A 56,906-nucleotide genomic window follows, 5' to 3' on the forward strand; every position below is an offset into this window, starting at 1 on the left:
GCAGCTGCGCCACCGACACCCGGGTGCGCTTGCGCAGCAGCTTCGGGTCGTGTTCGACGGTGATGGCGTGCAGGTCGGCGATGAAATAGAAGGCGTCGTGCGTCTCCTGCAGCGCCACCCACTGGCGGACCGCGCCCAGGTAGTTCCCCAAGTGGAATGAGTCGGCTGTGGGCTGGATGCCGGACAGCACTCGCGGCTTGGGGGCGACGGGGGCGTTCTGCTCGGTCGACACACGGTGATTCTCCCAGTTCCGATCGGGCGTGACCGGGCCGGGGCCACGCTGGGCCATTCGGTGGATTGCCCCTTAGGGTCCGTCGGTGACAGGTTTCTGCGGAGCCGGGTCCGCCCCTGACGCCTGACCGGCGTGTGGCTCGGCCTACTCAGTCACATCTGGAGGTTCCACGTGCAAAAGCGTTCCCGACTCCGCATGCTCGGCGCAGCGGTGGTGATCGCCTCCGCCACCGGTGTCGCCGCGGTGGCGATCCAGCCCGCGACCGCCGCGCCCGTCGCGGAGACCGGCGCGGTCGCGCACTTCGCCGTGCTCGGCGCGAAGGGTCCCGCCTTCGGCCAGGCCGAGAAGGCCGTCACCGACGCGGGCGGCACCGTCGTCAAGAGCTGGCCGGAGATCGGCGTGGTCATCGCGACCTCGTCCAACCCCGAGTTCGCCAAGATCGTGCGGGGCATGCCCGGCGTGCAGGGGGCTGGGGCGACCCAGAACCTGGCCGAACTGGCCGCACCGCCCGCCGCCACGACCATGTCCACCGAGCGTTCCGCGGCCCGGGGCGCGGGCGCGGCCCAGCGCGCGCTGGAGGACACCGAGCAGGTCGTCGACAGCGCGAAGGGTTCGCTCGCCGACCCCGAGCCGCTGGCCGCGAACCAGTGGGACATGAAGATGATCAAGGCCGATGAGGCGCACGCGATCAACGCGGGCAGCTCGGACGTCGTGGTCGGCGTGCTCGACTCGGGCATCGAGGCGAGCCACCCGGACCTGGCGGCGAACGTCGACGCCTCGCGTTCGGTGGGCTGCACCAACCAGGGTGTGCCGGACTCCTCGCCGGCGGCGTGGAACCCGACCACCAGTGACCACGGCACGCACGTGGCGGGCAGCATCGCCGCCGCGCGCAACGGCGTGGGCATCGTCGGTGTCGCGCCGGGCGTGAAGCTGGCGTCGATCAAGGTCGTCAACGACGACGGCTACATCTACCCCGAGTACGCGATCTGCGGGTTCATGATGGCCGCCGAGAAGGGCGTGCACGTCACGAACAACTCGTACTTCGTCGACCCGTGGTACCTGTGGTGCAAGGGTGACGCCGACCAGAAGGCCGTCGCCGAGGCCGTCGACCGCGCGATCCAGTACTCCCACCGCAAGGGCGTTGTGAACGTCGCCGCGCTGGGCAACAGCAACTGGGACCTGTCGCGCAACATCATGGACGACGGCAGCCCGAACAACGGCACCCCGATCGAGCGCGACACCGACAACACCTGCACCAAGATCCCCGCCGAGATCCACGGCGTGGTCGGTGTGTCCTCGGTGGGCGTGAAGGGTCTGAAGTCGTACTTCTCCAACTACGGCCGCACCGAGACCGAGGTCGCGGCGCCGGGTGGGGACCGCATGCAGGTCCCGTCCACCCCGGACGCCAACGGCCGCATCCTCTCGACCGTCGTTGGCGGCAAGTGGGGCTACAAGCAGGGCACCTCGATGGCGTCCCCGCACGCCGCGGGCGTCGTCGCGCTGATCCGCTCGGCGCACCCGGGCTGGTCGGCGCAGCGCGTCGTCGCGTCCCTGATGCACGACGCCGACCGGCTGGCGTGCCCGACCGGGACGTACGACCCGGACGGCACCGGCACCTGGACCGCGAACTGTGACGGCGGCAAGACCGGGCGCGGCTTCTACGGAGCGGGCCTGATCGACGCGCTGGACGCGGTGAAGTAGGACCTTTATCGAAGAGAGCGGGCCCCGCAGGAGACTTCCTGCGGGGCCCGCTTCGTTCTTGGGATCTTCAGTCTTGGTGGGCGGCCACGCCGACCGGCTGACGCGGGCCGGGAAGCGGCACGGCCGAAGTCTGCTGGGCCTTCGCGGCCACGCTCTTGCGGCGGCGGATCAGGCCGAGGATGAAGCCGCCGATGCCGACGGCCACCGCGGCGACGCCAGGGCCCGACATGATCGGGCTGCCGCTCTCGATGACGGTCTCCGCGATCGCGGGTTGCGCCGACCACACGAACTGCGCGGCGACCACTGTGCCGAGTACCGCGACTCGGCGAGTGTGGTCGCGCAGAGTTTCCGTGTTCACGAACTGACACCGCCTGACACCGTTGTACCGTCCCTCGATTGGACTAAGCACACTGCGTGGACTCTGGAAAAGCTACCGAGTGTGTCAACCCTGCGTCCCCGAAACCGCACTATCGGTTGGCGCGGATCGACCCTAGCCCCTCCGGCGACGCGCACCGGAGGGGGGTAGTCGATCATCCACGCGATCTTGGCAGCCGCCTGGCCGGGCGCCGTGGGCGGGTGTCCCGTCTTGATCATCCCGCCGCGCGGTGCACCTGCCGGTACCGCGACGGCGCGATGCCGTAGTGGTGCGTGAACGCCTGCCGCAGCGCCTCGGCCGTGCCGAAACCGCAGCGCGTGGCGATGGTCGCGACCGGGAGACCGGTGCCGGACAGCAGCCCGGCCGCCGCCTCGGTCCGTGCCTTGCGGACGTACCGGCCTGGCGTGACGCCGAGGTGTTCCAGGAACAGCCTGCCAAGCTGGCGTTCGCTCACCCCGAACCGGGTGGCCAGCCCGGCGACGTCGAGGTCGCCGTCGACATGCTGGGCGATGTGCGCGGCGACGGCTCGCACCAGCCGGTGGTCCGGCGGGTCGTCGGCGACGAACATGCTGACCTGGGCCTGGTTTCCGGGCCGCTGCCGGTAGGTGACGAGGACGCGGGCGACCTGGTTGGCGAGGGCCTCGCCGTGGTCCTCCTGGATGAACGCGAGCGTGAGGTCGAGGGCGCTGGTGACCCCGGCGGCGGTGTCGACGCCGTCGTCGCGGATGAAGATCGGGGCGGGGTCGACCCGCACGGCCGGGTAGCGCCGGGCGAACTCGGCGGCGAAGTACCAGTGAGTCGTGGCGCGGCGGCCGTCGAGCAGGCCGGCGGCGGCGAGGACCGTCGAGCCGGTGCACACGGAGGCGACTCGGCGGCTGGTCGCGGCGAGCCTGCGCACGTGGGCGACGATCACCGGGTCGTCGGCGGCGGCCTCGTGGCCGAGGCCGCCGGAGATGACCAGGGTGTCGATCGGGCCGGTGATCCGCTGTAGGGAAGCGGTGCTGCGCAGGGAAAGCCCGGAGTCGCAGGCGATCGGGTGGCCGCCCAGGACCGCCACGTCGACGCGGTATCGGGGCCGGCCGCCGAGCCGGTTCGCGGCGTCCAGCGCGCTGGTCACGCAGGCGATGTCGAGCAGTTCCGAGCCGTCGTAGGCGACGACGACGACATGGCGATCTTCCACGGCTGGACAGTCTTGCGTGGATGTCACGCCAGCGCCAGGATCGCCGCCCCGCCGCAAATGTCGACGGCGGCGCACCAGTGCGCGTAGGCGCCCGGCACGACGAGGTCGGCGCGGTGGTGGTGGAGGTCCCAGACGCCGTGGCCGAGCCACCCGGCGGCGAGCAGGTAACGCGCGACGTCCGGCGCGACCAGGACCGAGGCGAGGGCGAGGCCGCCGAAGACCACGAGGCCCACGAGTTGGAGCGCCAGGACACGGGGGTCGCCGAGGCGGCGGCGGGCGACACCGAAGACCAGGTAGATCACCGGCATGGAGGCGAGGATCGCGGCGAGGATGGTCACCGACGGGACGCCGTCGCCGAAGGTCAGCAGGGCGGAGGCGACGCCGAGGAGCGGTGGAAGTGCCTTGGTGAGCATGGGTGCCACGGTGGCCCGGCGCTCGCGGGGGTCGCGGGGGTTTGGGGGTGGGGATGTCCGAAAACTTGGGAACCTTGTCCGATCAGACAGTGAGGTGTCGACCTTGGGAGCCGTACGGTAGCCATACCCCCTAGAGGTATGGAGGACCTGATGGCGATCATCGCCCCACTGCGGACGAAGCACTTCTGGAAGCACTACATCGAGATGGTCGTGGCGATGTTCGCGGGCATGTTCCTGCTGACACCGGTCACGGACCTGCTGTTCGGCAAGCAATCGGCGGTGGTCCCGGCCACCCTGCTCATGGCGACGACGATGACCATCGGGATGACCGCGTGGATGGCGTTCCGCAAGCACTCGTGGCGCTCCATCGCGGAGATGGCGGCGGCGATGTACGTGCCGTTCGTCGTGCTGTACCCGTTCTACTGGGCGGGCTGGATGTCGGGCGGCACGGTGATGATGATCGGACACGTGATCATGCTGCCCGCGATGGCCGCGGTCATGCTCCGCCACTGACCTGACCAGGCGCGTTTGTAACGTCAGGTGAGCAGGCCTCGGATCACTCTGTCCAAATCAGGCACCTTGGCAGACAGCACCTGCCACACCAAGTCATCATCGACGGTGGCATACCCGTGGATCAGAATATTCCGGAAGGCGACAATGCGACCAAGGTCGGGGATCGCGGCGGCGAGCGCTCCATCAACTTTTGACAGCTGATTGAACGCTTCGCCGATAATCTCGAACTGCCGTTCCACAGCAGACCGAAGCATCGCATCCGACTTGTAGTCGTCGAAGCTCTTACCTTTGCTGAATTCTTGGAGCAGGTTCAATGCCTGCTGCGCGTCCCACAAGTACGCGCGGGGATCACGCGGCATAGAGCGTTTCCTTGGTCGCCATGACCTGCCGCCGGAAGTAAGGGTTCTTGATGCTCGAACTGCTCACAAGATCGACCGGCAAGCCGAGGATTTGTTCAAGCCCTTCCTTCAAGGCGAAGTAAGTGCCGAAATAGTCGAAACCTGGATGCACCTTGAACTCCACGAGCACGTCCACATCACTGGAGATCTCGTCGAACGCGGGACCGACCGCCGAACCGAACAAGTCGAGGCGCCGCACATCAAGCAGGCGACACAGCGCGTCGATCTCCTGTCTCTTCGACTCGACAAGCTCATGCACCGTGCTCACCTCCTACGACCAGTGTGCCCGATGGCGGCTTAGTTCGACTCAAACACTCCGGTGGTTACGCGCCGGGCCAGTCGTAGGTGATCGTCACCGGGGCGTGGTCGGACCAGCGTTCCGCGTACGTGGCCGCGCGTTCCACCACCGCTGTGTGGGCGCGGGTGCTGAGGCCCGGGGTGGCCACCTGGTAGTCGATGCGCCAGCCGGAGTCGTTGTCGTACGCCTTGCCACGGTAGGACCACCACGTGTACGGGCCGGGGCCCTCCGGATGCAGCAGCCGGTGGACGTCGCGGTAGCCGGCTTCGTCGAAGACGCGGCCCATCCAGTCGCGTTCGGCGGGCGTGAAGCCGGCGTTCTTGCGGTTGGCCTTCCACGCCTTGAGGTCGATCTCCTGGTGGGCGATGTTCCAGTCGCCGCAGATGATGACCTCGCAGCCGCTCGCGGCGGCCTTCTCGCGCAGTTCGATCAGGTACGGCAGGAACGCGGCCATGAAGCGCTCCTTCTGGTCCTGCCGCAGCGTCCCCACCTCACCGCTCGGGAGGTACACGCTGCCGACGACGACGCCGGGGAACCACGCCTCCACGTAGCGGCCGCTCGCGTCGAACTCGTCGACGCCGAACCCCACCCGGACGGCCGTGGGCTCCTGGCGCGAGTACACCGCGACCCCGTTGCGGCCCTTGAGGACCCGGGAGTCGGCGTGCACGGTGTGCCAGCCGGGCGGGGCGGCGAGGTCCGCGGGGAGGTCGTCGGCCGAGGCGCGGACCTCCTGCAGGCACACGAACTCCGCCGGGGTGGCCGCGAGCCACTCGACGAAGCCCTTCTTGGCGGCCGCGCGCAGCCCGTTGACATTTATCGTGGAAACCGTCAGCACCGCGCAACCCTAAGTGGCTAGCAGGTTCGGCCGGGCAGCGGCTGCAGGAACTGCGTCGACGCCCACCGGTTGGGACCGAGCATCCGGAAACCGTTCTGGACCGTCGGCAGGGCGTCGGTTTCCGCGCCCTGCTTGAACTTGCCGACGATGTCCGCGTGGCCGTCCGGCGCCGCCCGGACGTTGAGCACGTCCGCGGTGACCGACATCCGGCACTTCGCCGCGCTGCTGGCGGGCGCGTTGGGGCTCTCGACTCCCATCGAGTACATCGAGACCACCCCGACCAGCGCGCCGCCGATAAGCAGTGTCCGCTTCGGCAACAGCATCGTCAGCACGTCACACGCTCCTTGTCACCCACGGTCCCTAGGTGAACAGTCCCGTACCCACCGGTATCCGCGCCAGTGATCGCGACCGGAAACACCCGACGGAGCCAACGGCGGCGACAGCAGATCACGGCGTGTCACCCCGGACAGCGAAAAGCCCCCCGCCAGAACGGCGAGGGGCTTCCCGGACGAGTGGTTAGCCCGCCATCTTCTTCTGCAGGTTCTCGTCGAGGGTGTTGAGGAAGTCCTCGGTGGTCTGCCACTCCTGGTCGGGTCCGACCAGCAGCGCCAGGTCCTTGGTCATCCGGCCGCTCTCGACGGTCTCGATGACGACCTTCTCCAGCGTCTCCGCGAACTCGATCACCTCGGGGGTGCCGTCGAGCTTGCCGCGGTGCTTGAGGCCGCCGGTCCAGGCGTAGATCGACGCGATCGGGTTGGTGGAGGTCGGCTTGCCCGCCTGGTGCTGGCGGTAGTGCCGGGTCACCGTGCCGTGCGCGGCCTCGGCCTCGACGGTCTTGCCGTCCGGGGTCATCAGCACCGAGGTCATCAGGCCCAGCGAGCCGAAGCCCTGCGCCACGGTGTCGGACTGGACGTCACCGTCGTAGTTCTTGCACGCCCAGACGTAGCCGCCCTCCCACTTCATCGCGGCGGCGACCATGTCGTCGATCAGGCGGTGCTCGTAGGTCAGGCCCGCGGCGTCGAACTTCTCCTTGAACTCCGCCTCGAACACGGCCTGGAAGATGTCCTTGAAGGCACCGTCGTAGGCCTTGAGGATGGTGTTCTTGGTCGACATGTAGACCGGGTAGTTGCGCTGCAGGCCGTAGGAGAACGAGGCGCGCGCGAAGTCCTCGATGGACTTGTTGAAGTTGTACATGCCCATGACGACGCCGCCGTCCTCCGGCATGTCGACCACGGTGTGCTCGATCGGCTCCGAGCCGTCGGTCGGGGTGAAGGTGATGGTCACCTTGCCCGCGCCGGGGACCTTGAAGTTCGTCGACTTGTACTGGTCGCCGTGGGCGTGACGGCCGATGACGATCGGCTTGGTCCAGCCCGGCACCAGCCGCGGGATGTTGGAGATGATGATCGGCTCGCGGAAGACCACGCCGCCGAGGATGTTGCGGATCGTGCCGTTGGGCGAGACCCACATCTTCTTCAGGCCGAACTCCTCGACGCGCGCCTCGTCCGGCGTGATCGTGGCGCACTTGACGCCGACACCGTGCTTCTTGATGGCGTTCGCGGCGTCGATGGTGACCTGGTCGTCGGTCTCGTCCCGGTGCTCGATACCCAGGTCGTAGTACTCGATGTTGAGGTCCAAGTACGGGTGGATCAGCTTGTCCTTGATGAACTGCCAGATGATGCGGGTCATCTCGTCGCCATCGAGTTCGACGACCGTTCCCTGGACCTTGATCTTGGCCATGAGCCGCGGTGCTCCCTTCGCCGTTAATGCGCGCGCCTTCAAACGGTACAAGCGTACTGGTAGCGAGGCGCGTGGTGTGAACCTGTGTGCACAGTCACCAGCGATCGTAGGCCTGAGCTGCCCGTCAGAACTCGTTCAGGTCGCGCCACTCGTCGGCGAGCATCGCGTAGACGGCCTCGTCGGCCCACTTGCCCTTGACGAACTCGTTCTGCCGGAAGCGGCCCTCGAACCGCATGCCGAGGCGTTCGAGGAGCCTGCCGGAGGAGCGGTTGTCGGCGTCGAGCCTGCCGATGATCCGGTGCAGGCCCGCCTGCTCGAAGCCCAGGCGCAGCATCTCGGTGGCGGCCTCGCCCGCATAGCCCTTGCCGTGGTGGTCGGGGTGGAAGACGAAGCCGAGCTCACCGCACTGGTTTTGCTCGCTGACCCACATCAGCATCACGTCGCCGAGCAGCTCGCCGGTCTCGGCGAGAACCACCGCGGGCCGAATCGCGTCGCCCTCCTTCTCCAGCGACGTCACCTCGATCCGCTCTTGCAGCGCGACCTCGACCTCGGCGCGGGTGCGCGGCTCGAAGAGGAGGTATTTGCAGACGTCCTCGCGGGACTGGATCGCGTAGAGCGCGTCCAGATCGGACTCGACGTACGGCCGCAGGATCAGCCGGCGGGTGGTGATGGGAAATGTGGGACGCAGCACCCGATCGAGCGTACGCCTGTGATCGAATACCGCCCACTGGCACGAGGGGGGCACGAATGTCGACTGGACCGACGCACGCCATGAGCGGGCTCACGGCGTGGGCGACGGCGACGGCGCTGGCAGGCGACAGCTCGCTGGGGACGCTGTCGGTCAAGGGCTGGTGCGTAGGCGCGGTCCTGTGCGCCGGTGCGGCGCTGTTACCGGACCTCGACCACCCGGAGTCGACGGTGTCGAGCACGTTCGGGCCCGTGACGGCGGCGGGGTCGAAGCTGATCAACGCCATCAGCCACGGCATCTACCAGGTGACCCGCACCAAGCGCGACAGCAAACGCGACGGCGGGCACCGCGGGTTCACCCACACCCTGGTCTTCGCCATCCTGGCCTCGATCATCACCACCGCCATCGTGCAGACCAGCCAGTCGTGGGCGCTGCCGCTGCTGATGTTCTTCTTCAGCGGCCTGGCGGTGCGCGGGATCATGCACAAGTGGTGCCCCCGCAACGACGCCCTGTGGATCACCGGCACGGCGCTGTTGCTGACCTACGCGTGTCTCAAATGGACGGACCAGGCCTCGGCAGACGCGGCGGCCTGCGGGGTGGCGGTCGGCATCGGCTGCATCGCGCACTACCTGGGCGACGCGATCACCGAGCAGGGCTGCCCGATCCTGTGGCCGGTCCCCATCGCGTTCAAGACCTGGTACCCGGTGGCGCCGCCGAAGATCATGCGGATGCGCACGGGCGGCACCGTCGAGATGGCCGTCGTCGGCCCGCTGCTGACCGCCGTCGCCATCTGGATGTCCGCCGTGGCCCTGCACAACGCGGGCGCCCTGCCGTTCCTCGACGGGATTCCGCTGATCCCCTGGGCCTAGCCTGGGTGCGCGCCGACCGCGTCCTTGATCTGCGACCCGAGGTCGGCGTCGCCGCTGTGGGCGCAGTGGGCGCAGCAGAAGAACCGGCCCTCGACCTCGACGCCGTGGCCGAGGATGCGGCACTTGCAGTGCTCACAGACCGGGGCGAGCTTGGTGATCGCGCACTCGAAGCTGTCGAACGTGTGGACGTCGCCGCTGACCGTCTTCACCTCGAAGGCCATCCAGTAGTCGTTGCCGCAGGTGTCGCAGGTCCCCATAGTGCGATCTCCTCTCTCGGTGACCACTGCAGCCTGCGCCCGGCGACGGGAGGCGGCAACCCGAGACACTTTCGCGGGGACCTCGGCCGATTCGGCCTTGACCCGACGTCGCGCCGACTAATCTTCGACGTGGATTTCCGAACATTCCTGGGGGAATGACGCATGACTTGGCAGCAGCAGCCGCCTTCGTACGACCCGCGCGCCCAGTTCCAGCCGGGCGGGTGGTCACCGCCTCCGCCGCCGCGTCGTCGCGGCAAGGTCTGGGTCGTGGTCGCCGCCATCGTCGCCGTGGTGGCCGCCGCTTCGGTGAGCGTCGTCCTGCTCACCCGGAAAGACGAGGCTCCGACGGCCACGCAGCCGACCGAACAGAGCAAGCCCGATTTCAAGCCGTGGACCACCAAAGGCGAAAAGGACAGCAAAGACAACGCTCTCCGAATCCTGAATTCCGACAAAGACCTGATCATCGTTACCGCGCGGGATGTCACCGCGATCGGCCGCGAAGACGGCGAAGTCAAATGGTTCACGAAAGCGCCGGACATCGAGGCCGCGGAAGGCGCCTTCTGCGGAGCGGGCAACACCCCGTCCTCGGACAACAAGCTCGCGTTGACGCTCGGGCTGGTCGAGAACAAGTCCAAGCCGATCAGCGCGAATTGCGGCATCGTCACGGTGATCGATCTGAAGACCGGCGAACTCGGCTGGTCGACAACCGTCGCCTACGCCCAGGGCGCGATCTCGGAGAAGACCAGGGGCATGCCGGTCGAGATCGTCGACGACGTGGTGGTGGCGACCTGGGATTTCAACGTCTTCGGCCTGGACCTCGCGACCGGCGACTCGAAGTGGCACGTCAAGCTCAAGAGCGACCCGAACGGCAAACCGAACTGCCCGGTCAACGGGATGCTGCCCGCGGGCCCCGACAGCGTGGTGGTCAAGACGACCTGCATCCAGCCGAATGGCGACGCCCTGTTCAGCGTCGCCGAGCTCACCGCGAAAGGCACGATCGGCCGCAGCGCGAACATCACCGACGCGGACGCGGGGGCGCCGATCAGCTCGATGAAGCTGCTCGCCGGTTCACCCGTCGTGCTGAACGTGACGCCGAAACCGGGCCCGGACGAACGGATGTCCATCGTCACCCTGGACGACGACTGGAAAGTCCAGAGCGTCATCCACGACGAACGCGGCGACGCGAAGGCCGACTACGTGCTGGCGACCGTGCCGATCGGTTTCGCCACGACACCGGTGGGCGCCTACCAGGAGCAGTCACGTTCCCTGGTCTCGGGCAACACCATGGTCAGCCTCACCGCGCCGAACAAGGGAAAGCCGAACCGGATCGTCGCCACGGACCTGAAGACCGGCAAGGACTTGTGGGCCACCGAGGAGCCCGCACTGTTGTTCATGCAGGTCCTCGCCATCGAGGGCGACAAGGTGTACGCGCTGCAGTCGGCGCTGGAGAACACCAAGGACTTCGACCAGTCCGTCGTCGAGCTCGACCTGAAGGACGGCAAGGTCAAAGACAAGAAGACAACCGAGGTGATCTCGCCGAACGACGGGCCGCCGACCATCACGTTCTACGGGTTCACGTTCAAGGACGGCCGGGCGTACGGGGTGCACTTCCAGAACAGCGACACGCAATGGCTGGCCTACAGCGTGGGATGACCAAGGTCACCGGCCGTGCCACGATGGTCGCCATGACGGAGACGTTGTGCCTGGCCCAAGACCCGGAGAGCCCACGCACGACCAGTCCATGGCAGGCCGCGCCGATCTTCCTGGACCCGATCTTCCTCACCTGGGAGCAGGACGCGGGGGCCTCGGAGGTCTCCGACCACCAACCGACCAGGCGCTCGTACGAGATGTGGCGGCTCGCGGAGTCCAAGACCGGACTCGACACCGTCCTCTGGCTGAACCGGGCGGTGAACCTGCGGATGCGGCTCCTGACCCAGCGCTACAACATGCGTTCCATCCTCCGCGACCCACCGCCGCAGGACACGGAGATCTTGGCGCGAATCGGCATCATCCGACCCCATATGCACCGCGCGCTCACCGAATTGCACCGAGCCTTGGAAGTCTCCCCGGTGCCGCCCGAACACTGCGCGGAACTTGTCGACACGGTTTGGTATTTCCTCCGGTCGACCGACAGCCTGATGAACGTCCAGCGGACCGACATGGCCTTCGCGCACGAACAGGCGAACCGCGACGGCTATGTGTCGTTCGAGTTCGGGCAGTACTTCACCAAACAGTCGCCCTCGGTGGCGGCTTGGGGAATCCTGCCCCTCGAACTGGTCTCCCAACAGGCCACGGGCGACTGGATTTCGATCGACCTGAAGGTGAAGCCGCGCATCCAGTACGGGCACCTGTACTTCGAGGGCATCCTCAGCCCGGCGGAGAACCACATCGACTCCGTGTGGCGCGCCTTCTTCGAATTGGACCACCAGCACATTGGCTGATACATGAATAGTCCTTGGCAAGCGGCACCGATCTACTTGGACCCAGTCTGCCTCACCTGGGAACCGGATGGCATCACCTCACACATCTACGAGCGTGAGACAACAAGGCGATCATACGAACTGTGGCGACACGCGGAGTGCAAGCTGAGCGACTCCGCAAGCGCACTGGACCGCGGCGACGCAGTCCATGCGCTAAATCGAGCAGTAAATGTTCGAATGAAATCACTGGCTGAGCGCTATCGGCTTTTCGATATCCTCGAAGACCCGAAAGGAAAACGACCGACCAATGCGGCTCTGTTGGCACGATTTGGCATCATCAGACCGCACATGCTCCGCGCCTTGACCAGGTTTCGAAACGAGATAGAACACGAAGATGCACTGCCGCCACCGATCGAGCGCTGCACAGAGTTCGCCGATGTGGTTTGGTATGTCCTTCGATCTACCGACAACCTTATGGGCCTACGCAAGGCGGAAATGGCGTTCGCACAGGAAATTGCGAACGGCTACATATCCCTGGACTTCGGCGTATATTTCGACGGAAAGATGCCTTCGGTGCCACTGTGGGCAGAGATGTCGCTAGACTTGGTCTCACAGCGAAAGCAAACTGATTGGATTTCGGTCAATCTGGGGAAAAAGCCGCGCATCCAGCGGGGAAACCTTCACTTCGAAGGCATTCTCACTGGTATGGGAAACCACGTCGATACCGTATGGCGCGCCTACTTCGAACTAGATCACTAGCGTTTCGCGCATAACCGAGAGGGTCGACTCGGTGTGGCGCGCCTTCTTCGAGGTGGACACGGCAGCGCGGCGGTGAGTATCGATGTCACCATGACGTCCATGAGTCGCACGCTGTGCATCGCGCAGAACGCGGAGGCGGACGCCCTCCTGGCGGAGAACCCCTTGGCCCTGTTGATCGGGATGCTGCTGGATCAGCAGATCCCGATGGAGGTCGCGTTCAACGGGCCGAAGAAGCTCTACACCCGCCTCGGCGACAAGCTCGACGTCCACCTGATCGCCGACTACGACCCGGACGAGTTCGCCACCCTGTCGACCACGCCGCCCGCCATCCACCGCTACGGCGGCAGCATGGGCAAGCGGGTGCAGGCGCTGTGCCAGTACATCGTGGAGCACTACGACGGCGACACCGAGGCGATCTGGACCAAGGACAAGCCCACTGGCGCCGAGGTGCTCAAGCGGCTCAAGGCCCTCCCGGGGTTCGGCGAGCAGAAGGCCAAGATCTTCCTCGCCCTGCTGGGCAAGCAGTACGGCGTGACCCCCTACGGCTGGCGCAAGGCCGCTGGCGACTACGGCGGCGCCAACACCCGCATGTCCGTCGCCGACGTCACCGGCGCCGACTCCCTCGCCGCGGTCCGCGCCTACAAGAAAGCCAAGAAGGCCGCGGCCAAGAGCGGTTGAGGCCTTGGCTACCTGCGCTTACCCTGGGGACGCGGAGGTGGCCCCATGCGAGCAGCGGTAGGTGACCGGCTACACGTCCACGGTCGCAACGTCGGCAACGCCGACCATCTGGGCGAGATCCTCGAAGTGCGCGGCGCCGACGGCGCGCCGCCCTACCTGGTCAAATTCAACGACGGCCACGAGAGCCTGGTCTTCCCCGGGCCCGATTGTGTGGTCGAGCACGAGCCCCAATAGCTCCACTCGCTAACCTGTGTCCTCTTCCACTCTCAAGGGGGCACTATGCGAACTCGGCTGGCGATCATTCTGGTCACGGCGGCGATGACGTGCGGGCTGACCGCGTGTGACGCCGTGCGTGAAGCCACGAGCGCGGCCGACTCCGCCACCGACAAGGCGAGCATCTGCCTGGATGCCGCCAAGCTGGCGGGCTTCAACCCGGACCTCTCGAACCCCGAGCAGGCCGTCAAGGACGCGGAGAAGACCGCCGCCGACTTGCAGGCCCTGGCCGAGAAGACCGGTGACACCACCCTCAAGGGCGCGTTGACCGACATGTCCGCCAAGATCGGCGAGCTCACCCCGAACAGCATCGACCCCGCGAGCGTGACGGCGTGGGCCAAGGAAAAGGTGAGCGCCGCAAACGCGCTCACGCAGGCCTGCCTGTAGCGACGAGAACGGCCGCCTGCCCTGGTCGGGGCAGGCGGCCGTCGCACGCCGCGGGAACGGTGAATTACACGTTGGTGATTTCCTCGATCAGGGCGTCGACGTCGAAGAAGTCGCTCTCCTTGCCGATCGGCACCAGCTTGGCGGTGGCCGTGAGGAACCGCTCGACGGCCTCGTATTCCATCTCCAGCAGGGCGTGGCCCTCCGGGGACTCGATCTCCAGGATGATCGACGCGCGGCCCTCGGTGTGCTCCGGGCTGAGCCGGACGTCACCCTCGCCGGTGGGGCCGATCAGGCCCGCGACCAGCAGGTCCCGGGCGAAAATCCACTCCACCCAGCGGTCGCGGTCGGTCTGGAACGCCGCGGTGACCGTGAATGGCTCACTCGCTCGATACGTCCACCGGGAGCGCACCGGGGTGCTGCCGCCGTAGAGCGAGATGAGCTGCTCAGTGTGCTCTGCGTTCTTGTTCATCTCGTCGCCTCCCTGATCCCGGTTTGCGCTTCTGGTATTCGCGAACCCGTCAGGTGGGAAACGCCGCCTGTGGCGGTTTGTGATGCCAGTGCCTTCATGTTCACGCGATTGGGGGACTCTGGCCGGAAAATGCGGCTTCGGAGTTAACAAAAACGGGGCCCCACCGATGTGGGGCCCCGTCGTTGAATCCTCAGGTCAGATCAGGCCGAGGCCCTTGACCGCGTCGCGCTCCTCCGCCAGTTCGGCGACGGAGGCGTCGATGCGGGCGCGGGAGAACTCGTTGATCTCCAGGCCCTGCACGATCTCGTACTTGCCGTCCTTGCAGACCACGGGGAACGACGAGATGAGGCCCTCGGGGACGCCGTAGGAGCCGTCCGACGGGATGGCCATCGACGTCCAGTCGCCCTCGGGGGTGCCGTTGACCCAGTCGTGGATGTGGTTGAGGGCGGCGTTGGCGGCCGACGCGGCCGAGGACGCGCCCCGGGCCTCGATGATCGCCGCGCCGCGCTTGGCCACGGTCGGGATGAAGGTGTCGGCCAGCCAGGCCTCGTCGTTCACGGCCTCGGCGGCGTTGCGGCCACCGACCTCGGCGTTGAACAGGTCGGGGTACTGGGTGGCGGAGTGGTTGCCCCAGATCGTGAGCTTCTTGATCTCGGTGACCGGCACGCTCAGCTTCGCCGCGAGCTGCGAGATCGCGCGGTTGTGGTCGAGGCGGGTCATCGCGGTGAAGCGCTCACGCGGGACGTCCGGGGCGTGCGCCTGGGCGATGAGGGCGTTGGTGTTGGCCGGGTTGCCGACCACCAGCACGCGCACGTCGTCGGCGGCACCGGCGTTGATGGCCTCACCCTGGGGCTTGAAGATGCCGCCGTTGGCCTCGAGCAGGTCGCCGCGCTCCATGCCCTTGGCGCGCGGGCGCGCGCCGACGAGCAGGGCGACGTTCACGCCGTCGAACGCCTTCTTGGCGTCGTCGGTGATCTCGATGCCGCTGAGCAGCGGGAACGCGCAGTCGTCGAGTTCCATCGCGGTGCCCTCGGCGGCCTTGACGGCCTGCGGGATCTCCAGCAGCCGCAGGTTGACCTGCGTGTCCGGGCCCAGCAGGTGGCCGGAGGCGATGCGGAAAAGCAGGGCGTAGCCGATCTGGCCTGCTGCACCGGTGACGGTGACGTTGACGGGTGCCACTTGGCGGATCCCTCCCGAGACAAGGCGAATGAACCGGAGGCTACCAAGCCGTTGCCGGTGATCGCCGCGCGCGGTGAGCAGGGTCTCGGTGTTCCCCATCGGGTGGTTTCCGCCGACAGGCGACCTGACTTCGTGGATCACCCGGCGGTGAGGTCGATCATGACGAACCATGGTTATCGAACTGCTCGGCGAGGAATTGCGCGGGCATCGGGAGGAAGCCGGACTGAGCCTGTCGGAGGTCACCGCGCGGACGGGCATCAGCACCTCCAAGCTCAGCCGGATGGAGAACGGGCGCAAAGCCCAGAAGGCCGACGACGTCGCGGCCCTGCTGAAGGTCTACGGGGTGCAGGGGTGCCGCCGCGACGACCTGCTGTCGCTCGCACGGGGAGCCGAGGGGTCGCAGGTCGCGTCGCTGCGGGTGCTGGAGTCGAAGGCGACGATGATCGTCGACTACGAGCAGGCGATCGTGCCCGCGCTGCTGCAGACCGTCCCGTACGCGCAGGCCGCGCTCCGCGAGGTCAACATGGTCGACGAGGCGGTGTTGGAGGAGCAGTACACGAACCGGTTGCGGCGTCAGGCGATCCTGCGGCGCCCGCATCCGCCCCGGTTCTTCGCGATCATCGCCGAAACCGCCTTGCACACCGCGGTGGGCGGTCAGGACGTCATGCGCGAGCAGATCCGCTACCTCAGCGAGGCCGCGGGCAGGCCGAACGTGACGATCCGGATCGTCCCCGACCTGACCCACGGGCACCCGGGTCTGGGCGGGCCGTTCCAGCGCATGCAGTTCCGTTCGCGCGGGGCGGTCGTGGTGTTGGAGAACCGCACGTCGAGCGTGGTGATCGAGGACACCGCGCAGGTGCGGGTCTATGACCGGATCGTTGTCGAGCTGCTCAGTGTCGCGCTGACGCGGGACGAGTCGATGACGCTGCTGGAGAAGCTGTCCTGACTCAACGCGAGAGCGGGCCGCCCTCGATGGTCATGGCGATGGCGATGACCATCACCCCGAAGAAGCCGTAGCTCAGGACGTCGACGGCGCGCCCGCGAATCGCGATCAGGCCCGCCTGCTCGTCGCGCAGCAGGACCCGCAGGCCCGCCGCGAGGAGCAGGGCGAGGCCGATCCACACCGTTCCCTCGCGCCAGTAGTACTGCGCGATGCGCACGAGGCCGAGCACGACCACGGCCATGACCAGCCCGAACGGCAGGTGGACGAGGGCCGGGTGCTTACCGGTGCGCTGCGGGCCCCCGGTCACGCCGAGAGGTTCCGCTCGGCCGCTTCGACGGTGTTGCGCATGAGCATGGCGATGGTCATCGGGCCGACGCCGCCGGGCATCGGGGCCAGGAAGCCCGCCACCTCGCGCACGTCGGGGTGGACGTCGCCGACCAGGCCCTGGTCGGTGCGGGTGACGCCGACGTCGAGCACGGCCGCGCCGGGCTTGATCATGTCCGCGGTGATGAGGCCCGCGTTGCCCGCGGCGGCGACGACGATGTCGGCGCGGCGGACCTCGGTGGCGAGGTCCTTGGTGCCGGTGTGGCAGAGGGTGACCGTGGCGTTCTCGCTGCGCCGGGTCAGCAGCAGCCCGAGCGGGCGGCCGACCGTGACACCGCGGCCGACGACGGTCACGCGCGCGCCCGCGAGCGGGACGTCGTAGCGGCGGAGCAGCTCGACGATGCCGACGGGGGTGCACGGCAGCGGGCCCGCGTCGCCGAGGACGAGCTTGCCGAGGTTGGTCGGGTGCAGGCCGTCGGAGTCCTTCGCCGGGTCGACCCGCTGCAGTGCGGCGCCCGCGTCGAGGTGGCCGGGCAGCGGCAGCTGGATCAGGTAGCCGGTGCAGTCCGGGTTCTCGTTCAGCTCGTCGATGACGGCTTCGAGCTCGGCCTGCGTCGTGTGCGCCGGAAGGTCGCGGCGGATGGAGTTCAGGCCGATCTTCTTGCAGGTCCGGTGCTTGCTGCGGACGTAGGACTGCGAGCCGGCGTCGTCGCCGACCAGCACGGTGCCCAGGCCAGGGACCACCCCTCGCTCGGCGAGCGCGTCGACCCGCCCGCGCAGTTCGGCGAGGATGGCGTCTCGGGTGGCATTGCCGTCAAGGATCGTCGCGGTCACGTACCCCATCCTCTCACTCGCGGCGCGGAACGGCGGCGATACCCACCGCGGCGAGAGTCAGCGCGACGCCGATCACGGTCGTCGGCTCGACCCCCTCGCCGGGTGGCGGCGCGACCACGTCGAGCAGCAGGGCACCGACGAGTTGGCCCGCGACCGCGCACAGGCCGACCATCAGGACACCGACCAGGCGCACGGCGAACACGGCCGTCGACAGGGCCACGACGCCGAGCGCGCCGCCGACGTAGAGCCACCATTGGGTCGGCGGCGAGTTGGGCAGGCCGCGGATCGATACATCCACAGTGGACGCGATGACCAGCGCGACGAGTCCGACGGCGAAGTTGAGCATCGAGGCGAACGCCACACTCCCCGACGCCGCGCGCACCTGGCCGTTGACCGCCTGCTGCCAGCCGAGACCGACGCCGGCGAGGGCCGGGACGAGCGCGAGCCAGAGGTGGCCGGGGCGGTTGAACTCGTCGGACACGGCGATGCCGACCGCGACCACCGCCAGCGCGGCGCCGATCCCGCGGGTCACGGTGATCGGCTGCGCGGCGCCGGGAGCGATGCCCGCTCGGTCGACGAGCAGGCTGCTGACGACCTGGCCCGCGACCACGGCGACGGTGAAGACCGCGACGCCGAGCAGGGTCACCGTCAGGCCTTGCGACGTCACATACCAAGCGCCCGCCGCGCCGCCCAGACATTGCCAAGGGCGGAGCTGCCCTGTGGAGATTGCTTCGCGAAACCGGCCGATGCCCGCGCGCGCGGTCGGCATCGAGACAACGGCGATAAGCAGGATCACCAGGCCGATGGCGAAGGAGATCAGCGCGGCGATCAGGCCGTCGCCGAGGTGGCTGCCCAGCTGGCCGTTGATCCGGGACTGGGCCGCGAGCACGACACCGCCGAGGGTGGCGACGACGGCACCCAGTGGACGTGACATCCGATCAGATCCAGCGGTGCCGGACGGCGTGGACGGCGAGTTGGAACCGGGTGGTCGCCCCGGCGTGGTCCATCAGCCGCTGCAGGTGTCGGAACACGGTGCGTCGGCTGACGCCGAGTTGGCGGGCGATCGAGTCGTCGTTCGCGCCCGCGGCGAGCAGCCCGAGGAGCCGCTGCTCGATCGGTTGCACGGCGGAGGACGCGCGCGCGGCGCCGTGCAACGGGACCGCGAGCCGCCAAGAGGCCTCGAACAGGCCGACCAGCGCGGAGAGCAGGCTGCTCGGGCGGACCACCAGCAGCGACCGGTTCACGTCGGCCTCGGCGACCGGGAGCGAGACGGTCGCGAACTGCTGGTCGATGATCGTCAGCTTCACCGGGACCTCGGGCAGCACCCGCGCCTGCTCCCCCGCGGCCACGCACGGCTGGATGTTCTGCGCGTAGCGGCCCGGGTCCTCGACGGCGGCCCGCGCGTAGACGACCTTGTAGGTCACCTCACCGCGGTTGAGCTGCTCGAGCTCGGCGTTGTTGATGTGGCCCTCGGTGAAATACGGCGGCGAGTCCAGCCGCCGGATCTCCTTGCGCGCGCTGAGCTCCATCTGCTGGATGCGCTGGGCGATCGCGGTGCCGGTGACGACCTCGATCAGGTCGTCGGTGCGCTGCGGGGAGATCGCGCGGCGGAAGGTGTCGTAGGCGTTGAGCGTGGCCACCCGGGCCTGCTCGAGTTCGGACTCACGGCGCCTGCTGAGGATCTGCAGACCCGACGCGGGCGGCACAGGGGTTATGGTCCGGCCGTCCGGGCCACCGGCTCCGACGAGACCGGCGTCGATGAGGGTGCGCAGACTGTGCTGGACGACTTCGAGCGGCTCCGCCGCGCCGACGGCGATCTCCTCGGCCGTCGAGGGGCCGGTGCGCAGCAGATAGAGGTAGCTGCGAATCTCGTCTTCGGGCAGGCCGAGTCGAGAAAGGTGCGGCGCGAGATCGCCCTCGGACATGCCGGGAAGGTTGGCACAACTGTGACGGTGACACAAACAGGTTGCCGGGCTACCGGACAGGATGGTAACCGTCCGTCATCGTCGCAGGCAGAGGCTCGACGCACGATCCACCGTATGCCAAGGGCCTGTCGACAGGAGAAGATGTCCACGTGGCACAACCGACGCAGCTGAACCCAACGGAACAGGATGCCCTGGTCAAGCAGATCGGGCTCGCGTTGCTCCGGGCGGCACCCGCGGACTGGCATTCCATCACCGTCGACTACCGCGCGCTGGGTCGGTACGCGGAAGCGGTCGGCAAAGTGATCTTCGCTGATGAGACCACCGAGGAGTTGAAAGTCTCACCGGAGATCGCCGTGCTCTTCGGGCGGCTGCGGTCGGGGATGTACCGGGACGGGCGCGGGACTTGGTACAACGCCCGCTACCAGCTCGACCAGCCCTCGGCGTACAGCCTCGAGTACGACCGCGACGAACCGCGCTGGACGAACCCGCCACCGCCGCCCGCGTACGCCGACGACCTGCGGACCTTCCCCCGCGACGAGCAGAACGTGCCCGAGTGGCTGATGCGCCGGATGGCTGGGCTCAAGCCGCCGTTCCGGGTCGCGCGGATCTTCGACGGACCCGGCGCCGGTGGGCGTCCGGTGATCAACCGGCCGCCGATCGACGAGGGCGAGCGCGAGGACATCCTGCGCTACCTCGACGGCGCGCCCCTGGCGCTTCCGGCGCGCGGGTTCGACACCGATCACCTGGACGACGAGGCCCGGCAGTCGGTCCCGGTCGCGTTCCACACCGACGGCGCCTGGATCTGGCCGGCGGCGGTCAACTACTACCTGCGGACCCACAGCGTGCCGCCGGACCCGGACCTGCTCGAACACCTCCGGCGGGTGGAGTTCACCCTGCCCGAGGTCGACGACTCGACCCGGGCGGCGGCGGCGTCGTTCCTGGGGCGCGGGCCGCGCAGGCCACCGAACGGTGTGCGCCCGGCGCCCGCTCCCGTGCCCGCGCCTGCGCCTGCTCCGGCTGGGCCGCCGCCGATCATGGGGCCGGATGGGCCGGTGCCGCCGATCCCGGTGCAGGTCGGATTCGGGAACCGGGCGAAGCCGCCGGTCGAAGGGCCGGTGCACACAACCGAGCCGATCGACCGCACGCCTGCTGATGCCCCGGGGACGACGGCGGCCTGGTCGCCGACGCACGCCCCGACGGAGCCGACGGGCACGCACGCGACGGCGCCGATCGGGCGGGAGAAGGACAGTTGGTTCCCTGAACCCGCTGCTGGTCCTGGTGCTTCGGATTCGGCTCGGCCACCCGCGTTCGACTGGTCGGCTGAGGCGCCCGCGGCTCCGGCGGGCAGTTGGTTCCCGGAGCCTGCGACTGCTGCCGCGGCACCGGCTGAGGTCTCGGAGGAGGTTTCGGCGGCTGCCGGAACCCCGGCCGACCCGGCCTCCGCTGATTCGCAGGCCCCGAACTGGGCGCCAGATCAGGCTCCCGCGGCCGACCAAGGCGTCACCGAACGCCCGAACTGGGCGACCGGCGCCGACGGCGCTTCCGCGGCCGACCAAAGCCCCACCGAATCCCCGAACTGGGCGAGCAACGCCGACGGGGCTCCCGCCGCCAACCAGGGCTCCACCGAAACCGAGACCCCGAACTCGGAGACGAGCGACACCGAGGCACCGGCGGCGTCTTCCGATCATGGCTCCGCGTGGGCGTCCGGCGACGCCTCGGACTCTGGCGACTCCGCGCGAGCCGAGTCCGCCCCTGAATGGGCGGCGGGCGAACCTTCCGCCCAGTCCGCGGCGGGCTGGTCCAATCCCGTTGCCGGGCAACCGCAGGAGGCTTCCGGCCAGAACGCGGAGGCCGGGCCGTGGTCCGCCGACGACGCGGTGCCGTCTGGTGCCGACGAGTCGTCGGCCGCCAAAGCGTCTTCCGGCCCGTACGAGCAGGTAAGTCTGCCTGACGTCGGCGCGGCAGGCGTGCCCGCGCGGGACGACTGGGATGTCACACCGCCCACGCCCGCGGGCGCCGATGTGGTGTCGGCGGCCAACCCGCCTTCGCCGGTGGCGCCGGGGGTGGCGGCTCAGTTCGATCAGCTGCAGGCACGGCTGAGCGCGCTCGGCGTCCCCGAGTCCCGGTACCGGATCGGTGCGCTGCCGGAGTCGGCCGCGTGGGTGCTGGAGCAGTCCGGCGAGGCGTGGCGGGTCGGCTGGTTCGATGGCGGGTTCAGTGCTCCGCGGCAGTTCGACGACTTCGCGGACGCCTCGGCTTTCTTGCTGGGCAAGGTTTTGCTCGAGCCGGTCGAGTCCCCGCAGTCGACGATGCGAGCGTCGCTGGCCGACCTGGAAGACGACGACGATGACGAGTACGAGCACCGCCCCCGCAGGGCGGTGACCCCACCGGGGCCCGCGGGTGAAGACCTGTTCCGCCCCTCGCGCCCCGCCGACGACCTGTTCCGGCCGCGGCACACCGGCACCCCGGATTTCGACGACGAAGACGAAGACGAGTACCAGCACAGGCGCGCCGCGCCCCGCCCCACGCCGCGCGTGGGCGCCAAGCCCGACCCGGTAGCGGCACCCGGTATGTCGTTCGCTGGACAGCCGACGACCGAGGCGTCCGCCACCGCTGACGGTCCCTTCGACGATGGACGTGGACCGACCGAGGCCGCGTTCGGCAGCCAGACCGCCCCAAGCGACTCGTTCGGCGGCGATGAACCGTCGTCGGCCACCGGCCCACGAACGACCGACGAACACTCGGCGAACGAGAGTTCGTTCAGTGATGGAAGCACCGCAACGGATGGCGCTTTCGACGGACCATCCTCGGCAGGCGGCGCGTTCGATGAAGAACGGGCCATGGCCGACGGTTCATTCGGCGGACCCGCCTCAGCCAGCGGTGATGAAGGTCGAACCACGGTCAGCGATGAGCGTTCCGCGGAGGACGGTGCGTTCGCCGCAGGCCAGAACACAGCTGAAGGGGTGTTCGCCGAGGGGCACTCCGCTGCCGGGGATGCGGCCGCCGACCGCCAGTCGGCGGCCGAGCACGCGATCGCTGACGGGCAGTCGGCGACTGATGGCGGCTTCGGCGGTGCGCAGGACGCGTTCGGTCGGCGGTCTGTGGCCGATGGGACGGCCGCTGGTGGTCACGGTCCTGACAACACCACGTTCGACGGTGGACATTCGGCAGGCGACGAAACCTTCGCCACCCAACCCACCAACAGCGCGTTCGACGGCGGGCACTCGGCAGGCGACGAAACCTTCGCCGGCCAGACCGCCAACGGCGCGTTCGACGGTGGGCACTCGGCAGGCCAACCCGCCAACGCCACGTTCGACCACGGACACCCGACAGGCGACGAAACCTTCGCCACCCAACCCACCAACAGCGCGTTCGACGGTGGACACTCGGCAGGCCAACCCGCCAACGCCACGTTCGACCACGGACACCCGACAGGCGACGAAACCTTCGCCACCCAACCCACCAACAGCGCGTTCGACGGTGGACACTCGGCGAGCGACGAAACCTTCGCCGGTCAACCCACCAACAGCGCGTTCGACGGTGGACATTCGGCAGGCGACGAAACCTTCGCCGGTCAACCCGCCAACGCCACGTTCGACGGCAGGCAGCAGGCAGGCGACGAGACTTTCGCCGGCCAGCCCGCCAGCGGCGTGTTCGACGGTGGGCACTCGGCGGGCGACGAGACCTTCGCCGCCCAGCCCGCCAACGCCACGTTCGACGGCGGGCAGTCGGCAGGCGACGGCGCATTCGTTGGTGGGCATGCGCCCGCCAACGGTGGGGTTGAAGGAGAGTCGAACACCAACTCGGCGTTCGCGGGCGGGCAGCCCGCCGCCGCGGTTTCCAACGCGGGTGGGGAATCGGCGCCGGGGTCGTTGTTCACCCGTGACGATTCCGCAAGCGTCGCCGGAGCTGGTGGGCAAGCCGCAGGCACACCGGGCTCGTTGTTCACTCGCGCGGATTCCGCAAGCGATATGGGTACCCGTCCCGAAGACGCGCCCACGGACCCGCGCGGCATCCGGTTCGGCGACCGCGACGGCGCGGCTGGGTCACCCTTCGCCGACCGGCGACCCGCACCTGAAGACACTCAGGGTGTGCCGTTCGGGCGCGACGACTCGTCGCGGCTCGGTGAAGAACCTGCCGGGGGCATGACTTCTCCCCAGGGCCCACAGTTCGGCGGTGAACCTACCGGCGACCCGATCTCCACACATGGCGCACAGTTCGGCAACCAACGCGCAGGCGACACGACGCCTCCACACGGGGCACCGTTCGGCGGCAGCGAGCCCGGCGACATGGCCGCCCCACGTGGGGCACAGTTCGGTAGCCAAACCACCGAGGACACGGCGTCCGGGCACGGCACTCAGGTCGACAGCGAACCCACCGGCGACGCGACCTCTGCGCATGGCGCGCAGTTCGGTGGCGACGACCCCACCCGCAACGCAACCTCCGCACATGGCGCGCAGTTCGGTGGCGACGAACCCAACCGCAACGCGGCCTCCGCGCATGGCACGCAGTTCGGTGCTAACGACCCGGCCGACAACGCGACCACCACCCACGGCACACCCTTTGATGGGAGCCACACCGCTGAGAACACAGCGGCCTCAAGTGGAGCGCGGTTCGGTGCCGACAACTCCGCCGACAGCGCGACCAGCACGCACGGCGCACCCTTTGGTGGCAGCCACGCTGGAAACGCGGCGGACTTGAGTGGAGCGCGGTTCGGTGCCAACGACGCCGCCGACAACGCGACCACTACGCAAGGCGCACCCTTTGGTGGCAGCCACGCTGGAAACGCGGCGGCTTCGGGTGGAGCGCGGTTTGGTGGTGGCGACTCAGCTGCGGACCTGGTGGCTTCCCGTGACGCACGCCCCGGTGGCGGCGAGGCCGCCGGTGGCAACCGGTTTGGCGGGGAGTCCGCCGGTGTGGCCTCTCCCCGTCGGGTCGGGGCCCCAGCCGGTGGTGGGCAGCAGTCCGGCGCCGGGGGTGGTTCCTCCTCCCCTGGGTCTGATTCCGGTGTGAAGCCACAGGACTGGGCGATCCAGCCTCGGCCGGGTGACCCGCCGCTGACGTTGTTCCGGGGGAAGACCCTGACCGAACTGCCGCCCGGTACCGAGATCGACCGCTACGGCGAGCCCTCCGGCAACCTGACCTACGCCGCGGGCACGCCGTTCGAGCGGCGGTCGCTGGTGCCAGACTGGGTGACGCGGCCCTACCGCGTGTACCGCGTCCAGCGGCCGACGGAGGCGTTGACCGGGGTCGCCATCCCGTGGTTCGAGCAGCCCGGTGGCGGGACCGCGTTCGTGCTCAACCGGTCGATCGCGGAACTCATCGAGAGCGGCCACCTGGTCGAGATCCCCAACCAGGTACCGCCGACGCGGCCGTAGCCCTAGTCGATCTGCAGGCCGTGGGCGGCGGCGAACGCCACCGCGGTGTGCAGGTCGACGCGGGCGCCGCGCAGGCTTGCCTGGACGAGGCCGTCGGCGGTGATGCGGGCGTCGCGGAGGTCGGCGCCCTCGAGGTTGGCGCCGCGCAGGCGGGCGCCCGTGAGGTCCGCCTCGCGGAGGTCGGCTTCCCTTAGGTCGGCGTCGGTGAGGTTGGCCTCGCGGAAACGCAGGCCGGTGAGCTTGGCCTTGCGCAGCGCGGCCCCGGCCAGGCCGACGAGGGTCAGGTCGGTGTCGGTCACGGTCCAGGGACGCAGCCTGCAGTCGAGGAACGTCGAGCCGATGAGGCTGCAGCCCGCGAACTCGCTGAACATCAGGGTGGCGCGGTCGAACGTGCAGGTCCGGAACGCCGTAGAGCGGTGTCGGGACTCCCCCAGGTCGGCGCGGGTGAAGTCGCACTTGGTGAACGTGCAGCCGGTCGTCACCAGGCCGCGCAGGTCGGCGTCGGTGAAGTCGCAGTCGGTGAAGTGCCGCTGGTCCCACTGCTGCCCGTGCAGATCACTGTCGCTGTAGTCCTCGCCGGTCTCCACCTCCCCAGCCTGTCATGCCCCACTCACCGGAAGTCGCGCGACTTGGCCGGGATGCGCATGTCGAGTCGCTGCAACCGGTCGGCATAGAGGCTCACCACCCCCTCGACGCTCTCCACCACACCACGCACCAGCAGGGCCGAGCTGGATCGCGCGACCCTGCGGTAGCGCGCCCACAGTCCGGGCGAGCACACCACGTTGACCATGCCGGTCTCGTCCTCGATGTTGAGGAACGTGACCCCGCCCGCGGTCTGTGGGCGCTGCCGGTGAGTGACCGCGCCCCCGAGCAGGACCCGCGAGCCGGTGTCCACTTTGGACAATTCGATGGCGGTCAGCGCGCCCAGGCGGGTCAGGCGTTCGCGGATGAACTGGGTCGGGAAGCTGTCCGGCGACAGGCCGGTGGCCCAGACGTCGGCGACGGCGAGTTCGAGTTCGTCCATCCCGGGCAGCTCCGGGGCCTTGACGCCGACAGCGGTGCCCGGCAAGCGATCCGGCCGTTCAGCGGCCGCTGCACCCGCTGCCCACAGGGCCTCGCGGCGGAGCAGGCCGAAGCAGCCGAACGCGCCCGCGGTCGACAGCGCCTCCACCTGGGGACGGGTGAGCTGGACGCGGCGGGCCAGGTCGACCATGTCCAGGTACGGGCCCTCGCCGCGTTCGGCGACGATGCGTTCGGCCAGGTCGTCGCCGATCAGGCGGACCGCACCCAGGCCCAGGCGCACGGCCTGTTCGTCGCTGCCCGGTTCGACCGGTTCGAGGGTGGCGTGCTCAAGGCTGGCGTTGATGTCCGGCCCGCGCACGGTGACCCCGTGCCGCCGCGCGTCGGCGACCAGGGACTGCGGCGAGTAGAAGCCCATCGGCTGCGCGCGCAGCAGGGCGGCGCAGAAGGCGGCCGGGTAGTACAGCTTGAACCAGGCGCTGGCGAACACCAGGTAGGCGAAGCTCAGGGCGTGGCTCTCCGGGAAGCCGAAGTTGGCGAACGCCAAGAGTTTCTCGTAGATGCGCGCGGCCAGCGCCTCGTCGAGACCGTTGCTCGCGGCGCCCGCGTAGAACCGTTCGCGCAGCCGCTCCATCCGGCGCGTGGACCGTTTGGCGCCCATGGCGCGGCGCAGTTCGTCGGCCTCGGCTGGGCTGAAGTCCGCGACGTCGACCGCGATCTGCATGAGCTGCTCCTGGAAGAGCGGGACACCGAGCGTCTTGTGCAGCGCGTTCTTCAGCAGCGGGTGGTCGACGGTGGGCTCCTCCTTGCCGTTCTTGCGGCGGATGAAGGGATGCACCGACCCGCCCTGGATCGGCCCCGGCCGGATGAGCGCGACCTCGACGACCAGATCGTAGAACTCCGTGGGGCGCAGGCGGGGCAACGTGGCCATCTGCGCGCGGCTCTCCACCTGGAACACGCCGACCGAGTCGGCGCGGCAGAGCATCTCGTAGACCCGCTGGTCGGCGAGGTTCAGCGCACCGATGTCGACCGGGACCCCGTGGTGTTTGCCGACCAGGTCGACCACGTAGTGCAACGCGGACAGCATGCCCAGGCCCAGGAGGTCGAACTTGACCAGTCCGACGGCGGCGCAGTCGTCCTTGTCCCACTGCAGCACCGTGCGCTTGGGCATCCGCGCGGGCTCGACCGGGCAGACCTCGCTGACCGGGCGGTCGCAGATGACCATGCCGCCGGAGTGGATTCCCAGGTGGCGCGGGAAGTTCTCCAACTGCCCGGCCAGTTCGAGGACCGCGGTCGGAACATCGAGGTGGTTGTCGTCCAAAGTGGACTGCAACGGTCCCCAGCGGTCGATCTGCTTGCTCCAGGCGTCCTGCTGGCCGGGCGAGTAGCCCAGCGCCTTGGCCATGTCACGCACCGTCGACTTCGCGCGGTAGGTGATCACGTTCGCCACCTGAGCGGCGTGGCGCCGGTCGTACTTGTCGTAGACGAACTGGATGACCTCCTCGCGGCGGTCGGACTCGATGTCGAGGTCGATGTCGGGCGGGCCGTCGCGGGCCGGGGCCAGGAACCGCTCGAAGAGCAGCTCCCAGCGCACGGCGTCGACATTGGTGATCCCGAGCGCGTAGCAGACCGCCGAGTTCGCCGCCGAGCCTCGGCCCTGGCAGTAGATGTCGTTGTCGCGGCAGAACTTCACGATGTCCCAGACGACGAGGAAGTAGCCCGGGAAACCGAGTTCCTCGATGACCTGGAGTTCGTGAGCGAGCTGCGCGTAGGCCCGGGGACGTTCGGCCGACGAGCCGTACTTGACCGCGGCGCCCTCGTAGGTCAGCTTCCGCAGGAAGGTGACCTCGGTGTGCCCGTCGAGCACGTCGAACGGCGGCAGCTTCGGCGCGACCAGGTGCAGGTCGAACGCGAGTTGCACGCCGAGCAGGGCGGCGCGCTGCACGGCGCCCGGGTAGCGGGCGAACCGGTCGGCCATCTCCTGCCCGGTCCGCAGGTGGGCGGTGGGCGAGGGCGGCAGCCAGCCCGCCAGCTCGTCGAGGCTGCGCCGGGCCCGCACCGCGGCCATCGCCGCCGCGAGATGCCCGCGCGACGGGTGCGCGTAGTGCACGGCGTTCGTCGCGACGGTCGGCAGGCCGAGGTCGGCGGCCATGCCCGCGAGCAGGTCGTTGCGGTCGGTGTCGTCGGGCATGCCGTGGTCGACGAGTTCGACATAGACGCGGTCGGGCCCGTATGCCGAGGACAGGAGCCTGAGCTGCTCGAACGCGGCCTGGGGCCCACCACTGGCGAGCGCCAGCCGGACACCGCCCTTGCGGCAGCCGGTGAGCACGACACAGTCGTCGCGGGTCTCCTCGACGACCTCGAGAAGGTCGTAGACCGGTTTGCCCTTCTCCTCACCGCGCAGGTGCGCGGCGGTGAGCACCCGACACAGGCTGTGGTAGCCGGCCTGTTTGTCGGCGAGCAGCAGCAGATGCTCCCCTTCGGGGTCGGCGACACCGTTCTGCGGGCCGGTGAGGCCGAGGCTCAGCTCGGTGCCGAAGACCGTGCGCATGCCCAGCTCTTTGGCCGCCTCGGCGAACCGGACCACGCCGTACATGCCGTCGTGGTCGGTCAGCGCTATGGCGTCGAGACCGAGGAGCGACGCCGCCTCCACCAGCTCCTCCGGATGGCTCGCGCCGTCGAGGAAGCTGAAGTTGGAATGGCAGTGCAGCTCCGCGTACGGCACCCGCGAATCCCCGTCGGCCTGGTCGGTGACGCCGGGCGGCCCGACCCCCATCGGCGGCACATAGCGGTCGCGGCGGCGGGTCCAGCCCGGGCTGTCACCACCGTCGCCGACCTCCGGCGGCCTGCCGGAGAGGATGCGCTCGAGTTCCGACCACCGAACCGGTGGGTTGTTCCATCCCATTCGGGCGGCCGGTCAGGGAGACAGGGATTCGGGCGAGCGGCGCGGCAGCGGGATCAGGTCGGTCAAGTCGATCCAGTCGGCCCCATCGATGGCGGTGAGCGGGTCTTCGTCGTATGGCATCAGGCGTATATCCCTTCTACGGACCAGCTTTTGTTCTCACGCACCAGGAGGAGCGCCTCCTGGCTGTCCTCTTCGGACTGTTCGGCCAACAGCACCTGCAGGCGGGCGCGCCTGCGGGCGGAGTCCGGATCCCACCAGCGTTCGTCGGCGGGCCATGGCCCTGCCCAACCGGCGACCGCGCGGGGACGTCCGCCGCCGTAGGCCACACGGGCGGGCTCGCCGGTGAGGCGGAACCGGCCGGTCACCCCGATTTCCACGCCTGCCTCGTCGAACACCGACGCGGGCAGTGGGCGGACGGGAATGGCGGCGGGCGAGGGCGCGGGTAATCGGCCGGGCCATGGGCGGTCGGGAGGTGCGGGCGGGACACGCTCGTCGCCCCACGGGACAAGGTGGACCTGATCAGCGGGGCCTCGGCCGCCAGTGAGGACCGGGGTGAGGACGGCCTCGGGGCCGAGGAGTCCTTGGACATGGACCATGGCGCGGGCGGCACGTTCGGCTTGTTCGTCGTGGCCGCCCTGCCAGAGGCCGAGTTGGAGCGTTCGGCCGTCGACTGTCTCCTCCGGCTCGAGACGCAGGACCGTGATGCCCGCCGAGGGGCGGCCCGTGCCGCCGCGCAGCCAGCCGTCGAGCTGCCAGCGGACGCGGTCGGCGATGCCGGAGGCGGTGAGCGGGTCGGCGCAGCGCCACACGCGGTCGCGGGTCTCGCCGTTGGCTGTGCTCGCGTGGATGCCCAGGCGGGTGCAGGCGAGACCGTGCGCGGCCAGGCCCGCGTGGAGGCGCTCGCCGAGCGTGCGGGCGACGAACGCGGCGGCGTCGACCCGGTCGATGGGCGGATCGGGGTTGTGGGTGACGGAGAGGTCGACCGGCGGGCGTCTGCGGGAGGGCGGCCGTTCCTGCAGGCCGCTCGCCAGGCGGTGGGCGAGCTTGGCGTCGGCGCCGAACCGGGTGGAGACATCGCCTGGGTCCAGGGCGGCGAACGCGCCGAGGGTGCGGATACCGAGTCTGCGCAGCAGGTCGACCAGGTCCGGCCTGCCTGATTCGAGTTCGCGGATGGTCAGCGGGGCAAGGAATTCGGGGCTGCCGCCCGGGGGGACGAGCCGGTTTCGGTGGGCGGCCAGGGTGGCGGCGAAGAGGCCGTCGGCGATGCCGATCTGGCATTCGGCGCCGGTCCGGGCGGCGACCTGATCGATGAGGCGTTCGGCGGCGGCCTCCTCGGAGCCGAAGTAGCCGACCGGCCCGCGCGCGGGGACGGCGACGACTCCGGGCCGGATCACCTCGACGCCGACGGCCAACTCCTCGACCGCCATGGCCACCGGCTCGAACATCCGGGCGTCGCGGTCGACGTCGTCGAGGAAGACGACCAGGTCCGGGCAGCGACTCTGCGCCTCCCGGCGGCGCATCGTCCGCTGGACGCCGTCGGCGCGGGCACGGGCGTTGGCGGCGACGACGCGGTTGGCGGCGAAGACGGCGGCGGGGGTGTCGAGCGGCAGACCGGCGACCGTGCTCGCGGCGACGACTGGCCAGTCGGGGCACCAGACGACGAGCAGGCGGGACATGGCTCTCCCCAGGGTTGATCGGAGGTGCTCATCGTGGGGAGACGATTCGCTTGACTCGAACATACGTTCGAACGCTTGGGGTGTCAACCGGTCTTGCTCAGCTGTGGATAAGGGGCGCGCGGCAACGGGGTGCCCTGGAGGGCGAGGCGGGCGCGCACCGGTCGGGCGGCGGACCCTCGACCTTGGGCATAAACCTCGACCTGGCGGGCGCGGAGGTGGCCGTGCCCGTCGCCGAGGCCGGACCAGCGGGCGCGGGTGCAGCGCAGTTCGAGGTCGGCACCCGGCCACGCCCCGAACGCGACGAGCGCCGCGCCACGACTGCGCGCCCGCGCGGAAAGTCTGCGGGCTTGCGCGTCGGTGACCTTGGGGCTGGCGAGGGCGACCACGTCGAAGCCGTCAAGGAGGGCGGCGGCGATGGTGACGATGTCGTTGCCAGGATTGGGCACCAGGGCCAGCCGGTCCACCGCGACGCCGAGTTCGGCGGCGGCGAGGACACCTAGGTCGGGGATGCCGATGACCGCGGCCCAGGAACCGTTCGCGGTGGGTTCGGCGAGCAGGGTGAGCAGTAGGGCGGCGGAATCGCGGACGGCCACGGTGCCGCCGCGGCGGAGACCGCCCCAGGGGAAGAGGTGCGCGAGGTCTTCACGGACGGGGAGGACGCGCTCGCGGGTGGCGTGATCGGACCACGTGAGGCGAACGGAGGAATCGAGGGCGACGGCGCCTTCGGTGCCGGGATCGACGTCTCGGGCGAGGCGGCGGAGGCGGGCCGACGGGGGGCTCGGATCGTGTGGGCGCAAGTGGGCCAAGCGGCCTGCTGGGAGATTTCGCGAATGATCACGGTCAGCGGGGGCATCACGGTCGGCGGGCTCGACGGGACCGGCCGACTCGGCGGGACCGGCGGAGTCGGCGGGACCGGCGGAGTCGGCGGGACCGGCGGGACCGGCGGGACCGGCAGAACCGGCAGAACCGGCAGAACCGGCGGGACCGGCAGAACCGGCAGAACCGGCGGGACCGGCGGAGTCGGCGGAGTCGGCGGGGCCGGCAGGGCCGGCAGGGCCGGCAGGGCCGGCAGAACCGGCGGAGTCGGCGGGGCCGGCAGAACCGGCGGAGTCGGCGGGACCGGCGGGACCGGCAGGACCGGCAGGACCGGCAGGACCGGCAGGACCGGCAGGACCGGCGGAGAAAATGCGCAGACCGGTGGCCGATCGAAGATCGCCGACGCGGTCGTCGGGGTCGCCGAAGTCAAGGGTGCCCACTGTTGGATCGACTAAAGCGGGGTCGAAGGTGACGCCCTCGACGCGGGCGGTTCGCCGCACGGATCGAGGATCCAAGGCGGCCAGGGCGGCGCGGAGGTCGTCGGGGGTGAAGAGACTGGGGCGACCGCCTGGATCAAGGACTGAGGGGTCGAGGTGATCGAGGGCGGGCTGATCCAGAGTGGGGTGATCAAGGACCGGGTGACCGAGGGTCGACCGACTCAGAGCAGGGTGCCCCAGGGGCGAGCGATCGAGGACCTGGCGGTCCAGAGCGGCGCGACTCAGGGCCGGGCGATCCTGGGCAGGGTCGCCGGCTGCTTCCGGGTTCTTCCCCGCGCCGAAAGCAGCCAGCGACCGCACCGCTCACACCTCCCCGCGCCTGCTGCGCGTACCGCTCAGTTACGCGAGTGCCGTGGGGAGACGGCGGCGGGGCGAGTGGCCTCGACTCCGCCCACCCCGTTCGAACAAATGTTCGACACGGCAAACCATACGAGCCTCCCGCAGCCTTGTCAACCGGTCCGCACACATGCGTGTGGCCTGGCCAAAAGGCCAGGCCACACGGTCAGTTGCTTTGAACTACTCAGTGCGCGAAGTGGCGCGTCCCGGTCAGGTACACCGGCACCCCGGCCGCCTCCGCGACCGCGATGACCTCGGGGTCGCGGACCGAGCCACCCGGCTGCACGATCGCGCGGACGCCCGCTTCGAGCAGGACCTCCAGGCCATCGGGGAACGGGAAGAACGCGTCCGACGCGGCCACGGAACCCGCCGCCCGCTCGCCCGCTCGGGCCACCGCGAGGCGGGCCGCGTCGACTCGGTTGACCTGGCCCATGCCCACGCCCACCGTGGCGCCGTCGTTGGCCAGCAGGATGGCGTTGGACTTCACCGCGCGGCAGGCTCGCCAGGCGAAGGCGAGGGTGGCGAGGGTGGCGTCGTCGACCGCCGTGCCCGTCGCCAGGGTCCACTTGGCTGGGTCGTCGCCGTCGGCCTCGATGGTGTCGACAGTCTGCAAAAGCAACCCACCCGACACCGGGCGCAGCTCGGCGCCACGGCGGACAGGCTCCGCGGTCAGGATGCGGACGTTCTTCTTCCGGGTGAGAACCTCGACGGCACCGTCGGCGTAGGCCGGGGCCACCACGACCTCGGTGAACACCTCGGCGATCTGCTCGGCCATGTCCACGCTGACCTCACGGTTGGCCGCGATGACCCCACCGAACGCGCTCGACGGGTCGCAGGCGTGGGCCTTGCGGTGCGCCTCGGCGATGTCGATCTCGGCGACCGCGATGCCGCACGGGTTGGCGTGCTTGATGATCGCCACGCACGGTGCCTCGTGGTCGTACGCCGCCCGCCACGCCGCGTCGGCGTCGACGTAGTTGTTGTACGACATCTCCTTGCCGTGCAGCTGCGTGGCCGTCGCGAGGCCGCTGGAACCGTCGCCCTGGGTGTAGAGCGCGGCCCGCTGGTGCGGGTTCTCGCCGTAGCGCAGCACGTTGGAGCGCTGCCAGGTGGCGCCGACCCAGCCGGGGAAGCCCGAGCCCTCGTCGTCCGGCGACAGGACGCTGCCCATCCAGGACGCGACCGCGACGTCGTAGGACGCCGTGTGCCGGAACGCCTCCAGCGCGAGCTTCTGCCGGTCGGCCAGGGTGAAGCCGCCCGCGTTGACCTCGGCGAGCACCCACTCGTACCGCGACGGGTCGACCACGACGGCCACGCTGCCGTGGTTCTTCGCCGAAGCGCGGACCATGGCCGGGCCGCCGATGTCGATCTGCTCGACGCACTCGTCGGCCGACGCGCCCGAGGCGACCGTCTTGGCGAACGGGTAGAGGTTGACCACCAGCAGGTCGAACGCGGCGATGCCGAGCTCTTCGAGCTGCGCGACGTGCGCCGGGTTGCGGGTGTCGGCGAGCAGGCCCGCGTGCACGCGCGGGTGCAGCGTCTTGACCCGGCCGTCGAGCGACTCGGGGAAGCCGGTGACCTCCTCGACCGGGGTGACCGGCACGCCCGCGTCGGCGAGGGTCTTCGCGGTGCCGCCGGTCGAGACGATCTCCACGCCCGCCGCGTGCAGGCCGGTGGCCAGCTCCAGCAGGCCCGCCTTGTCCGACACGCCGATCAGCGCCCGGCGAACCGGCTTCCGCTGCTGCCCAGTCTCGGGATGCCCAGTCACGGGATGCTCACCTTTCGTCCGTCCACGGTGTATCCGTCGCGCGCCATCCTGGTGACCACGTCGACCAGGAGCCGTCGCTCCACCGTCTTGATCCGTTCATGCAGGGTGGCCGCGTCGTCGCCCGGCGCCACGGGGACGGGCTCCTGGGCGATGATCGGGCCGGTGTCCACGCCGCCGTCGACCAGGTGCACCGTGCTTCCGGTGACCTGGACGCCGTAGGCGAGCGCGTCATCGACCGCGTGCGCGCCGGGGAACGACGGCAGCAGCGCGGGATGGGTGTTGATGACCCGGTGGGCGAAGCGGGTGAGGAACTCGGGCCCGAGGATCTTCATGAACCCGGCGGAGACGACCAGATCCGGCTCGAAGGCGGCGACGGCCTCGGTCAGAGCGACGTCCCAGGCCGCGCGGTCGGCGTGATCGGCGACGCGGACGGTGAAAGTGGGGACGTTCGCGCGGTCGGCGCGGGCCAGTCCCTCGATGCCTTTGCGGTCGGCGCCGACGGCGACGATGCGGGCGGGTATCGCGGCGTCATCGAGCAAGGCCTGCAACAGGGTGCCCGAACCCGACACCAGGACGACGATCCTGGCAGGCACTGCCGGCTGGAACTGGGAACTCAGCGTGGTCTCCTGCGGCGCCGGAACGGGATAGGCCCAGCGTAGGCGGTCCGCAGTCGATCTTGTTCAGCGGCCCACGCCCGGTTCGACCTCGGTCGACTCGTTTGTGTCGGGGGTCTCATCCGGGGTGTCCTCGTCGGTGTCTTCCTCGTCGGCGGACTCCTCTTCGGACTCCTCAGCCTGCTCCTCGACAACCTCTTCGACAGCTTCGTCGGTGGGCTCGTCTTCAGAGGCTTCGGAATCTTCTGAGTCTTCGAGGTCTTCGTCGTCCTCCGGGTCCTCGGGATCAATGAGACCCACCGGCCCCTCGACGACCGGCCGCTCCCCCGCGAACCAGGCCACGAAGCCGCCCGGCACCGCGACCCAGCAGGCCAGGGCGAACGACACCAGCGCCGCGCGCAGGTCGAGCGGGTGGAACGGGCCACCGCCGAGCGCGCCGCCCGCGCTGCCCGCGAGCACCGCGAAGCTCAGCGCCACCACGACCGAGGCGACGGCGACCGAGCGCAGCCGGTCTTTAGGCGACTCCGCGACAGACCGCAGCACCCAGCCGACCAACGCGCCGACGGCGGCGGGCAGCAGGAACAACGCGAGCCACCACGCCGCCGCCTGCTCGGGCAGCGCGCTGAGCAACGGCAGCGCGGGCACCGGGCCGCCGTCGAAGTCGAGCGGGGCGATCGACACCGAGCCCATCGAGAACCCGGGTCCCGCGATGAACGCGGTGCCCGCGATCACGGCGTTGGGCAGGTATCCGGCGGACAGCAGCAGCATGCCGAGCGCACTGCCGGGGCCGTCCGCGGCGAACATCGTGTTCGCCGCGCCATAGGACACCGCCAGCCCGAACGTCAGCACCAGCGAGCCCGCGGCGACCAGCGCGGCCACCGCCAGCAACCCGGCCCGCAGCCCGGCCCAGGCGAAGTCGTCGACGCGTTCGGCGCACCAGTCGAGGGTTCCGGACCTGCGCAGCAAGCCCGCGTACGCGGCGAGCCCGGCGAGCAGCGCCGGGTAGTAGAACCCGGCCAGCGGGTCGACGGCGACCGGACCGCCGCCGAGAACCAGGGCGATGGTGAGTCCGAACGCCGCGTGGGCCGTGACGACAGCGAGGATGACGTGACCGGTCTCGCGCGGCCCGACCGCGTCGACGCGCTCGGCGGCGCCCGCGGCGGTGCGGGACACCAGCACCATCAGCAGCAGCGTCGGCAGCAGGGGCAGCACACCGAGTTCATGGCCCTGCACGATCAGCGGGACCTGGTGGGCGGCGAGCCACCCGGGCAGCGCGGCGATGAGCACGCCGACCGTGGAGAAATGGGATCTGGAGGCGATCGCCGTGACCAGTGCCATCACCGCGGCGACGGCGGCGTACCCAGTGAGCAGCGGTCCCAGTGCGGCGACGGCCAACACGCGGGCGCGCGCCACCGGTGCGATCCGGTCGGTCTCCAGCAGCGCCATGGCCCCACTCTGGCATTCGGGTGATGACACCCCTGGGGTGCCACGCCGCCATCAGCCGATCCGGTGAACACCTTCACACACGAACGGGGCGGCACCGTCGAATGACGGTGCCGCCCCGTGAAGAACGTCGTGCTCAGCCCTGCTGCGGGTAGCCGCCCGGCGGGGTGCCCGGCGCCTGGCCGAACTGTCCCGGCGGCGGCGCGAAGGTCTGCTGCGGCTGCTGCGGCTGCTGGGCCTGCGGCTGCTGCGGCTGGCCGAACGGCGCCTGCTGCTGGTGCTGCTGCTGGAACGGCGCGGACGGCGGGTTGTAGCCACCGGGCTGGCCGTACGGGTTGGCAGGCGCGGGCTGCGGCGGCTTGATGATGCCGTTGTCGAAGAGGAACGCGGCCACGGCGGCACCGGCCTGCAGGATGCCGAAGATCAGCACCATGACGCCACCCGCCTTGAGCGAGCCGTCGATCGAGAAGATCATGAACAGGTACGCCAACACGACCGACAGGATGATCGCGGGTGGCGTGAGGCCGACCTTCTTGTCACCCGGCAGGATCACCGGCAGCGACAGCAGGCCGCCGAGGAGCAGCAGACCCGGAATCCAGCCGCTGAACGCCTCGTAGAAGTTGACGCCCGAGCTCAGCGGGGCGAACCCGAGGAACAGGTTGAGCACACCGAGACCCGCGACCGCGAGGTGCAGGATCTGTGCCAGCTCGAGCTTCGGCCCGGCCGGCGTGGGCGCGTAGCCCATCGTGGGCTGCTGCGGACCTTGACCCGGGTAACCACCCGGTGCCCCGCCTGGATAGGTCATCGCGTGCTCTCCTCAGCTAGCTCGACGCACAGAAACAATCTTTCAGCCAGCGAGACGCTAGCCCATTGCGGTGATCCGACGGACACCGGCAGGTTGTGGTTCCCCATCCTGGAAACAACTTGAAAACAACAAAGGCCGGACGCGCGAACGCGTCCGGCCTTCGCCGTGTCTGAATCAGACCTTCGCCTGGAACAGCTCGCGAGCCAGGGCGGCGGTCTCGGACGGCGTCTTGCCGACCTTGACCCCGGCGGCCTCGAGGGCCTCCTTCTTCGCCTGCGCGGTACCGGCAGAGCCGGACACGATCGCGCCCGCGTGACCCATGGTCTTGCCCTCGGGCGCGGTGAAGCCCGCCACGTAGCCGACGACCGGCTTGGTGACGTTGTCCTTGATGTAGGCCGCAGCCCGCTCTTCGGCGTCGCCACCGATCTCGCCGATCATGACGATCAGCTCGGTCTCCGGGTCCTGCTCGAACGCCTCGAGGGCGTCGATGTGGGTGGTGCCGATGATCGGGTCGCCACCGATGCCGACCGCGGACGAGAAGCCGATGTCGCGCAGCTCGTACATCATCTGGTAGGTCAGGGTGCCGGACTTCGACACCAGACCGATCTTGCCCGGGCCGGTGATGTCGGCCGGGATGATGCCCGCGTTCGACTTTCCGGGGCTGATGAGGCCGGGGCAGTTCGGACCGATGATGCGGGTCTTGTTGCCCTTCGCCACCGCGTGCGCCCAGAAGTAGGCGCTGTCGTGCACCGGGATGCCCTCGGTGATGACGACGGCGAGGTCGATGCCCGCGTCGATCGCCTCGATGACGGCGTCCTTGGCGAACTTCGGCGGAACGAAGATCACCGACACGTCGGCGCCGGTGGCCTCCATCGCCTCGGCGACGGTGGCGAAGACCGGCAGGGACACGCCCTCGATCTCGACCTTGGTGCCCGCCTTCTTCGGGTTGACACCGCCGACGATGTTCGTGCCGGACTTGAGCATGCGGCCCGTGTGCTTGGTGCCCTCGGAGCCGGTCATGCCCTGGACGATGACCTTGCTCTGGTCAGTCAGGAAGATAGCCATTGTCAGACCCCCGCAGCCGCGAGTTCGGCGGCCTTGTCGGCAGCGTTGTCCATAGTGTCCACCACGGTCACGAGCGGGTGGTTGGCCTCGGCCAGGATGCGGCGGCCCTCTTCGACGTTGTTGCCGTCGAGGCGCACGACCAGCGGCTTGGTGGCCTCGTCACCAAGGATCTCCAGCGCCGCGACGATGCCGTTGGCGACCGCGTCACAGGCGGTGATGCCGCCGAAGACGTTGACGAACACCGACTTCACGGCCGGGTCGTTCAGGATGATGTGCAGACCGTTGGCCATCACCTCGGCCGACGCGCCACCACCGATGTCGAGGAAGTTCGCGGGCTTGACGCCCTTGTGCTTCTCGCCCGCGTAGGCCACCACGTCCAGAGTGGACATGACCAGGCCCGCGCCGTTGCCGATGATGCCGACCTCGCCGTCGAGCTTGACGTAGTTGAGGTCCTTGGCCTTGGCCGCTGCCTCCAGCGGGTCCTCGGCCTCCTGGTCCACCAGGTCGGCGTGCGCCGGGTGGCGGAAGCCCGCGTTCTCGTCGAGGGTGACCTTGCCGTCGAGGGCGATGATCTTGTCCTGCGGGTCGCGGACCAGCGGGTTGACCTCGACCAGCGTGGCGTCCTCGCCGACGAAGGCTTCCCACAGCTTGACGATGACGTCGGCGGCCTGGTCGGCCACCACGGCGGGGATCTTGGCCGCGGCGACGATTTCCTGCGCCTTGGCCAGGTCGACGCCCTCGATGGCGTTGACCGGGATCTTGGCGAGGGCCTCGGGGCGCTCGACGGCGAGCTGCTCGATGTCCATGCCGCCCTCAGCCGACGCCATGGCGAGGAAGGTGCGGTTGGCGCGGTCGAGCAGGAACGAGAAGTAGTACTCCTCGGCGATATCGGACGCGACCGTCACCAGCACCTTGCGGGTGATGTGGCCCTTGATGTCCAGACCGAGGATGCCCTCGGCCTTGACCTGGGCGTCGTCGGCGTTGTCGGCGAGCTTGACGCCGCCCGCCTTGCCCCGGCCGCCGGTCTTGACCTGGGCCTTGATGACCACGGTCGAACCGAGCTCTTCCGCGATGGCGCGGGCCTTCTCGGGGGTGTCAGCCACGTCGCCCGGCAGCACCGGGACCCCGTGGGCGGCGAAAAGATCCTTCGCCTGGTACTCGTACAGGTCCACTCGACAGTCTCCTGACTACGGTGTCTTCGACGCGATGCTGTCAGACGTGAAGACCCTAGCGACCTGCGGATTGACCCGAAACTTCACACCCGGTGAAGTCTGTCACCAGAGGGTCACTATGACGGTGAGGTCTGTCACCACTTTCGCCTTCGCGGCCCAGGTGAGCACGTCGATGTAGTCGTAAACCTCGATGTCGGCGGCGTTTTGCTCCTTGAGCCGCGCGGTGACCATGCCCACGTGCTCGTCGACCGCGATCGCGTCGGCGTCCTCCTGGATCGCGATGGTCACCACCTGATCGGGGCTCCCGTGTCCGGCGAAGACGACCTCGATCCCGCTGTCGCGCAGCAGCCTCGCGACGGCGTGCATGTCGGCTTGGCCGAACTCGGCCAGGACCACGCGGGCGGTCATCGGCGCTTCTTCACGTCGGGTCGCGCGGTGGCGGCGATGAGGGCGGCGACGAGCAGCGCGGCCACGCAGGCCAGTGACAGCCAGGTGCCGGGGCCCGCGGTCGCCCCTTCGGCGCGGTCGGACGTCAGCGCGAACTCCAGCGCGTGGACCGCCACCAGCGCCGCGGCACCGGCCAGGAGCGCGCCGCCGCGGGGTGGGCGGGAGAAGGCGGCGACTGCAATGACCGCGAGGACCACGACGACGCCCAGGAGCAAACCCCAGGACGCGGGGCGAAAGTGCGACCAGACGCCGGGGGCGACGAAGCCGGGGGCCTTGAGGACAGGCAGGCCGAAGGCGCCGATGGCGAAGAGGGCGGCCGCGGCGAGCGGGGCGGCGAGGGTGAGGTTGGCCTGGCGCTGGGTGAGGTCGACGTCGTCGCGTTCGACCACCCCGGCCAGCGCGGCGACGCAACCCGCGGCGACGGCGAGCACGGCGGCGATCCCGCCGAACCAGGCGCCGGGGCCCGCGCTGACGGCCTCGCTGGCGCTGATGGCGGTGAAGACGGCGTCACTCGAGCTGGCCGCGACCAGCGGGATCGCGATGACGGCGACGGCGAACGCGGGACGGGTCGCGGCGGCGGCGCGGTCGAAGAGGAGGGGAACGGCCAGGGCGAGCACCACGATCGCGGCGGGGACGAACAGCCTGCTGGAGTAGGCGACGGGTCGGTCGAGGCCGCCGGTGACCACGAGCTGCACGGAGGTCGCGGCGACCAGTGCGGCGGCGGCGGAGGCCAGGCCGAGGATTCCGGCGCTCAGGTGCAGGCGGCCCGTGTCGAGTTCGGTCGCGCGGTCGTCGGTGGGGTTCTCCTGGCGGTTGAGCAGCCAGACGGCGACGGTCAGGGCGATCAGCGCGGACAGGGCGATGACCGGGCCGGGGGCGGGGTGCAGGCGGTCGACCGCGGTCGCGGCCGCGAGCTGCGGGACGGTGACGCCCGCGACGGCGACCGTCACCCCGAGAACCACGCCCCGGGCGACGGGCGGGCGGGCGGACCCGGAGCCGAAGACCGCGCCTGCCGCGGCCGCACCGGCGAGGAGCAGGACACCGAAGCGGGCCAGCGGCGGGGCGTCGATCACGCTGCTGGCCAGGACGAAGGCGTTGTCCGAGCGGAACGGCGCGAGGAGCAGGCCGACGGCGGCGAGCAGGGCGGCGATGAGGGCCAGGACCAGGGAAGTGCCCTGGGCCTTGGTCGAGCGGTCTGCGGAGTGGTCGTCGAACTCGGCGGCGTAGGGCGTACCGGGGATGGCGCCCGCCCGGCCGACCGCCAGGAGCCCAGCCAGCGCGACCGCGCCGTGTCCGGCGAGGAGCAGCCACAGGCCGGGCGCGGGGTCGAGGGGCGCGAGGACCGTCGGCACCAGGATCTCGGGGCGCGAGGTCAGCAGGGGGTCGACGGCGAACTGCGCGTCCACCAAGGCGCGGCCCGGGGCCAGCAAAGCTGAGCCGACCAGGACGGCGGCGCCGGTGGCGGGGGCTTTGGCGGCCACGAAGCCGATCGCGAGCAGCGGCGGGACGACGGCGAGGACCGCGAGGAGGGGCAGTGCGCCGAAACCGGGGTCCGGCCCGTCTTTCACCAGCCCGCTCGCGAGCCCGGCGACCAGGAGAGCAGCGCCGACAACCCCGAGGAACAGTGCGACCCGGAGCCTGCCCGGCACGTCGGCCCAGCCGATGCGAACAACGGGAAGTGCGCCGTCGGCCTGGTCCGCGTGGCGGAGGAGCGACGTTCGAATCCGCGAGGTCATCGCGGGCAACGCTAGCAAGGACGGCGGGGTCGGACCTTGTCCGCGTTGTGGGATCCACCAGATGGGCGGGGCGCGGTGGGATCGGTTGGCGGACGGGAAAGGGGTTTGGGGCCGGGCGGGCGGTGGCACATCTGTGTTGCCGGGCTGGCGTTCGGGGTCGGCGGGCCGTGGGATTCGGGGATGGGACCGGGTCGGTCCGAGGTGCGCGACGGCGGGCGCGCGACGGCCGGGCTTGGGGGCCCGGTTGAGGCTGAGTCGGGTGGGCGCTGCCGTTGACGGTCGGACCAGCAGCTGACCGAGGACGAGCCGGCGGGTCGAAAGCCCGGCGAAACGGGGATTGCCGGGTGAGTGGCGCGGACTGGACGGCCGGGCGAGGCCGCCGCCGGAATCAGCGAGACCGCTGACGGTCGAACCAGCAGCTGACCCAAGACAAGCCGGCGGGCCCAAGCCTGCCGACACGGGTTCGCCGGTGAATGGCGCGGACTGACGACCGGGCGAGGTCGCCGAAATGGGCGAGACCAGCGCGACCTATCGGACCAGGGCGAGCTGGGCGCGGACGACCCCGGCAGGCCGCGCCCCGCTGACGGTCAGACCGACAGCCGACGAGGGCGAGTCAGCGGGACAAAGCTCCAGCGAACCCAGGTTGGCCTTGCGCCGCCCGACGGGCTTGACGTGCAGGCTCGATGCAGGAGTGGGCGAGACCTGTGGCGCCGGCGCGGAGTTGGGCGCCCGGTCGGGCTGGAGCGAGTCGGGCGGAACTCCAAATCCCTGCGGGGTGGGGCTGGTGGGGTTTGCGCGGTTCGTGTCGGTTTGTCGCGGATTTGTGTGAGCGATCAACTCAGGCTGGACCACCTAAATGGCCTATTGAAACGAGACCCAGGTCACACTAGTGGGTGTGAAGTGGGGTTAACTTTGGGTAGTAACCGCTGTACAGGAACTTTCGCCCCTCGCCACGGTTGGCGGACTCCACGCGTGGATGTTGCCCATCCCGGTATCTCCCCGTTACTGTCCCGGAGTCCGTTGTCACAGTCCGATCACGAATGGACTGGGGCTGGCAACCTGCTCCACCGCCACCCCATCCGGGTCCCCCGCCCGGCGTCCTCACCGAGAGCTCGTCCCCCGCGAGCCGGTGTCCGGATCTGACTCCCCGAAGGCGGAAGGCTAGCTTTGTCTCGACATCGCTCCACCGGCGGTGAACGCGAGTTCACCGTGCTCGACGAAGCGCTCGATCGCGCCCCTCGAGATCGCGGTGCGCACCGAATCGCTCCACCCTCGTCAGTGCTGCGCGGGCGGGTGGTCGTGGCCGCTGTGGCCGTCGGCGCCTTCGCCGCGGCCGCGGCGGGGCAGACCCTCCAATCCGCCGCCGGCTCGTCGAGCGACGACATCGTTCCGCTGGCAGGCACCCGCGACGCCTCCTCCCACATGGGCGGCATGGGTGGTGACGGGCCGATCGCGCCCGAGCTGCTCACGCTCGCCAAGACCTCCGACGGCACGCTCGAGGCCCAGAAGATGGCCTCCTCCGAGCGCGTCACGCAGGCCCGCAACGCCCGTGCCGCCGAGGTGCAGAAGCAGAAGGAAGAAGCGGCCCGACCGAAGGCATTCAAGCCCACCGTCGGCCGCCTGACCTCCGGCTTCGGCGCCCGCTGGGGCACCACCCACTACGGCATCGACATCGCCAACCGCATCGGCACGCCGATCGTCTCGGTCGCCGACGGCACCGTGATCGAGGCGGGCAGCGCCAGCGGCTTCGGCCTCTGGGTCCGCGTCCAGCACGCGGACGGCACCGTCACGGTCTACGGCCACGTCAACGACTACGTGGTGCGCGAGGGCCAGCGGGTCAAGGCCGGTCAGCTGATCGCCCACATGGGCAACCGTGGCCAGTCCACCGGTCCGCACCTGCACTTCGAGGTCTGGGACGCCAGCGGTCGCAAGATGAACCCGCTGCCCTGGCTGACCGCGCGCGGCATCAGCCTCTGAGTCTCGGAGACCTCCCCAAGGTCTTCGAGAAGCGTCACCGCTTGAGCATCACCCCGCCCTCCGGGTCGGCCCGCACGAAATAGGCGCTCGCGACGCGCCACACCGTGCACAGGGAGCCACTGCGCCCAGGCGCCGGAAGGTGGGCCCGCCCGCACCCCGCACAGCGGGTGCGGGCCCCCGAGGGCCGATGGAGCCCCAGCACACTCCGCCACGCCGCCGTGAGCCTGCGCAGCTCGGTGCTGACAACCGCCTGCTGCCCGGCCGCGAGGCGGTCGACCGCGTCGAGGTAGCGGCCCACCGCCTCGGCGAGGAGCCGGTGCAGCAGCTCGTCCATTCCCTGTTCCCCCCTGCTTGCGTCATGGGGATAGTGAACCGCAGGGGACCGACAATTTTCGAACATCAGTTCGAACGTGACACCATCGAGTGACCGAGTGGGCCGCTGAGGCTTAGAGCTTCACCAAGGGGACGCTGCCGATCAGCATCAGGCGGATCGTTCCGGCGGTGCCGAAGTCGATCGTGGCCGTCGCGCGCGGGCCGGTGCCGTCGGTGGCGACGACAGTGCCCAGGCCGTACTTGTCGTGGTTGACCCGGTCGCCCACGTCCAGCGTCAGCGCCGCGGTGTCCTGCCAGCCCTTGGACGGCGCCGGACGCAGCCCGGCGCGGCCCGCTCCGGTGGCCCGAGAGCCCCACGTGGTGGCCCGGCTCGGACTTGAGCGGTCCGGACCCATCCGCCGCCAGTCGATCAAGTCCGCGGGGATCTCGTCGAAGAACCGCGAAGCCGGGTTGGTCATCGGCTGACCCCAGGCCGACCGGACGATCGCGCGGGACAGGTAGAGGCGCTCGCGGGCGCGCGTGATGCCCACGTACGCGAGGCGGCGCTCCTCGGCGAGTTCCGTGGGATCGCTCAACGCGCGCATGTGCGGGAAGATGCCGTCCTCCCAGCCCGTGGAGAACACCACCGGGTATTCCAGGCCCTTGGCCGTGTGCAGGGTCATCAGCGTGACCATGCCGCCGGACTCGTCGTCCGGGTCCGGCACCTGGTCGGCGTCGGCCACCAGGGACACGCGCTCCAGGAAGGCGGCCAGCGAGCCCGCCTCCGGGCCGACCGTGGCGGAGTCGACCGCGTCCGGTGGCGGCTCGTCGGCTGGGGCCTCGGTGAACTCGCGGGCGACCGTCACCAACTCGGTGAGGTTCTCCAGCCGCGAGGCGTCCTGCGGGTCGTCGCTGGCTTCGAGTTCGGCGCGGTACCCGGTCTGGTCGAGGACGGCGTCGAGGATCTCGGCGACGTCCTGGCCGTCGTCGACGAAGCGGCGCAGGCCGTCGATCAGCTCGACGAAGCCCGCGATCGCGCGCTGGGAGCGCGGGTTCAGCAGCGCCACCTTGCCCACGGCGGCGTCGTTCAGCGCGGCGGCGAAGGAGATCCGCTCGCGGTCGGCATGGGTGGAGACGCACGCTTCCGCGCGGTCGCCGATGCCGCGGCGAGGAACGTTGAGGATGCGGCGGAGGCTGACCGTGTCCTCCGGGTTCGCGAGAACCCTCAAGTACGCCAAGGCATCCCGGACTTCGCGCCGCTCGTAGAAGCGGACGCCGCCGACGACCTTGTACGGCAGTCCCATCCGGATGAAGATCTCCTCGAACACCCGGGACTGGTTGTTCGTCCGGTAGAACACGGCCACATCGCAGTTGTTCGCGATGCCCGCGTCGACCAGCTGGTCGATCTCGCGCGCGACGAACGACGCCTCGTCGTGCTCGTTGTCGCCGACGTAGGCGACGATCTTCTCGCCGTCGCCGAGCGCGGTCCACAGGCGCTTGTCGCGCCGGTCCGGGTTGCGCGAGATGACCGCGTTGGCGGCGTTGAGGATGGTCTGCGTGGAGCGGTAGTTCTGCTCCAGCATGACCGTCGTCGCGTTCGGGTAGTCGCGCTCGAACTCGACGATGTTGCGGATGGTGGCGCCGCGGAAGGCGTAGATCGACTGGTCGGCGTCGCCGACGACGCAGAGTTCGGCGGGCGGCAGGCCGTCGGTGCCGCGGCCGACCAGCTCGCGCACCAGCGTGTACTGGGCGTGGTTGGTGTCCTGGTACTCGTCGACAAGGACGTGACGGAAACGCCGGTGGTAGTACTCGGCGACGTCCGGGAAACCCTGCAGCAGCTCGACCGTGCGCATGATCAGGTCGTCGAAGTCCATCGCGTTGGCCTGGCGCAGCCTGCTCTGGTACTCCACATAGACCTCGGCGACGCGGCGCTCCAGGTCGTTGGCCGCGGCGGACGACGCCTGCTCGGGGCCGATCAGCTCGTTCTTGAGGTTCGAGATGTGGATCGACAGCGTGCGCGCCGGGTAGCGCTTCGGGTCGAGGTCGAGGTCGCGCGCGACCAGCGTGATGAGGCGACGCGAGTCGTCGGCGTCGTAGATGGAGAAGCTCGACGTCATCCCCAGCGTCTTGGCCTCGCGGCGCAGCACCCGCACGCACATCGAGTGGAACGTCGACACCCACATCGCGTTGGCCCGCCTGCCGACGAGGTCGGCGACGCGCTCCTTCATCTCGGCCGCGGCCTTGTTCGTGAAGGTGATCGCCATGACCTGGCCGGGATGGACGTTGCGTTCCCCGAGCAGATACGCGATACGCCGGGTCAGCACCCTGGTCTTGCCCGAGCCCGCGCCCGCGACCACGAGCAGCGGGCTGCCGATGTGCTCGACGGCGCGCCGCTGCTGGTCGTTGAGGTCGTCGAGGAGCGCTGCGGAGCCGGACTGGCGGCGGGGCGCGGCGGGCTCGGTGGTGGGGAGGTCGAAGAGTGCTTCCATCGTGCGAGCAACGGTACCGGGGGCCACCGACTAAGACGAAAAGTGCCGATCCCACAGGCCGGACACCAGGTCGACCTCACGGCCACGGTGTGTCACACTCGATCCGTGCAGCGCCACTACGAGTTTTTTTACGGGAACCGGACTCCGGCTCCCGTTGTGGCATAGCACCGAAAACCACCACGAAGCCCCGGAGTCCTCGGACCCCGGGGCTTTGTGCGCTCGGGAGCTGAGAATCTCCGCCAACCGCTGAGGATCACGATGTCCGAGAACACGGTCAAACCCAGCATCGAGCTTCCCGCCCCCGAGGAAGTCGCCGAGCTGCGCAAGGAAATCGACGAGTTGGACCGAGAGATCCTGCGCCTGGTGAAACGCCGGGCCGAGGTCTCGCAGACGATCGGCGCCGCGCGCATGGCCGCGGGCGGACCGCGCATCGTGGTCAACCGTGAGATGGACGTCGTCGCGCGCTACCGCGAACTCGGTCCCGCGGGCCGCACGCTGGCGATGGCGCTGCTCGACCTCGGCCGCGGCCGACTCGGCAGGTAGTCAGATCAGGGGGTGACTCAGGGCGATCCCTGAGTCGATTCGACGCGCGCTCGGGCAGACTGGGCGCATGCTCGATCTCATCGCTGTCATCGTGGCCATCGTCGCCTTCTTCGCGGCACTCGGTTTCGTGGGTTACCTGGCGCTGCTCAACTCCGCGGCGCGCAAGCGCGGAGTGAGCGGCGCGCCGGTGGCGCAGTACGTGCGGGGCCGGTGGCCGATCGCGGGTGTCACCACCGCGGGCGCGCTGCTCGGCTGGCTGCTCACCAGCGGCGGCGGTTTCGCCGACGTTCTGGCCATCCTGGTCGCGGGCGGGTCCGGCGCCGTCGCGGGCAGTTCGCTGTCGACGACGATGGCCAAATACCGCAGCGGCGAGTGACTCGAACGGGTCGATTCGTACGCACGGCAGAGAAATAAGCCCGCGTTCACCCGAACGTGTGAGGTCGCGACGAGTGGCGCGCCCTGGCTCACGAACGCTGCGCAACGGCTTACTCTTTGCTGAGTGAGTACGGCTACACCATCCACCCAAGTGCGCAGGGCACTGGTCGTGACCGCGCACCCGGACGATGTCGACTTCGGCGCCGCGGGCACGGTGGCGACGTGGACGGCCGCGGGCATCGAGGTCCACTACTGCGTCTGCACGTCCGGTGAGGCCAGCGGCGACGACATCGCCGAGACCCGGAGGGCCGAGCAGCGGGCCGCCGCCGACTTGCTCGGCGTCCGCTCGGTGACCTTCCTCGACCACCCCGACGGCGCGGTGGTCGCCTCGATCCAGCTGCGCCGCGACATCTCCCGGGTGATCCGCCAGGTCCGCCCCGAGCGGGTGCTGACCTGGTCCCCCGAGATCAACTGGGACATGGTCGTCACCGCCCACCCGGACCACCGGGCCGTCGGGATGGCCGCCTTCGCCGCGATCTACCCGGACGCGCGCAACGGGCACGCGCATCCCGAGCTCTTGCAAGCGGAGGGGCTGGCGCCGTGGACGGTCCGCGAACTCTGGCTGGCCGACGGGCCATCCGCGCTGCGCAACCACGCGGTCGACATCACCGACTGCTTCGACAAGCGGATGGCGGCGCTGCGCGCGCACGTGTCCCAAGTGGGTGAAAACCCGAACCTCGACGAGCGGATGCGGCCCTTCTTCGCCGCTGTGGCCAGCAAATATGGCCTTCCCGACGGACACTTGGCCGAGGAGTTCCAGGTCGTCGACACCAGCTGACCGGTAATCGGTCGGCGACACCGCGTCACGACCGGCTAGGACAGGAGTCTCCACCACATGGCGAGCGGGCGGGACACCGCGCAGGACGGACCAGGCCGAGGGCGACACCGGCGAGGCACTAGCGCGACGTCTCGGCCGCCGCGGACACCTATCCACCCGGCCGGTCCCGAGGAGGAGACCGACGTCCTGCCGGTGATCGCCGGGCTGTTCCCGGACGCGCCCGCGACCGGCCTGGCCAAGTTCGACCTGGGGAGCATCCCGGCCTCGGTCACACCGCCACGCACCTGGCGGCACGCGGCGTGGTTCGCCGTCGCCGCCACGCTCCTGGTGATGGTCGGCTTGACCTACGCCGCGGTCACGCTGGTCACCAACCCCCGTAAGCCCGAGGTGGTGGACGCGCTGCCGGGTCTGCCCAGCTACCCGGGGCTTCCCCTGGAGCTGCCGGGCGACGCCCTGGTGTCGGAACGCCCGTCCGCGCCCGCTCCGAGCAGCGCGGCGCCCACGACCGCGTCGGCCAAGCCGTCGGACCGCCAGCAGCTCACCGCGCCGCCTCCCGGCCGACCCACGCAGGCGCCACCGGCCGCGACTCCGACCGCGGCGCCCCCGACGACGACGGCCGCCGCCTCTCCGACCCGCACGACGGTGCAGACACCGGTGCTGGTGGGTCCGGTGGCCGACCCGGAGAAGATCGGCGACCGGACCGAGACCTATTTCGCCCAGGTCACGCAGGACCCGGACGCGGCGTACTCGATGACCACCGGCCAGGCCCGCTACGACGGCCAGGAGGAACTGGAGCGGCGCTACGCCGATGTCACCCGGATCGAGGTGCAGCGGATGACCATCGACGCCAACCGGTCGAAGACGTTCTCGACGCTGCGGCTCATCCGCAAGGACGGCAGCGTCGTCACCGAAGAACGTGAGCTTGTTTTCACCTATAGCAGTGACCCGAAGATCACCAGCGACACTCGCACGGGGTGACTGGTTACTCCTATTGAGTGAATCTTGGCGCCGCCTATCGCCTCGATCGGGTGATCAGCCGAGAAAGAGTGGTGTAGGGCAGCAGCGGCACGGTACGAGTTGCCCCGAACAGCGAAACTCAGGCGGAGGAAGCGTCAGTGGATCGTCCGACGACCGGCAAGCGGCACGTCCGCTCCGGTTCCGTTCACGTCACCGAGCTGATCGGCAAGCGGATCGAGCTGCCCGCCGACATCGATGACCTCGTGCCGCACGAGCCGACCTCGCACCGGCCGCCGCAGTCGCGCGCCGCGACGATGGCGAAGATCGCCGTGCTGAGCGTGGCCACGGCGACGCTGTGCGGGGCCGTGGCCGCCGCCACCGTGATCACCCGTGACCGTGAGGCGGCCGACGCGAGCGCCCGGCCCAGCAACCAGATCACCGGCGAGCGCGCCCTCCTGCCCGACGAGCTCAACCGCGCGGTCGCCGGGGCGCGGCTGCCCGACCCGAAGACCGGCAGCGCGTCCGCGACCCTGAACAAGGGGCAGGACGTGGGACCCGCGATTCCGCCCGCGCGCACCGGCGGGACCCACAGCGGCGCCCAGGGCGCGGACCGCGCCGCGTCGGGCGACACCCCGCAGCGGGTGCCGATCCCGGAGCAGGTGCGGCCCAAGACGACCAACCGCGAACTGGTCATCGAGTACTACCGGCTCATCGAAAGCGACCCGAGTCGGGCCTACGCCCTGCTCTCGAGCGACGTCTTCACCACGACGCTCGGCCAGTTCCTCGGTTCGTGGTCCAGGGTGAGCAAGGTGGAGGTGCTCGAGGTCGTCGAGCAGGCCGACGGCGTCGTCGCGGTCGTCCGGATGCACCTGATCGGCGGCTCCCAGCTGCGGATCAAGCAGCTGCTGACGGTGGGCGACACCGTCCCGCAGCGGATCATCGGAGCCGAGCTGCTGTCGGCTCAACTCAACTAGTTCGCCACGAACGGCCCAATTCGACGCCCTCCTGTGACAATATGTAGCCGCTGCATCGGGGCTCCGGGGGAACAGGGCTGCGTTTGTGCGCGCAGCGTTAACGCCTAGCCTTGAACGGTCGGGCACTTGGATCCCACCGCGTCGTCCGCGCTGGTTCCCTGGTCAGGCCGATGGCGCGCACCCTGCGCGTGCGACGTGAACCCCACGAGGCGCTTCGTGGGCGAGGGAGGTTCCGGTCGGGATGAGCGACGAGGGCCGGCTGGTCGCCGGGCGCTACCGGCTGGTCGAACGCATCGGCAGCGGCGCCATGGGCGTGGTCTGGCGGGCCGTCGACGAGCGGCTGAGCCGCTCGGTCGCGGTCAAGAAGCTGCTGCTGCCGCCCGGCCTGCCGCCCGAGGAAGCCGATGAGGCCGTCGCGCGCTGTCTGCGCGAGGGACGCATCGCCGCGCGCCTGCACCACCCGAACGCCATCGCGGTGTTCGACGTGGTCGACGAGGACGGCGTGCCCTGCCTGATCATGGAGTACCTGCCGTCGGTCAGCCTGGCCATCGCGCTGTCCGACGACGGGCCGATGAACCCGGTCGAGGTCGCCCGGATCGGCAGCCAGGTCGCGGCCGCGCTCGCCGCCGCGCACGCCGCCGGCATCGTGCACCGCGACATCAAGCCCGGAAACATCCTGCTCGGCGACGACGGCTCGGTGAAGATCACCGACTTCGGCATCTCCCGGGCCACCGACGACGTCACGGTCACCAAGACCGGCCTGATCGCGGGCACGCCCGCGTACCTGGCCCCCGAGGTGGCGATCGGCCGCGAGCCCTCGGCCGCCTCCGACGTGTTCTCCCTCGGCTCGACGCTCTACGCCGCCGCCGAGGGCGAGCCCCCGTTCGGGCTCTCCGAGAACACGCTGGGGCTGTTGCACGCCGTCGCGTCCGGCAAGGTGAAGGAGCCGAAGCAGTCCGGCGCGCTTACCGGCGTGCTGATGGCGCTGCTGGCCTCCGAGGTCGAGGACCGGCCCAGCGCCGGTCGCGCGCGGGACCTGCTGGCGACGGTGGCGCGGGGCGAGGAGCCCAACCTGCCGAAGCTCGCCGCGGCTGAGCCCGACGTGGCCACACGGCTGGTGGTCGCCACCGGCCCCACCGGTGAGCGCGAGCAGCCCGAGCCGACCGGCAAGTCGGCCAAGCCGCTGGTGTTCGCCAGCGCCGCGGTCACGGTCGCGCTGGCCCTGGGCGCGTGGATGGTGCTCAACAACCGCGGCGCCGCCGACCAGATCAACGACGGCCCGACCCGGCTCAACAACGTGCCGTCGTCGACGGTCACGGTGACGTCGTTCGTGGAACCGGAGCTGACCTCGGTGAAGCCGCCGGTGAAGGTGAACCCGACGCCGACGTCCACATCCGCCAAGGACTCCAGCTCGGTGACACCCACCACAACGACCACGACTGCGCCGAGCAACCCCACATCGACCTCGGATACGGTCACTCCGTCCTCGAACCCGACGACGACGACAACGACGACTTCCTCGGAACCCGTCGCGGTCACGACGACCCGCTGATTCAGGAGCCCCGATGACCGACGAGCAGGTCATGGTCGCCGGGCGCTACCGGCTTGGTTCCCGCATCGGCAGCGGCGCCATGGGAGTGGTCTGGCAGGCGCACGACGACCGGCTGCACCGCACCGTCGCCGTGAAGCAACTGCTCTCCCAGCCCGGTCTGTCGGCCGAGCAGGCCGAAGAGGCGCGGCAGCGGGCGATGCGGGAGGGCCGGATCGCGGCCCGGCTCGCCCATCCGAACGCGATCACCGTCTACGACGTCGCCGAACACGACGGCGAGCCGTGGCTGATCATGGAGTACCTGCCGTCGAAGAGCCTGGCGACGGTGCTCAACGAGCGCGAGTACCTCGCCCCGGTCGAGGCCGCCCGGATCGGATCGCAGATCGCCGCGGCCCTGGTGGCCGCGCACGCGGCCGGGATCGTGCACCGCGACGTCAAGCCCGCCAACGTCCTGCTCGGCGAGGACGGCACGGTCAAGATCACCGACTTCGGCATCTCCCGGGCGACCGGCGACATCACCGTCACCGCGACCGGGATGCTCGCGGGCACCCCCGCCTACTTGGCACCGGAGGTGGCCAAGGGCGAGAACCCGACGTCGGCCGCCGACGTGTTCTCCCTGGGTTCGACGCTGTACACCGCGGTCGAGGGGCATTCGCCGTTCGGGCTGAGTGAGAACACCCTGGCGCTGCTGTACGCCGTCGCGGCGGGCAAGGTGCAGCCGCCACGGCAGGCCGGTGTGCTCACCGCGCTGCTGATGCAGCTGCTGCGCGCCGACCCGAACGAGCGGCCGACGATGACGGCGGCGCGGGACGCGCTGGCGGCGGTCGCCGCGGGCAAGCCGCTGCCGTCGATCGCCTTGGCGAACCAGCGGACCGACCCGTACCCCAAGCCGCAACAGCAACAGCAACAGCCCCCGCAGCAGCAGCGCCCAATGGGCCCGCCACCCACGCCCGCGGGCGGCTTCCCGCCCGGCACCCGGCTCGACGTCAACCCGTTCGCCGAGCCGCACCCGTCGGGGCCGATGAACCGGGCCGAGCCGCAGCGGATGTCGGCCATGTCGTCGGGTCCGCGCACTCCTCCAGGTGGTTCCGGGCCCCGCACGCCTCCGGGCGGAGGGCCGCGCCCGCAAGGTCCGCGCACGCCCCCTGGTGGGTCCCGGCCCGCCGCACGGCGGCCGGAGCCCACGCGCAAGCACGACGCCCGCTCGATCATCCTGACCGTGCTGGCGATCATCGGCGCCGCGCTGATCGGGATCCTGGTGGCCAGCCTGCTGACCAACAACAATCCGCCGAAGGCTGCCCCCACCACGAAGCCCGTCCCGGTGACGACGAGCAAGGTCACCACCACGAAGCCGACCACCACGACGACTGAGCCGACCACCACCACGACGACCACGACGCCGGACAAACCGACCGCGGCGCAGTACGAGGAGGCCCTGCGGGCCTACTACGCGCTGCTGCCCGACAACCCGGAGGCGGCGTGGGCGCTGCTCACCGAGCGCGCGCGAGCCAAGTCCAGTGGGTACGAGAGCTTCAAGAAGTTCTACGAAGCGATGGACAAGGTGGAGCTGTTATCGGCGAAAGCCGAGGACAACAAAATCGAGGGCGACGTCCGGTTCAGCAAGGACGGCAAGGGTGCGACCGAGCGGTACACGTGGGTCATGACCGAGGTCAACGGCACCATCATGATCGACAACTTCGCCCGCCGCGGTCGCTCCGACGGCTGATCAGCGCGACTCGGCGGCTTCCCGCAGCGCCTCGATCAGATCGCGCAGGGCGGGCTGGCTCATCGACGACTCGCGCACGGCGGCGTGGATCGCCCGGATCGGCTCGGGTCGGCGCAGCTTGCGCACCACCACCCCGGGGTGCCTGCTGCCCAGTCCCATCTGCGGGATCACGCTGATGCCCAGACCGGCGGCGACGAAGCCCTGGGCGGTTGTGTAGTCCTCGCTCTCGACCACGAGGTTCGGGCTGAAACCCGCGGCGGCGCAGGCGTCGAACATCACCTGCAGGCACGGGCCCGCGGGCCACTCGTTGCCGATCCACGGCTCGTCGGCGAGGTCGACGAGGTCCAGGACGCGTTTGCTCGCGAGCCGGTGCCCCCGTGGGAGGACGGCCCGGTACGGGTCGTCGAGCAGGTGGATGAGCCGGACGCCGCCGCGTAGCGGGCCTTGCCGCGGATGCACGACGATCGCGAGGTCCGCGCGGCCGGACTCGACCTCGGGCAGCGGGCTCTCCGGGTCGATCAGCTTGAGGTCGACCTGCACGCCCGGGTGGTCTCGGCGCAGCTTGGCCAGTGCGGGCGGCACGAGCGCGGCGCCGGCGGTGGCGAAGTAGCGGATGGCCAGCCGCCCGGTGCGGCCGTCGCGGAGGTCGGCCAGGGCTGTCTCGGCTTCGGCCAGGTTCTGGCTGATGGTCGCCGCGTGCTCGGTGAGCAGCCTGCCCGCGGCCGTGGGCTGCACGCCGCGGCCGACCCGTTCGAGCAGGGCCAGCCCGGCCTGCTTCTCCAGGGCGGCGATCTGCTGGCTGATCGCCGAGGGCGTGTAGCCCAGATTCGTGGCCGCGGCGGTGACCGACCCGCTGGTGACCACCGCGCGCAGGACCTGCATCCGTCGGACATCAAGCATGTAGCTCAGCTTAACGGTCGATGCACAACATTTCACTTGTCCTGCCTAGTTGTCTCAGGCAACGTAATCGCTGTCGAGCAGGGGGAGGAAGCCAGTGATCAGCGGTGGCCGGGCGACGTTGGTGCGGATGGGCCTGTTGGCCCTGCTCTGGGGATCGAGCTTCCTGTGGATCAAGCTCGCGCTGACCGGCCTGTCACCCATGCAGATCGCGGTGACGCGGTGCGCCCTGGGCGCGATCGTGGTGCTCGTCCTCTGCTACTCGCAGCGGCACCGGCTGCCCACCGACCGCACGGTGTGGGCGCACCTGGTGTTCGCGGCGTTCTTCGGCAACGCGCTGCCGTTCGTGCTGTTCGCGGTCGGTGAGCGGACCGTCGACACCGGTATCGCGGGGGTGCTGAACGCGACGACCCCGCTGTGGGCGCTGCTGATCGGCATCGTCATCGGCTCCGAGCGCGGCAACCTGGGCCCGGTGCGCCTCGGCGGTCTGCTGCTCGGCTTCGTCGGGACGCTGCTGATCTTCGCGCCGTGGGAGAAGGCGGGCGTGGCCAGCTGGGACGCCCTGGCGATCCTGGGCGCGGCCGTGAGCTACGCGGTCAGCTACGCCTACATCGGCCGCAAGATCTCCGGCCGCGGCACGGCTCCGATCGCGCTGTCGGCGGCCCAACTGGTCACCGCGACCGGTCTGACCGCCGTCGCCGTGCCGGTCGGCGGACTGCAGCCGGTCGACCTCAACGCCACGGCCCTGATCGCGGTGGGCATCCTCGGGGTGTTCGGCACCGGCTTCGCGTTCGCGCTCAACTACCGGCTGATCGCCGACGTGGGCGCGACGAACGCCACCACGGTCGGCTATCTGCTGCCGGTCGTCTCCGTGCTGCTGGGCGCGGTCGCGCTCGGCGAGCAGATCACGCCGCGGGTGGTCGCGGGCATGGTCGTGGTGCTGATCGGTGTGGGAATGACGCGCTGGCAACGCAAGCCGGCGTTGGTCCCGGTCGCACCGGTTCCCGCGCTCGCGACTTAGTCCCACTCCCAGCGGATGCCGAAGCGGCCGGGGCCGAAGTCGTTGGCCAGGGCGTGCACGGACCCCTCGGCGTCCAACGTCAGGACGCGGGGGCGTTCGTGGCCGTCGACCACCGTGTAGTGCACGCACTTGCTGGGCAGCGCCGACGGATCGAACCGGATCTCCAGCAGCAGTTCCTTCACCGGCAGCCTGCACCGGCGTTCGTACATGACCGACTGCGGCTGCGGTGGCGGGTTGTCGAGCGCGTGCTCGGTAAGGATCGTCTCCCCGCGCGCGAGCGGTTTGGGGAAGACCAGTTCGGTGACGCTCAGGCCCGCTTCGAGATCGACGCTGACCGTGCCGATCCGGCAGTTCCAGACCGCGCGCGTCACCGGGAGCGGGGTGCCGGGCTCGTCGACCTCGAAGATCCCCACCCACCGGTCGACGCCGTCCTCCTCGGCGCGCAGCACCTGGCGGATCGACTGGGTGCGTTCGGTGCGGTCCGGGCCGATCTCGACGCGGTCGTGCAGGCTGACCCGGCTCAGCCGGGTGTCCCAGCTCGTGTCGACGTCGGTCAGCACGTTGTTCAGCGGCTCGGGCCACAGCTCGCCGAAGCCGATCACCTCCCGGGTGGCCGCACGGCCGCGGGGCCTGGGCGCCCCCAACAAGCTGATAAGCGCGCCCGCGTCCAGCTCCAAGACCTGCTCTAGGTGTCCGACAGCGACGAGGGACGACTGGCGTTCGGGCTGGCTGCGGCCGGACTGCCAGTAGCTCAGGGTGGCGACGCTGACCGGCGTGCCGCGCTCCCGCAGCCGGTCGCGGATCCGCTCCATGCTGATTCCGCGAGCCCGGATCGCCTCACGAAGGGCGGTGGCGAAGGCGGAGTCACTCACCAGCACACGTTAACCGTCGCGTCCATGGCCCGAAAAGCGGTCAGACGAGCCTTCGGTCGGACGCCCAGCGGGACAGCTCGTAGCGGTTCGACAGCTGCGTCTTACGCAGGACGCTGGACACGTGGGTCTCCACTGTCTTCACCGAGATGAACAGCTCCGCGGCGATCTCCTTGTAGGCGTAGCCGCGGGCCAACAGGCGCAGCACGTCGCGTTCGCGCGGGGTCAGCAGGTCGAGTTCCGGGTCGCTGATCGGCGCCGCGCCCGGGCGGTCGGCGAAGGCGTCGAGGACGAAGCCTGCCAGCCGCGGGGAGAACACCGCGTCGCCGTCGGCGACCCGCACGACCGCCTTGGCGAGTTCCTGGCTGGAGATCGTCTTGGTCACGTAGCCGCGGGCACCCGCGCGGATCACCGCGATGACGTCCTCGGCGGCGTCGGACACCGACAGCGCGAGGAACACCACGTCGGGGGTGGCCTTGCGGGACTGGCGCAGCACCTCGGCGCCCCCGCCGTCGGGCATGTGCACGTCGAGCAGGACCACGTCGGGCTTGAGGTGGCCGATCCCGGCGACGGCCTCGCCGACCGTGCCCGCCTCGCCGACCACCTCGATGTCGTCGGTGATCGTGTCGAGTTCGGCGCGCACACCCGCCCGGAACATGCTGTGGTCGTCCACCAGGAACACGCGCACGGGCTGGCGGGACTGGGTCTCTTCGGTCATGTGGTCACCTTCGCGCGCGGCATGTTGAGCTGGACCTCGGTGCCGTCCCCGGGCGCGGTTCGCAGCCGGATCTCACCACCGTTGCGTTCCATCCTGCCCCTGATCGAGTCGGCGAGCCCATGCCGGTCATCGGGAACGGTGTCCGGGTCGAACCCGTTGCCCCGGTCGCGGACGAACACGGTGACCGTCTCGGGCTCGACCTCGGCGTAGACCGACACCTCGGCGACCCCGGCGTGCTTGGCCGCGTTGACCATCGCCTCCCGGGCCGCCATGACCACGGCCACCAGGCGCTCGTCGA

Annotated in this window: 55 protein-coding genes (2 of these 55 cut by a window edge); 20 read left to right on the forward strand and 35 right to left on the reverse strand. The window is 69.9% G+C overall.

Annotation, left to right across the window (positions count from 1 at the left end; translation table 11 throughout):
* Positions 1-232, reverse strand: partial view of a tryptophan--tRNA ligase gene (gene trpS / locus C8E96_RS04230; protein WP_228770356.1) — the start only. It extends 803 nt beyond the left edge of the window; only the first 232 of its 1,035 coding nucleotides appear in the window; the start codon lies at positions 230-232; the stop codon falls past the left edge of the window.
* A 171-nt stretch (positions 233-403) separates the two neighbouring features.
* On the opposite strand from trpS, the gene C8E96_RS04235 reads away from it, so the two are divergent.
* On the forward strand, positions 404-1,933 hold the full coding sequence (locus C8E96_RS04235; protein ID WP_228772117.1) for a S8 family peptidase: 1,530 nt from the start codon (positions 404-406) through the stop codon (positions 1,931-1,933).
* 67 nt (positions 1,934-2,000) lie between these two features.
* Here C8E96_RS04235 and C8E96_RS04240 read toward each other — a convergent pair whose 3' ends face one another.
* From C8E96_RS04240 to C8E96_RS04250, 3 genes are all read right to left on the reverse strand, one after another.
* The gene (locus C8E96_RS04240) at positions 2,001-2,291 is read right to left on the reverse strand and encodes a hypothetical protein (protein ID WP_091384049.1); all 291 of its coding nucleotides are present in this window, start codon (positions 2,289-2,291) and stop codon (positions 2,001-2,003) included.
* Between the two features lie 232 nt (positions 2,292-2,523).
* Positions 2,524-3,489: a GlxA family transcriptional regulator gene (locus C8E96_RS04245; protein ID WP_091384050.1), complete on the reverse strand. Its 966-nt coding sequence runs from the start codon at positions 3,487-3,489 to the stop codon at positions 2,524-2,526.
* Between the two features lie 23 nt (positions 3,490-3,512).
* Positions 3,513-3,902, reverse strand: coding sequence for a hypothetical protein (locus C8E96_RS04250; protein ID WP_091384051.1), 390 nt, complete (start codon positions 3,900-3,902; stop codon positions 3,513-3,515).
* A 150-nt stretch (positions 3,903-4,052) separates the two neighbouring features.
* Here C8E96_RS04250 and C8E96_RS04255 point away from each other — a divergent pair, with 150 nt between their 5' ends.
* Positions 4,053-4,415, forward strand: a complete 363-nt coding sequence (locus C8E96_RS04255) for a hypothetical protein (protein ID WP_228770362.1) — start codon at positions 4,053-4,055, stop codon at positions 4,413-4,415.
* A gap of 23 nt (positions 4,416-4,438) precedes the next feature.
* Here C8E96_RS04255 and C8E96_RS04260 read toward each other — a convergent pair whose 3' ends face one another.
* From C8E96_RS04260 to C8E96_RS04285, 6 genes are all read right to left on the reverse strand, one after another.
* Complete coding sequence (locus C8E96_RS04260) at positions 4,439-4,774, reverse strand: HepT-like ribonuclease domain-containing protein (protein ID WP_091384054.1); 336 nt, start codon at positions 4,772-4,774, stop codon at positions 4,439-4,441.
* Positions 4,764-5,072 (reverse strand): nucleotidyltransferase family protein, encoded by a 309-nt coding sequence (locus C8E96_RS04265; protein ID WP_091384181.1) that lies wholly within the window; start codon positions 5,070-5,072, stop codon positions 4,764-4,766. The genes C8E96_RS04260 and C8E96_RS04265 overlap by 11 nt, the downstream gene beginning before the upstream one ends.
* 64 nt (positions 5,073-5,136) lie before the next feature.
* Complete coding sequence (locus C8E96_RS04270; RefSeq protein ID WP_091384055.1) at positions 5,137-5,946, reverse strand: exodeoxyribonuclease III; 810 nt, start codon at positions 5,944-5,946, stop codon at positions 5,137-5,139.
* A gap of 17 nt (positions 5,947-5,963) precedes the next feature.
* Positions 5,964-6,269 (reverse strand): SH3 domain-containing protein, encoded by a 306-nt coding sequence (locus tag C8E96_RS04275; protein WP_166658215.1) that lies wholly within the window; start codon positions 6,267-6,269, stop codon positions 5,964-5,966.
* Positions 6,270-6,462: 193 nt separating this feature from the next.
* Entirely contained in the window at positions 6,463-7,683 is a 1,221-nt protein-coding gene (locus tag C8E96_RS04280) for an NADP-dependent isocitrate dehydrogenase (protein WP_091384056.1), read from the reverse strand.
* A 124-nt stretch (positions 7,684-7,807) separates the two neighbouring features.
* Positions 7,808-8,374 carry a GNAT family N-acetyltransferase gene (locus C8E96_RS04285; protein WP_091384057.1) on the reverse strand — a complete coding sequence of 189 codons (567 nt, stop codon included), beginning with the start codon at positions 8,372-8,374 and terminating at the stop codon, positions 7,808-7,810.
* Between the two features lie 56 nt (positions 8,375-8,430).
* Between C8E96_RS04285 and C8E96_RS04290 the strand changes: the two genes are divergently transcribed.
* Positions 8,431-9,240 carry a metal-dependent hydrolase gene (locus tag C8E96_RS04290; protein ID WP_091384058.1) on the forward strand — a complete coding sequence of 270 codons (810 nt, stop codon included), beginning with the start codon at positions 8,431-8,433 and terminating at the stop codon, positions 9,238-9,240.
* Here the strand turns inward: C8E96_RS04290 and C8E96_RS04295 are convergent.
* Positions 9,237-9,497 (reverse strand): Prokaryotic metallothionein, encoded by a 261-nt coding sequence (locus tag C8E96_RS04295; protein WP_091384065.1) that lies wholly within the window; start codon positions 9,495-9,497, stop codon positions 9,237-9,239. The genes C8E96_RS04290 and C8E96_RS04295 overlap by 4 nt on opposite strands.
* Positions 9,498-9,659: 162 nt before the next feature.
* On the opposite strand from C8E96_RS04295, the gene C8E96_RS04300 reads away from it, so the two are divergent.
* The 6 genes from C8E96_RS04300 (at position 9,660) to C8E96_RS04325 (ending at position 14,014) form a co-directional block, all read left to right on the forward strand.
* Positions 9,660-11,150 (forward strand): outer membrane protein assembly factor BamB family protein, encoded by a 1,491-nt coding sequence (locus C8E96_RS04300; protein WP_091384066.1) that lies wholly within the window; start codon positions 9,660-9,662, stop codon positions 11,148-11,150.
* A gap of 32 nt (positions 11,151-11,182) precedes the next feature.
* Complete coding sequence (locus tag C8E96_RS04305; protein ID WP_133794161.1) at positions 11,183-11,938, forward strand: hypothetical protein; 756 nt, start codon at positions 11,183-11,185, stop codon at positions 11,936-11,938.
* A 216-nt stretch (positions 11,939-12,154) separates the two neighbouring features.
* Entirely contained in the window at positions 12,155-12,676 is a 522-nt protein-coding gene (locus C8E96_RS04310; RefSeq protein ID WP_133794163.1) for a hypothetical protein, read from the forward strand.
* Positions 12,677-12,775: 99 nt separating this feature from the next.
* Positions 12,776-13,354: an HhH-GPD-type base excision DNA repair protein gene (locus tag C8E96_RS04315; RefSeq protein ID WP_091384187.1), complete on the forward strand. Its 579-nt coding sequence runs from the start codon at positions 12,776-12,778 to the stop codon at positions 13,352-13,354.
* Between the two features lie 45 nt (positions 13,355-13,399).
* Positions 13,400-13,588, forward strand: coding sequence for a DUF1918 domain-containing protein (locus tag C8E96_RS04320; protein ID WP_091384069.1), 189 nt, complete (start codon positions 13,400-13,402; stop codon positions 13,586-13,588).
* Between the two features lie 45 nt (positions 13,589-13,633).
* On the forward strand, positions 13,634-14,014 hold the full coding sequence (locus C8E96_RS04325; protein ID WP_091384071.1) for a bacteriophage spanin2 family protein: 381 nt from the start codon (positions 13,634-13,636) through the stop codon (positions 14,012-14,014).
* 64 nt (positions 14,015-14,078) lie between these two features.
* Here C8E96_RS04325 and C8E96_RS04330 read toward each other — a convergent pair whose 3' ends face one another.
* Entirely contained in the window at positions 14,079-14,483 is a 405-nt protein-coding gene (locus C8E96_RS04330; protein WP_091384073.1) for an SsgA family sporulation/cell division regulator, read from the reverse strand.
* A gap of 195 nt (positions 14,484-14,678) precedes the next feature.
* Entirely contained in the window at positions 14,679-15,662 is a 984-nt protein-coding gene (locus tag C8E96_RS04335) for a malate dehydrogenase (protein WP_228770363.1), read from the reverse strand.
* Between the two features lie 169 nt (positions 15,663-15,831).
* Here C8E96_RS04335 and C8E96_RS04340 point away from each other — a divergent pair, with 169 nt between their 5' ends.
* Positions 15,832-16,608, forward strand: a complete 777-nt coding sequence (locus C8E96_RS04340) for a helix-turn-helix domain-containing protein (RefSeq protein ID WP_091384075.1) — start codon at positions 15,832-15,834, stop codon at positions 16,606-16,608.
* Position 16,609: 1 nt separating this feature from the next.
* On the opposite strand, the gene C8E96_RS04345 is transcribed toward C8E96_RS04340, so the two are convergent.
* From C8E96_RS04345 to C8E96_RS04360, 4 genes are read right to left on the reverse strand one after another with little or no spacing between them, the layout of a single operon-like run.
* Positions 16,610-16,912, reverse strand: coding sequence for a DUF3017 domain-containing protein (locus C8E96_RS04345; RefSeq protein ID WP_091384076.1), 303 nt, complete (start codon positions 16,910-16,912; stop codon positions 16,610-16,612).
* Positions 16,909-17,763 (reverse strand): bifunctional methylenetetrahydrofolate dehydrogenase/methenyltetrahydrofolate cyclohydrolase, encoded by an 855-nt coding sequence (locus C8E96_RS04350; RefSeq protein ID WP_194957344.1) that lies wholly within the window; start codon positions 17,761-17,763, stop codon positions 16,909-16,911. The genes C8E96_RS04345 and C8E96_RS04350 overlap by 4 nt, the downstream gene beginning before the upstream one ends.
* Before the next feature lie 13 nt (positions 17,764-17,776).
* On the reverse strand, positions 17,777-18,697 hold the full coding sequence (locus tag C8E96_RS04355; protein WP_091384078.1) for a DMT family transporter: 921 nt from the start codon (positions 18,695-18,697) through the stop codon (positions 17,777-17,779).
* Between the two features lie 4 nt (positions 18,698-18,701).
* A complete protein-coding gene (locus C8E96_RS04360; RefSeq protein WP_091384079.1) occupies positions 18,702-19,688 on the reverse strand; it encodes a helix-turn-helix transcriptional regulator in 987 nt (328 codons plus the stop codon).
* Between the two features lie 149 nt (positions 19,689-19,837).
* On the opposite strand from C8E96_RS04360, the gene C8E96_RS33850 reads away from it, so the two are divergent.
* The gene (locus tag C8E96_RS33850; RefSeq protein WP_228772118.1) at positions 19,838-25,066 is read left to right on the forward strand and encodes a glycohydrolase toxin TNT-related protein; all 5,229 of its coding nucleotides are present in this window, start codon (positions 19,838-19,840) and stop codon (positions 25,064-25,066) included.
* 2 nt (positions 25,067-25,068) lie between these two features.
* Here C8E96_RS33850 and C8E96_RS04370 read toward each other — a convergent pair whose 3' ends face one another.
* From C8E96_RS04370 to C8E96_RS04430, 12 genes are all read right to left on the reverse strand, one after another.
* The gene (locus C8E96_RS04370; RefSeq protein WP_091384083.1) at positions 25,069-25,653 is read right to left on the reverse strand and encodes a pentapeptide repeat-containing protein; all 585 of its coding nucleotides are present in this window, start codon (positions 25,651-25,653) and stop codon (positions 25,069-25,071) included.
* Between the two features lie 23 nt (positions 25,654-25,676).
* Positions 25,677-28,991: an error-prone DNA polymerase gene (locus tag C8E96_RS04375; RefSeq protein WP_091384084.1), complete on the reverse strand. Its 3,315-nt coding sequence runs from the start codon at positions 28,989-28,991 to the stop codon at positions 25,677-25,679.
* Between the two features lie 119 nt (positions 28,992-29,110).
* Entirely contained in the window at positions 29,111-30,667 is a 1,557-nt protein-coding gene (locus C8E96_RS04380; protein WP_091384085.1) for a DNA polymerase Y family protein, read from the reverse strand.
* A gap of 83 nt (positions 30,668-30,750) precedes the next feature.
* Positions 30,751-31,473 carry a hypothetical protein gene (locus C8E96_RS04385; RefSeq protein ID WP_091574596.1) on the reverse strand — a complete coding sequence of 241 codons (723 nt, stop codon included), beginning with the start codon at positions 31,471-31,473 and terminating at the stop codon, positions 30,751-30,753.
* Between the two features lie 1,027 nt (positions 31,474-32,500).
* Positions 32,501-34,081 carry a bifunctional phosphoribosylaminoimidazolecarboxamide formyltransferase/IMP cyclohydrolase gene (purH, locus tag C8E96_RS04395; RefSeq protein WP_091384089.1) on the reverse strand — a complete coding sequence of 527 codons (1,581 nt, stop codon included), beginning with the start codon at positions 34,079-34,081 and terminating at the stop codon, positions 32,501-32,503.
* Positions 34,078-34,674 (reverse strand): phosphoribosylglycinamide formyltransferase, encoded by a 597-nt coding sequence (gene purN, locus C8E96_RS04400; RefSeq protein WP_091384090.1) that lies wholly within the window; start codon positions 34,672-34,674, stop codon positions 34,078-34,080. The genes purH and purN overlap by 4 nt, the downstream gene beginning before the upstream one ends.
* A gap of 87 nt (positions 34,675-34,761) precedes the next feature.
* Positions 34,762-36,141 (reverse strand): cell division protein PerM, encoded by a 1,380-nt coding sequence (locus C8E96_RS04405; protein WP_091384091.1) that lies wholly within the window; start codon positions 36,139-36,141, stop codon positions 34,762-34,764.
* Positions 36,142-36,274: 133 nt separating this feature from the next.
* Positions 36,275-36,943 carry a DUF5336 domain-containing protein gene (locus tag C8E96_RS33080; protein WP_091384094.1) on the reverse strand — a complete coding sequence of 223 codons (669 nt, stop codon included), beginning with the start codon at positions 36,941-36,943 and terminating at the stop codon, positions 36,275-36,277.
* Positions 36,944-37,117: 174 nt separating this feature from the next.
* Positions 37,118-38,008, reverse strand: coding sequence for a succinate--CoA ligase subunit alpha (sucD, locus tag C8E96_RS04415; RefSeq protein ID WP_091384096.1), 891 nt, complete (start codon positions 38,006-38,008; stop codon positions 37,118-37,120).
* A 2-nt stretch (positions 38,009-38,010) separates the two neighbouring features.
* Entirely contained in the window at positions 38,011-39,180 is a 1,170-nt protein-coding gene (gene sucC, locus C8E96_RS04420; protein ID WP_091384098.1) for an ADP-forming succinate--CoA ligase subunit beta, read from the reverse strand.
* Positions 39,181-39,282: 102 nt separating this feature from the next.
* On the reverse strand, positions 39,283-39,588 hold the full coding sequence (locus tag C8E96_RS04425) for a hypothetical protein (protein ID WP_091384100.1): 306 nt from the start codon (positions 39,586-39,588) through the stop codon (positions 39,283-39,285).
* Positions 39,585-41,363 carry a hypothetical protein gene (locus tag C8E96_RS04430; RefSeq protein WP_091574598.1) on the reverse strand — a complete coding sequence of 593 codons (1,779 nt, stop codon included), beginning with the start codon at positions 41,361-41,363 and terminating at the stop codon, positions 39,585-39,587. The genes C8E96_RS04425 and C8E96_RS04430 overlap by 4 nt, the downstream gene beginning before the upstream one ends.
* Positions 41,364-42,656: 1,293 nt before the next feature.
* Here C8E96_RS04430 and C8E96_RS04435 point away from each other — a divergent pair.
* On the forward strand, positions 42,657-43,340 hold the full coding sequence (locus tag C8E96_RS04435; protein WP_091384196.1) for a M23 family metallopeptidase: 684 nt from the start codon (positions 42,657-42,659) through the stop codon (positions 43,338-43,340).
* A 34-nt stretch (positions 43,341-43,374) separates the two neighbouring features.
* Here C8E96_RS04435 and C8E96_RS04440 read toward each other — a convergent pair whose 3' ends face one another.
* Complete coding sequence (locus tag C8E96_RS04440) at positions 43,375-43,674, reverse strand: hypothetical protein (RefSeq protein WP_091384103.1); 300 nt, start codon at positions 43,672-43,674, stop codon at positions 43,375-43,377.
* Between the two features lie 112 nt (positions 43,675-43,786).
* Positions 43,787-46,141 (reverse strand): DNA helicase PcrA, encoded by a 2,355-nt coding sequence (gene pcrA, locus C8E96_RS04445; protein WP_091384105.1) that lies wholly within the window; start codon positions 46,139-46,141, stop codon positions 43,787-43,789.
* A 258-nt stretch (positions 46,142-46,399) separates the two neighbouring features.
* On the opposite strand from pcrA, the gene C8E96_RS04450 reads away from it, so the two are divergent.
* From C8E96_RS04450 to C8E96_RS04480, 7 genes are all read left to right on the forward strand, one after another.
* On the forward strand, positions 46,400-46,684 hold the full coding sequence (locus C8E96_RS04450; protein ID WP_091384107.1) for a chorismate mutase: 285 nt from the start codon (positions 46,400-46,402) through the stop codon (positions 46,682-46,684).
* A gap of 67 nt (positions 46,685-46,751) precedes the next feature.
* Positions 46,752-47,060: a hypothetical protein gene (locus C8E96_RS04455; protein WP_091384109.1), complete on the forward strand. Its 309-nt coding sequence runs from the start codon at positions 46,752-46,754 to the stop codon at positions 47,058-47,060.
* Between the two features lie 150 nt (positions 47,061-47,210).
* Positions 47,211-47,897, forward strand: a complete 687-nt coding sequence (locus C8E96_RS04460; protein WP_228770366.1) for a PIG-L deacetylase family protein — start codon at positions 47,211-47,213, stop codon at positions 47,895-47,897.
* 57 nt (positions 47,898-47,954) lie between these two features.
* On the forward strand, positions 47,955-48,875 hold the full coding sequence (locus C8E96_RS04465) for a hypothetical protein (protein ID WP_133794165.1): 921 nt from the start codon (positions 47,955-47,957) through the stop codon (positions 48,873-48,875).
* A gap of 137 nt (positions 48,876-49,012) precedes the next feature.
* The gene (locus C8E96_RS04470) at positions 49,013-49,828 is read left to right on the forward strand and encodes a hypothetical protein (RefSeq protein WP_091384119.1); all 816 of its coding nucleotides are present in this window, start codon (positions 49,013-49,015) and stop codon (positions 49,826-49,828) included.
* 241 nt (positions 49,829-50,069) lie between these two features.
* Positions 50,070-51,380, forward strand: coding sequence for a serine/threonine-protein kinase (locus C8E96_RS34450; protein WP_091384121.1), 1,311 nt, complete (start codon positions 50,070-50,072; stop codon positions 51,378-51,380).
* Between the two features lie 13 nt (positions 51,381-51,393).
* Positions 51,394-53,103 carry a serine/threonine-protein kinase gene (locus tag C8E96_RS04480; RefSeq protein WP_091384125.1) on the forward strand — a complete coding sequence of 570 codons (1,710 nt, stop codon included), beginning with the start codon at positions 51,394-51,396 and terminating at the stop codon, positions 53,101-53,103.
* Here C8E96_RS04480 and C8E96_RS04485 read toward each other — a convergent pair whose 3' ends face one another.
* Entirely contained in the window at positions 53,104-54,003 is a 900-nt protein-coding gene (locus C8E96_RS04485; RefSeq protein WP_091384126.1) for a LysR family transcriptional regulator, read from the reverse strand.
* Positions 54,004-54,097: 94 nt separating this feature from the next.
* Between C8E96_RS04485 and C8E96_RS04490 the strand changes: the two genes are divergently transcribed.
* Entirely contained in the window at positions 54,098-55,021 is a 924-nt protein-coding gene (locus C8E96_RS04490) for a DMT family transporter (protein ID WP_407642601.1), read from the forward strand.
* Here the strand turns inward: C8E96_RS04490 and C8E96_RS04495 are convergent.
* The 3 genes in view from C8E96_RS04495 to C8E96_RS04505 are tightly spaced (at most 40 nt apart) and all read right to left on the reverse strand, a layout consistent with a single transcriptional unit that may run on beyond the window.
* Positions 55,018-55,893, reverse strand: a complete 876-nt coding sequence (locus tag C8E96_RS04495) for an XRE family transcriptional regulator (RefSeq protein WP_228770367.1) — start codon at positions 55,891-55,893, stop codon at positions 55,018-55,020. The two genes, C8E96_RS04490 and C8E96_RS04495, sit on opposite strands and share 4 nt — an antisense overlap.
* Before the next feature lie 40 nt (positions 55,894-55,933).
* Positions 55,934-56,608, reverse strand: coding sequence for a response regulator (locus C8E96_RS04500; protein ID WP_091384129.1), 675 nt, complete (start codon positions 56,606-56,608; stop codon positions 55,934-55,936).
* Positions 56,605-56,906, reverse strand: partial view of an ATP-binding protein gene (locus C8E96_RS04505; protein ID WP_166658216.1) — the final stretch only. It continues 979 nt past the right edge of the window; 302 of the gene's 1,281 nt are visible here — the last part of the coding sequence; its start codon lies off the right edge, out of view — the gene reads right to left on this strand; it ends in the stop codon at positions 56,605-56,607. The genes C8E96_RS04500 and C8E96_RS04505 overlap by 4 nt, the downstream gene beginning before the upstream one ends.

The organism is Actinokineospora alba, from assembly GCF_004362515.1.
In the GTDB taxonomy this organism is placed as follows: domain Bacteria; phylum Actinomycetota; class Actinomycetes; order Mycobacteriales; family Pseudonocardiaceae; genus Actinokineospora; species Actinokineospora alba.

Bases quoted from the DNA above. Each gene is read 5' to 3' on its own strand.
- C8E96_RS04250 (WP_091384051.1), bottom strand. From the start codon at position 3,902: ATGCTCACCAAGGCACTTCCACCGCTCCTCGGCGTCGCCTCCGCCCTG.
- C8E96_RS04255 (WP_228770362.1), top strand. From the start codon at position 4,053: ATGGCGATCATCGCCCCACTGCGGACGAAGCACTTCTGGAAGCACTAC.
- C8E96_RS04260 (WP_091384054.1), bottom strand. From the start codon at position 4,774: ATGCCGCGTGATCCCCGCGCGTACTTGTGGGACGCGCAGCAGGCATTG.
- C8E96_RS04275 (WP_166658215.1), bottom strand. From the start codon at position 6,269: ATGCTGTTGCCGAAGCGGACACTGCTTATCGGCGGCGCGCTGGTCGGG.
- C8E96_RS04280 (WP_091384056.1), bottom strand. From the start codon at position 7,683: ATGGCCAAGATCAAGGTCCAGGGAACGGTCGTCGAACTCGATGGCGAC.
- C8E96_RS04290 (WP_091384058.1), top strand. From the start codon at position 8,431: ATGTCGACTGGACCGACGCACGCCATGAGCGGGCTCACGGCGTGGGCG.
- C8E96_RS04295 (WP_091384065.1), bottom strand. From the start codon at position 9,497: ATGGGGACCTGCGACACCTGCGGCAACGACTACTGGATGGCCTTCGAG.
- C8E96_RS04300 (WP_091384066.1), top strand. From the start codon at position 9,660: ATGACTTGGCAGCAGCAGCCGCCTTCGTACGACCCGCGCGCCCAGTTC.
- C8E96_RS04305 (WP_133794161.1), top strand. From the start codon at position 11,183: ATGACGGAGACGTTGTGCCTGGCCCAAGACCCGGAGAGCCCACGCACG.
- C8E96_RS04310 (WP_133794163.1), top strand. From the start codon at position 12,155: ATGAAATCACTGGCTGAGCGCTATCGGCTTTTCGATATCCTCGAAGAC.
- C8E96_RS04315 (WP_091384187.1), top strand. From the start codon at position 12,776: ATGAGTCGCACGCTGTGCATCGCGCAGAACGCGGAGGCGGACGCCCTC.
- C8E96_RS04320 (WP_091384069.1), top strand. From the start codon at position 13,400: ATGCGAGCAGCGGTAGGTGACCGGCTACACGTCCACGGTCGCAACGTC.
- C8E96_RS04325 (WP_091384071.1), top strand. From the start codon at position 13,634: ATGCGAACTCGGCTGGCGATCATTCTGGTCACGGCGGCGATGACGTGC.
- C8E96_RS04330 (WP_091384073.1), bottom strand. From the start codon at position 14,483: ATGAACAAGAACGCAGAGCACACTGAGCAGCTCATCTCGCTCTACGGC.
- C8E96_RS04340 (WP_091384075.1), top strand. From the start codon at position 15,832: ATGGTTATCGAACTGCTCGGCGAGGAATTGCGCGGGCATCGGGAGGAA.
- C8E96_RS04355 (WP_091384078.1), bottom strand. From the start codon at position 18,697: ATGTCACGTCCACTGGGTGCCGTCGTCGCCACCCTCGGCGGTGTCGTG.
- C8E96_RS04360 (WP_091384079.1), bottom strand. From the start codon at position 19,688: ATGTCCGAGGGCGATCTCGCGCCGCACCTTTCTCGACTCGGCCTGCCC.
- C8E96_RS04375 (WP_091384084.1), bottom strand. From the start codon at position 28,991: ATGGGATGGAACAACCCACCGGTTCGGTGGTCGGAACTCGAGCGCATC.
- C8E96_RS04380 (WP_091384085.1), bottom strand. From the start codon at position 30,667: ATGTCCCGCCTGCTCGTCGTCTGGTGCCCCGACTGGCCAGTCGTCGCC.
- C8E96_RS04405 (WP_091384091.1), bottom strand. From the start codon at position 36,141: ATGGCGCTGCTGGAGACCGACCGGATCGCACCGGTGGCGCGCGCCCGC.
- C8E96_RS33080 (WP_091384094.1), bottom strand. From the start codon at position 36,943: ATGACCTATCCAGGCGGGGCACCGGGTGGTTACCCGGGTCAAGGTCCG.
- sucD (WP_091384096.1), bottom strand. From the start codon at position 38,008: ATGGCTATCTTCCTGACTGACCAGAGCAAGGTCATCGTCCAGGGCATG.
- C8E96_RS04425 (WP_091384100.1), bottom strand. From the start codon at position 39,588: ATGACCGCCCGCGTGGTCCTGGCCGAGTTCGGCCAAGCCGACATGCAC.
- C8E96_RS04430 (WP_091574598.1), bottom strand. From the start codon at position 41,363: ATGACCTCGCGGATTCGAACGTCGCTCCTCCGCCACGCGGACCAGGCC.
- C8E96_RS04440 (WP_091384103.1), bottom strand. From the start codon at position 43,674: ATGGACGAGCTGCTGCACCGGCTCCTCGCCGAGGCGGTGGGCCGCTAC.
- pcrA (WP_091384105.1), bottom strand. From the start codon at position 46,141: ATGGAAGCACTCTTCGACCTCCCCACCACCGAGCCCGCCGCGCCCCGC.
- C8E96_RS04450 (WP_091384107.1), top strand. From the start codon at position 46,400: ATGTCCGAGAACACGGTCAAACCCAGCATCGAGCTTCCCGCCCCCGAG.
- C8E96_RS04455 (WP_091384109.1), top strand. From the start codon at position 46,752: ATGCTCGATCTCATCGCTGTCATCGTGGCCATCGTCGCCTTCTTCGCG.
- C8E96_RS04465 (WP_133794165.1), top strand. From the start codon at position 47,955: ATGGCGAGCGGGCGGGACACCGCGCAGGACGGACCAGGCCGAGGGCGA.
- C8E96_RS34450 (WP_091384121.1), top strand. From the start codon at position 50,070: ATGAGCGACGAGGGCCGGCTGGTCGCCGGGCGCTACCGGCTGGTCGAA.
- C8E96_RS04480 (WP_091384125.1), top strand. From the start codon at position 51,394: ATGACCGACGAGCAGGTCATGGTCGCCGGGCGCTACCGGCTTGGTTCC.
- C8E96_RS04485 (WP_091384126.1), bottom strand. From the start codon at position 54,003: ATGCTTGATGTCCGACGGATGCAGGTCCTGCGCGCGGTGGTCACCAGC.
- C8E96_RS04500 (WP_091384129.1), bottom strand. From the start codon at position 56,608: ATGACCGAAGAGACCCAGTCCCGCCAGCCCGTGCGCGTGTTCCTGGTG.